51 protein-coding genes and 1 pseudogene (2 of these 52 only partly in view) are annotated in these 56,128 nt (G+C 73.7%); 23 read left to right on the forward strand and 29 right to left on the reverse strand.

Annotated elements, in window-relative coordinates:
- Positions 1 to 486, reverse strand: the beginning of a protein-coding gene (locus tag DCW30_RS22750; RefSeq protein WP_076685589.1) for a citrate synthase 2. 615 nt of this gene lie to the left of the window's left edge; 486 of the gene's 1,101 nt are visible here — the first part of the coding sequence; it begins with the start codon at positions 484 to 486; the stop codon falls past the left edge of the window.
- Between the two features lie 387 nt (positions 487 to 873).
- Between DCW30_RS22750 and pdxH the strand changes: the two genes are divergently transcribed.
- Positions 874 to 1,509 carry a pyridoxamine 5'-phosphate oxidase gene (pdxH, locus tag DCW30_RS22755; RefSeq protein WP_076689173.1) on the forward strand — a complete coding sequence of 212 codons (636 nt, stop codon included), beginning with the start codon at positions 874 to 876 and terminating at the stop codon, positions 1,507 to 1,509.
- A 39-nt stretch (positions 1,510 to 1,548) separates the two neighbouring features.
- On the opposite strand, the gene DCW30_RS22760 is transcribed toward pdxH, so the two are convergent.
- Both DCW30_RS22760 and DCW30_RS22765 read right to left on the reverse strand, forming a co-directional pair.
- The gene (locus tag DCW30_RS22760; protein ID WP_076685590.1) at positions 1,549 to 2,412 is read right to left on the reverse strand and encodes an alpha/beta fold hydrolase; all 864 of its coding nucleotides are present in this window, start codon (positions 2,410 to 2,412) and stop codon (positions 1,549 to 1,551) included.
- Positions 2,413 to 3,064: 652 nt separating this feature from the next.
- Positions 3,065 to 3,757: an iron-dependent transcriptional repressor DtxR gene (locus DCW30_RS22765; protein WP_062776393.1), complete on the reverse strand. Its 693-nt coding sequence runs from the start codon at positions 3,755 to 3,757 to the stop codon at positions 3,065 to 3,067.
- A 149-nt stretch (positions 3,758 to 3,906) separates the two neighbouring features.
- Between DCW30_RS22765 and DCW30_RS22770 the strand changes: the two genes are divergently transcribed.
- Positions 3,907 to 4,671: an SIS domain-containing protein gene (locus DCW30_RS22770; RefSeq protein WP_076685591.1), complete on the forward strand. Its 765-nt coding sequence runs from the start codon at positions 3,907 to 3,909 to the stop codon at positions 4,669 to 4,671.
- A 481-nt stretch (positions 4,672 to 5,152) separates the two neighbouring features.
- Here DCW30_RS22770 and DCW30_RS22775 read toward each other — a convergent pair whose 3' ends face one another.
- From DCW30_RS22775 to DCW30_RS22790, 4 genes are all read right to left on the reverse strand, one after another.
- Entirely contained in the window at positions 5,153 to 6,523 is a 1,371-nt protein-coding gene (locus tag DCW30_RS22775) for a PAS domain-containing protein (protein ID WP_076689175.1), read from the reverse strand.
- A 448-nt stretch (positions 6,524 to 6,971) separates the two neighbouring features.
- Entirely contained in the window at positions 6,972 to 8,579 is a 1,608-nt protein-coding gene (locus DCW30_RS22780; RefSeq protein WP_076685592.1) for a transporter, read from the reverse strand.
- On the reverse strand, positions 8,576 to 9,352 hold the full coding sequence (locus tag DCW30_RS22785; RefSeq protein ID WP_062776383.1) for an ABC transporter ATP-binding protein: 777 nt from the start codon (positions 9,350 to 9,352) through the stop codon (positions 8,576 to 8,578). The genes DCW30_RS22780 and DCW30_RS22785 overlap by 4 nt, the downstream gene beginning before the upstream one ends.
- Before the next feature lie 71 nt (positions 9,353 to 9,423).
- A complete protein-coding gene (locus tag DCW30_RS22790; RefSeq protein WP_062776380.1) occupies positions 9,424 to 10,083 on the reverse strand; it encodes a bifunctional DNA primase/polymerase in 660 nt (219 codons plus the stop codon).
- 327 nt (positions 10,084 to 10,410) lie between these two features.
- Between DCW30_RS22790 and DCW30_RS22795 the strand changes: the two genes are divergently transcribed.
- Both DCW30_RS22795 and DCW30_RS22800 read left to right on the forward strand, forming a co-directional pair.
- Positions 10,411 to 11,799: an NsdA family TPR-like regulatory protein gene (locus DCW30_RS22795; protein ID WP_062776377.1), complete on the forward strand. Its 1,389-nt coding sequence runs from the start codon at positions 10,411 to 10,413 to the stop codon at positions 11,797 to 11,799.
- A gap of 181 nt (positions 11,800 to 11,980) precedes the next feature.
- A complete protein-coding gene (locus DCW30_RS22800; RefSeq protein ID WP_119271262.1) occupies positions 11,981 to 13,798 on the forward strand; it encodes a hypothetical protein in 1,818 nt (605 codons plus the stop codon).
- 33 nt (positions 13,799 to 13,831) lie between these two features.
- Here the strand turns inward: DCW30_RS22800 and DCW30_RS22805 are convergent, their stop codons facing one another.
- A complete protein-coding gene (locus tag DCW30_RS22805; RefSeq protein WP_076685594.1) occupies positions 13,832 to 15,106 on the reverse strand; it encodes an ABC transporter substrate-binding protein in 1,275 nt (424 codons plus the stop codon).
- Between the two features lie 118 nt (positions 15,107 to 15,224).
- On the opposite strand from DCW30_RS22805, the gene DCW30_RS22810 reads away from it, so the two are divergent.
- Both DCW30_RS22810 and purU read left to right on the forward strand, forming a co-directional pair.
- Positions 15,225 to 15,725: an SCO4402 family protein gene (locus tag DCW30_RS22810; RefSeq protein ID WP_076685595.1), complete on the forward strand. Its 501-nt coding sequence runs from the start codon at positions 15,225 to 15,227 to the stop codon at positions 15,723 to 15,725.
- 84 nt (positions 15,726 to 15,809) lie between these two features.
- Positions 15,810 to 16,691, forward strand: a complete 882-nt coding sequence (gene purU / locus DCW30_RS22815; protein WP_076685596.1) for a formyltetrahydrofolate deformylase — start codon at positions 15,810 to 15,812, stop codon at positions 16,689 to 16,691.
- A gap of 25 nt (positions 16,692 to 16,716) precedes the next feature.
- Here purU and DCW30_RS22820 read toward each other — a convergent pair whose 3' ends face one another.
- Both DCW30_RS22820 and DCW30_RS22825 read right to left on the reverse strand, forming a co-directional pair.
- Entirely contained in the window at positions 16,717 to 17,895 is a 1,179-nt protein-coding gene (locus tag DCW30_RS22820; RefSeq protein ID WP_079250082.1) for a zf-HC2 domain-containing protein, read from the reverse strand.
- The gene (locus tag DCW30_RS22825) at positions 17,892 to 18,479 is read right to left on the reverse strand and encodes a sigma-70 family RNA polymerase sigma factor (protein ID WP_062776366.1); all 588 of its coding nucleotides are present in this window, start codon (positions 18,477 to 18,479) and stop codon (positions 17,892 to 17,894) included. The genes DCW30_RS22820 and DCW30_RS22825 overlap by 4 nt, the downstream gene beginning before the upstream one ends.
- 238 nt (positions 18,480 to 18,717) lie before the next feature.
- Between DCW30_RS22825 and DCW30_RS22830 the strand changes: the two genes are divergently transcribed.
- Entirely contained in the window at positions 18,718 to 19,092 is a 375-nt protein-coding gene (locus tag DCW30_RS22830; protein ID WP_076685597.1) for an STAS domain-containing protein, read from the forward strand.
- 6 nt (positions 19,093 to 19,098) lie between these two features.
- On the opposite strand, the gene DCW30_RS22835 is transcribed toward DCW30_RS22830, so the two are convergent.
- Entirely contained in the window at positions 19,099 to 19,557 is a 459-nt protein-coding gene (locus DCW30_RS22835; RefSeq protein WP_076685598.1) for a hypothetical protein, read from the reverse strand.
- A 177-nt stretch (positions 19,558 to 19,734) separates the two neighbouring features.
- Between DCW30_RS22835 and DCW30_RS22840 the strand changes: the two genes are divergently transcribed.
- Positions 19,735 to 20,247, forward strand: coding sequence for an EF-hand domain-containing protein (locus DCW30_RS22840; protein WP_062776361.1), 513 nt, complete (start codon positions 19,735 to 19,737; stop codon positions 20,245 to 20,247).
- 9 nt (positions 20,248 to 20,256) lie between these two features.
- Here DCW30_RS22840 and DCW30_RS22845 read toward each other — a convergent pair whose 3' ends face one another.
- Positions 20,257 to 21,864 (reverse strand): class I adenylate-forming enzyme family protein, encoded by a 1,608-nt coding sequence (locus DCW30_RS22845; protein WP_076685599.1) that lies wholly within the window; start codon positions 21,862 to 21,864, stop codon positions 20,257 to 20,259.
- A 281-nt stretch (positions 21,865 to 22,145) separates the two neighbouring features.
- Here DCW30_RS22845 and DCW30_RS22850 point away from each other — a divergent pair, with 281 nt between their 5' ends.
- The 3 genes from DCW30_RS22850 to DCW30_RS22860 all read left to right on the forward strand — a co-directional run bounded on the left by DCW30_RS22850 (position 22,146) and on the right by DCW30_RS22860 (position 25,004).
- Positions 22,146 to 23,309, forward strand: a complete 1,164-nt coding sequence (locus tag DCW30_RS22850) for an acyl-CoA dehydrogenase (RefSeq protein WP_076685600.1) — start codon at positions 22,146 to 22,148, stop codon at positions 23,307 to 23,309.
- A gap of 8 nt (positions 23,310 to 23,317) precedes the next feature.
- Positions 23,318 to 24,172: an acyl-CoA dehydrogenase family protein gene (locus DCW30_RS22855; RefSeq protein WP_076685601.1), complete on the forward strand. Its 855-nt coding sequence runs from the start codon at positions 23,318 to 23,320 to the stop codon at positions 24,170 to 24,172.
- A gap of 388 nt (positions 24,173 to 24,560) precedes the next feature.
- Positions 24,561 to 25,004, forward strand: a complete 444-nt coding sequence (locus tag DCW30_RS22860) for an ATP-binding protein (protein ID WP_076685602.1) — start codon at positions 24,561 to 24,563, stop codon at positions 25,002 to 25,004.
- A 466-nt stretch (positions 25,005 to 25,470) separates the two neighbouring features.
- Here DCW30_RS22860 and DCW30_RS22865 read toward each other — a convergent pair whose 3' ends face one another.
- Positions 25,471 to 26,445, reverse strand: coding sequence for a cyclase family protein (locus DCW30_RS22865; RefSeq protein ID WP_076685603.1), 975 nt, complete (start codon positions 26,443 to 26,445; stop codon positions 25,471 to 25,473).
- Between the two features lie 84 nt (positions 26,446 to 26,529).
- Between DCW30_RS22865 and DCW30_RS22870 the strand changes: the two genes are divergently transcribed.
- From DCW30_RS22870 to DCW30_RS22880, 3 genes are read left to right on the forward strand one after another with little or no spacing between them, the layout of a single operon-like run.
- On the forward strand, positions 26,530 to 27,441 hold the full coding sequence (locus DCW30_RS22870) for an SDR family NAD(P)-dependent oxidoreductase (RefSeq protein ID WP_076685604.1): 912 nt from the start codon (positions 26,530 to 26,532) through the stop codon (positions 27,439 to 27,441).
- An 8-nt stretch (positions 27,442 to 27,449) separates the two neighbouring features.
- A complete protein-coding gene (locus DCW30_RS22875) occupies positions 27,450 to 28,760 on the forward strand; it encodes an acyl-CoA dehydrogenase family protein (protein ID WP_076685605.1) in 1,311 nt (436 codons plus the stop codon).
- Positions 28,761 to 28,770: 10 nt separating this feature from the next.
- Positions 28,771 to 29,820, forward strand: coding sequence for a Zn-dependent alcohol dehydrogenase (locus DCW30_RS22880; protein WP_076685606.1), 1,050 nt, complete (start codon positions 28,771 to 28,773; stop codon positions 29,818 to 29,820).
- Positions 29,821 to 30,467: 647 nt separating this feature from the next.
- On the opposite strand, the gene DCW30_RS22885 is transcribed toward DCW30_RS22880, so the two are convergent.
- Positions 30,468 to 31,571, reverse strand: coding sequence for a GlxA family transcriptional regulator (locus tag DCW30_RS22885; protein ID WP_079250083.1), 1,104 nt, complete (start codon positions 31,569 to 31,571; stop codon positions 30,468 to 30,470).
- 71 nt (positions 31,572 to 31,642) lie between these two features.
- On the opposite strand from DCW30_RS22885, the gene DCW30_RS22890 reads away from it, so the two are divergent.
- A complete protein-coding gene (locus DCW30_RS22890) occupies positions 31,643 to 32,977 on the forward strand; it encodes an MFS transporter (RefSeq protein ID WP_076689178.1) in 1,335 nt (444 codons plus the stop codon).
- Here DCW30_RS22890 and DCW30_RS22895 read toward each other — a convergent pair.
- The 4 genes and pseudogenes from DCW30_RS22895 to DCW30_RS22910 form a co-directional block, all read right to left on the reverse strand.
- Positions 32,967 to 33,578 (reverse strand): flavin reductase family protein, encoded by a 612-nt coding sequence (locus DCW30_RS22895; RefSeq protein ID WP_076685607.1) that lies wholly within the window; start codon positions 33,576 to 33,578, stop codon positions 32,967 to 32,969. The two genes, DCW30_RS22890 and DCW30_RS22895, sit on opposite strands and share 11 nt — an antisense overlap.
- A 63-nt stretch (positions 33,579 to 33,641) precedes the next feature.
- Positions 33,642 to 34,577, reverse strand: coding sequence for an enoyl-CoA hydratase/isomerase family protein (locus DCW30_RS22900; RefSeq protein WP_079250085.1), 936 nt, complete (start codon positions 34,575 to 34,577; stop codon positions 33,642 to 33,644).
- A gap of 61 nt (positions 34,578 to 34,638) precedes the next feature.
- Positions 34,639 to 36,864, reverse strand: a complete 2,226-nt coding sequence (locus DCW30_RS22905) for an acetate--CoA ligase family protein (protein WP_076685609.1) — start codon at positions 36,862 to 36,864, stop codon at positions 34,639 to 34,641.
- A gap of 704 nt (positions 36,865 to 37,568) precedes the next feature.
- Positions 37,569 to 38,723 (reverse strand): annotated as a pseudogene (locus DCW30_RS22910) (flavin-containing monooxygenase); the annotation flags it as partial.
- A gap of 173 nt (positions 38,724 to 38,896) precedes the next feature.
- On the opposite strand from DCW30_RS22910, the gene DCW30_RS22915 reads away from it, so the two are divergent.
- The 3 genes from DCW30_RS22915 (at position 38,897) to DCW30_RS22925 (ending at position 40,922) form a co-directional block, all read left to right on the forward strand.
- Positions 38,897 to 39,289 carry a hypothetical protein gene (locus DCW30_RS22915; protein ID WP_076685610.1) on the forward strand — a complete coding sequence of 131 codons (393 nt, stop codon included), beginning with the start codon at positions 38,897 to 38,899 and terminating at the stop codon, positions 39,287 to 39,289.
- Complete coding sequence (locus DCW30_RS22920) at positions 39,289 to 39,717, forward strand: Zn-ribbon domain-containing OB-fold protein (protein ID WP_076685611.1); 429 nt, start codon at positions 39,289 to 39,291, stop codon at positions 39,715 to 39,717. The genes DCW30_RS22915 and DCW30_RS22920 overlap by 1 nt, the downstream gene beginning before the upstream one ends.
- A gap of 344 nt (positions 39,718 to 40,061) precedes the next feature.
- The gene (locus DCW30_RS22925; protein WP_237283418.1) at positions 40,062 to 40,922 is read left to right on the forward strand and encodes a GNAT family N-acetyltransferase; all 861 of its coding nucleotides are present in this window, start codon (positions 40,062 to 40,064) and stop codon (positions 40,920 to 40,922) included.
- A gap of 66 nt (positions 40,923 to 40,988) precedes the next feature.
- On the opposite strand, the gene DCW30_RS22930 is transcribed toward DCW30_RS22925, so the two are convergent.
- Positions 40,989 to 41,678 (reverse strand): pyridoxine/pyridoxamine 5'-phosphate oxidase, encoded by a 690-nt coding sequence (locus DCW30_RS22930; protein WP_076685613.1) that lies wholly within the window; start codon positions 41,676 to 41,678, stop codon positions 40,989 to 40,991.
- A gap of 141 nt (positions 41,679 to 41,819) precedes the next feature.
- A complete protein-coding gene (locus tag DCW30_RS22935; protein WP_076685614.1) occupies positions 41,820 to 43,001 on the reverse strand; it encodes a thiolase C-terminal domain-containing protein in 1,182 nt (393 codons plus the stop codon).
- Positions 43,002 to 43,144: 143 nt separating this feature from the next.
- Here DCW30_RS22935 and DCW30_RS22940 point away from each other — a divergent pair, with 143 nt between their 5' ends.
- Both DCW30_RS22940 and DCW30_RS22945 read left to right on the forward strand, forming a co-directional pair.
- Complete coding sequence (locus tag DCW30_RS22940; protein ID WP_076685615.1) at positions 43,145 to 44,383, forward strand: acyl-CoA dehydrogenase family protein; 1,239 nt, start codon at positions 43,145 to 43,147, stop codon at positions 44,381 to 44,383.
- Positions 44,383 to 44,862, forward strand: coding sequence for a nitroreductase family deazaflavin-dependent oxidoreductase (locus tag DCW30_RS22945; protein WP_076685616.1), 480 nt, complete (start codon positions 44,383 to 44,385; stop codon positions 44,860 to 44,862). Before DCW30_RS22940 ends, DCW30_RS22945 begins: the two co-directional genes overlap by 1 nt.
- A 169-nt stretch (positions 44,863 to 45,031) precedes the next feature.
- Here DCW30_RS22945 and DCW30_RS22950 read toward each other — a convergent pair whose 3' ends face one another.
- Positions 45,032 to 45,679 (reverse strand): TetR family transcriptional regulator, encoded by a 648-nt coding sequence (locus tag DCW30_RS22950; protein WP_076685617.1) that lies wholly within the window; start codon positions 45,677 to 45,679, stop codon positions 45,032 to 45,034.
- 156 nt (positions 45,680 to 45,835) lie between these two features.
- Here DCW30_RS22950 and DCW30_RS22955 point away from each other — a divergent pair, with 156 nt between their 5' ends.
- Together DCW30_RS22955 and afsK are read left to right on the forward strand one after the other, a co-directional pair.
- Positions 45,836 to 46,666, forward strand: a complete 831-nt coding sequence (locus tag DCW30_RS22955; protein WP_076685618.1) for a VOC family protein — start codon at positions 45,836 to 45,838, stop codon at positions 46,664 to 46,666.
- Positions 46,667 to 46,848: 182 nt separating this feature from the next.
- On the forward strand, positions 46,849 to 49,230 hold the full coding sequence (gene afsK / locus DCW30_RS22960; RefSeq protein ID WP_119271264.1) for a protein serine/threonine kinase AfsK: 2,382 nt from the start codon (positions 46,849 to 46,851) through the stop codon (positions 49,228 to 49,230).
- Positions 49,231 to 49,251: 21 nt separating this feature from the next.
- Here the strand turns inward: afsK and DCW30_RS22965 are convergent, their stop codons facing one another.
- The 3 genes from DCW30_RS22965 to DCW30_RS22975 all read right to left on the reverse strand — a co-directional run bounded on the left by DCW30_RS22965 (position 49,252) and on the right by DCW30_RS22975 (position 51,724).
- Positions 49,252 to 50,037, reverse strand: a complete 786-nt coding sequence (locus DCW30_RS22965) for an enoyl-CoA hydratase/isomerase family protein (RefSeq protein ID WP_232626733.1) — start codon at positions 50,035 to 50,037, stop codon at positions 49,252 to 49,254.
- The gene (locus tag DCW30_RS22970) at positions 50,034 to 50,489 is read right to left on the reverse strand and encodes a Zn-ribbon domain-containing OB-fold protein (RefSeq protein ID WP_076685619.1); all 456 of its coding nucleotides are present in this window, start codon (positions 50,487 to 50,489) and stop codon (positions 50,034 to 50,036) included. Before DCW30_RS22970 ends, DCW30_RS22965 begins: the two co-directional genes overlap by 4 nt.
- 83 nt (positions 50,490 to 50,572) lie before the next feature.
- Positions 50,573 to 51,724, reverse strand: a complete 1,152-nt coding sequence (locus DCW30_RS22975; RefSeq protein ID WP_076689182.1) for a lipid-transfer protein — start codon at positions 51,722 to 51,724, stop codon at positions 50,573 to 50,575.
- A 134-nt stretch (positions 51,725 to 51,858) separates the two neighbouring features.
- On the opposite strand from DCW30_RS22975, the gene DCW30_RS22980 reads away from it, so the two are divergent.
- A complete protein-coding gene (locus DCW30_RS22980) occupies positions 51,859 to 53,460 on the forward strand; it encodes a FadD3 family acyl-CoA ligase (RefSeq protein ID WP_076685620.1) in 1,602 nt (533 codons plus the stop codon).
- Positions 53,461 to 53,497: 37 nt separating this feature from the next.
- On the opposite strand, the gene DCW30_RS22985 is transcribed toward DCW30_RS22980, so the two are convergent.
- The 5 genes from DCW30_RS22985 to afsR form a co-directional block, all read right to left on the reverse strand.
- Entirely contained in the window at positions 53,498 to 53,893 is a 396-nt protein-coding gene (locus tag DCW30_RS22985; protein ID WP_062783629.1) for a VOC family protein, read from the reverse strand.
- 106 nt (positions 53,894 to 53,999) lie between these two features.
- Entirely contained in the window at positions 54,000 to 54,623 is a 624-nt protein-coding gene (locus tag DCW30_RS22990; RefSeq protein WP_076689184.1) for a hypothetical protein, read from the reverse strand.
- Positions 54,624 to 55,078: 455 nt separating this feature from the next.
- Complete coding sequence (locus DCW30_RS22995) at positions 55,079 to 55,279, reverse strand: hypothetical protein (protein WP_076685621.1); 201 nt, start codon at positions 55,277 to 55,279, stop codon at positions 55,079 to 55,081.
- 188 nt (positions 55,280 to 55,467) lie between these two features.
- Positions 55,468 to 55,644, reverse strand: coding sequence for a sigma-like protein (locus DCW30_RS23000; protein WP_103557461.1), 177 nt, complete (start codon positions 55,642 to 55,644; stop codon positions 55,468 to 55,470).
- A 211-nt stretch (positions 55,645 to 55,855) separates the two neighbouring features.
- A protein-coding gene (gene afsR, locus DCW30_RS23005) for an SARP-family global regulator AfsR (RefSeq protein WP_076685622.1) crosses the window boundary here: on the reverse strand, positions 55,856 to 56,128 show its 3' portion. Its footprint extends 2,700 nt past the window's final position; the window shows 273 of its 2,973 coding nt (coding positions 2,701-2,973); its start codon lies beyond the right edge, outside the window — the gene reads right to left on this strand; it ends in the stop codon at positions 55,856 to 55,858.

Genomic DNA, 56,128 nt, shown 5'->3' on the forward strand with positions numbered 1-56,128 from the left:
GTCGACGGCCTTGACGTGCTTGGGGTCGGGCTCGCCGCGCCAGCGCTTCATGAACCGCTCGACGACCGTCTCGGCCTTGTCGATCTCCCGCTGCGGCACCATCGGGAGGCCCTGGCCGCGGGCCGACTGGGCCACGTACGACAGGGCCATGACGGCGGCGCGGGCCAGGTCCTCGCGGGCCTGCCGCTCGTCGATGTCCAGGAGCGGGCGCAGGCCCCACACGGGGGCGAGCATCGCCAGCGCGGACTGGACGTCGACGCGGATGTCCCCGGAGTGGACCGGGATCGGGAACGGCTCGGCGGGCGGCAGACCGGGGTTGAAGGCGCCGTCGACGAGCAGGCCCCACACGTTTCCGAAGGAGACGTGGCCGACCAGGTCCTCGATGTCGACTCCGCGGTAACGCAGCGCGCCACCTTCCTTGTCCGGTTCGGCGATCTCCGTCTCGAACGCGATGACTCCTTCAAGTCCGGGTACGAAGTCGGACATCAGGCGGCTCCTCGTGGTGGGTTCGACGTGATGGTGTTCGCGTGAGGCAAGGCGATCAGCTCATGACCATCGGTCAAAAGGGCGATCACGGCCCGGTTACACGGTCTGGCGCGCCCAGGTGCAGGCGCGTTCCTCGACTCGCGGTCCGGAACGTTCACCCCGGTGATGCCCAGTGAGGCTGGTGGTCACCCAACCGGTTCGGCAGCAGGACGATATCCCTTGGTGCCACCTTTGGCGATGAGATGCGGCACTCAGTGCCACACGTCACCCCTCCGTTCACCTCTCCGTGGCCGCCGCGCCCGCCGGCCGTCCAACGGCATACGGCAGGATGGCGGTGTGACCGACTCCAGTGCCTCCTCGCCCGAATCCCCGCCCGAGCCGGCCGGCATGCGCGAGCAGTACGTCACCGATGGGCTCGCCGAGACCGAGCTGCCGGCCGACCCCATGGACCAGTTCGCCCTCTGGTTCAAGGAGGCGGCGCGCGAGACCGCCCTCGTGCACGAGCCCAACGCCATGGTCGTCTCCACCGCCGACGCCGAGGGCAGGCCGAGCTCCCGCACGGTTCTGCTGAAGGCCTTCGACGAGCGGGGCTTCGTCTTCTTCACCAACTACGCCTCCCGCAAGGCCCGCGAGCTGTCCGCCAACCCGTACGTCTCGCTGCTCTTCCCCTGGCACCCCATGGCCCGCCAGGTCATCGTCACCGGCACGGCGACGCGCGTGGGCCGCGAGGAGACGGTCGCCTACTTCCGCACCCGCCCGCACGGCTCCCAGCTCGGCGCGTGGGCCAGCGCGCAGTCCTCCGTGCTCGTCTCCCGCGAGGAACTGGACCGCTCCTACGCCGACTTGGCGGCCCGCTACCCCGAGGGCGAACAGGTCCCGGCGCCCCCGAACTGGGGCGGCTTCCGCGTGTCCCCGCGGACGGTGGAATTCTGGCAGGGCAGGACCAACCGCCTCCACGACCGCCTGCGGTACGCCCGCGACACGGAGAGCGGCGCGTGGCGAGTGGAGCGCCTGAGCCCGTGAGGCGTCGGGCCCGTCCGGCGTGCGAGGACGAGCCGGGGGCTAACCGGTGAGGACCCCGTCCAGGAACGGCTCGATCGCCGCGCGCCAGGCGTCGGGCTGGTCGTAGTGGACCAGGTGCCCGGCGTCCGCGACCTCCGCGTACTCGCCGCGGGGCAGCACGCGGACCATCTCCTGGGACTCGGCGCGCCCGAGGTCGCCGTAGAGCCCCCGGACGACGAGGGTGGGGCAGCGGACCTGGATCAGCTCGTCCCAGTGCGCGTCGTGCACCCACGTCTCGCGTGACCTCAGCATCTGGGCGGGGTCGAAGACGGGCCGCCAGCCGTCGGCGCCCTCGGCCATGACCTCGGCGAAGAACTCCCCGCGCGAGGGGTTGGGGCGCTCGACCCACGGGTCGTCCTCGCCGAACCACTTGCGGACGTCGGCGAGCGTGGCGAAGGGGACGGGCCAGGACGTGAACCAGCCCTCCCACTCCCGCTGCGAGGCCGCGCCCAGCGCGGAGGCCCGCATGTCGCAGATGACCAGTCCCCTGACCAGATCGGGGCGGCGCGCGGCGAGCTGCCAGGCGGTGAGGGCGCCCATGGAGTGGCCGATGAGCACGGCGGGCGCGAGCCCGAGCTGTTCCAGGGCGGCCGCGGCGTCGTCCACGTAGGCCTCGCGGGTGTAGGGCCCCTCCGGGGGCTTCTCGCTGCGACCGTGGCCCCGCTGGTCGAGGGCGACCGCGCGGTGCCGCTCGGAGAGCCAGCGGGCGGTGTCCGCCCAGTGCGAGGCGCGGCCCATCAGGCCGTGCAGCAACAGCACGCCGCCCGGTGACCGCTCGGCCTCCCTGAGCTTGGGAGGGTCGGCGAACTCCCAGGCGGCGAGGTGTACGCCACCCGCGCCCCTCACGTCGATGCGCCGCACCATGATTCCTGGCACCCCCCTGGATTCCGTCGGGATCCCCGCCTGGGCCTGCTCCACGCCCCCCGCACGCTATCGAACTCTTCTTCGAAAACGAGCGGATGGCCGATAACACCCCTCGTTCGGGTGACCACACTCAAGGATTGACCCGCGTCGCCGAGGGGAGATCTTTCTCAGGGGACGGGCCGCTCGGGGAAACCGGCCCGAAGGGACTGACCCTGAGAGCTCGGGGCTCCGGGTCAGCACAGGGGAGGACAGGCCCCGGCGCCGCAGGGCGCCGGGGCCCTCATCGTGCGCGCCCGGCGACCGGCGCGCACGCGGGCGCCCACTCGCACGCCCGCACTGCTCAGGGCGCACCTGCTCACGAAGACGCTCAGCCCGGGGACGCTCGCGCTCGGCGCGCGGACCTCCGGGCTCACCAGACGGGCACATCCTCCTGCCCCCTCTCCGGCCGGGCGGCCAGACCTGGCGTCGACACGGTCAAGAGCACTCAGGTCATATGCCTCTCGCGACAGCCTCGCACGCGAAACGCGCGTCCGCTGCAATTCCGCACACTGAATCTTGGTCTCCGCGAGATTTCACCGGTCCGTGCGCTGCCGTCAACTTTCCTTGCGGCAAGGAAAGTTGACGGCAGCGCCGACGGCGGGACGCGCGCCCCTCAGCGCTTGGCGACGAAGACGTGCGAAGCGACCTCCGAGGACAGCTCCGCGGCCTCGCCGCTGCTGCCCACGAGCACACCGCCCGCCGACTCCGTCACGCTCACCACGGAGCCCGGCTGCACGCCGGCCCGCCGCAGCGTGTACATCAGCTGGGCGTCCGTCTGGATCGGCTCGCCGATGCGGCGCACGACGACCGTCTTGCCCTCGGCGCCCGGGTCGAGCTCCGTCAGCGAGACCATGCCCTCGTCCAGGAACGGGTCCGCGCCGTCCTTCTCGCCCAGCTCCTCCAGGCCCGGGATCGGGTTCCCGTACGGAGACTCGGTCGGGTGGCGCAGGAGCTCCAGGACGCGGCGCTCCACCGCCTCGCTCATCACGTGCTCCCAGCGGCACGCCTCGGCGTGCACCTGCTCCCATTCGAGCCCGATCACGTCGACGAGCAGGCACTCCGCCAGGCGGTGCTTGCGCATCACACGGGTGGCGAGGCGGCGGCCCTCCTCGGTGAGCTCCAGATGCCGGTCGCTGGCGACCGCCACCAGGCCGTCACGCTCCATCCGCGCCACGGTCTGGCTCACCGTCGGGCCGCTCTGGTCGAGCCGCTCGGCGATCCGGGCGCGCATGGGGACCACACCTTCCTCCTCCAGTTCGAGGATGGTGCGCAAATACATCTCAGTGGTGTCAATCAGCCCCGACATGGGTGCCCCTCAGAATCGCTCGTGCGCTGGCCCTGCCCTCAATTCTGACGCATACCACTGACAACCGTGCCGCGCCGTGGGAAAACCGGCCCCGTACCGCCCTGCGACCCTGTTGACAGGGCACTGGTCCAGACCGCAACGTGATGCGAATGAGCTCGAAGAGCGAGGGCAAAACAGCCGGTCAGTACTTCGACGCGGCCATCGATCTGCTGCGCCGTGTCCGCGACGAGGAGTCCGGGAGCATCGCGGAAGCCGGCACCCTGCTGGCCGACGCGGTCGAGTCCGGCGGACGCCTCTTCGCCTTCGGCGCGGGCCACTCCTCGCTCGCCGCGCAGGACGTCGTCTACCGCGCCGGCGGGCTCGCCCTCATGAACCTCCTCGCCGTGCCCGGCGCGGTCGGCGTCGACGTGATGCCGGCGACCCTGGGCTCCGCCCTGGAGCGGGTCGACGGCCTCGCGGGCGCCGTCCTGGACTCCAGCCCCGCGAAGCCCGGCGACGTCCTCGTGATCATCTCCCTCTCGGGCCGGAACTCACTGCCCGTGGAGATGGCGATGAACGCCCGCGCGCTGGGCCTGAAGGTCATCGGCGTGACCTCCGTGGCGTACGCCTCCGAGACCCGCTCACGTCACATGTCGGGCACGTTCCTGCTCGACCACTGCGACGTCGTGATCGACTCCAAGATCGCGGTGGGGGACGCGGAGCTGTCCCTCGACGGGGTGGACGCGCCGTTCGGCTCCGCGTCCAGCGTCGTGACGGGAGCCCTGCTCCAGGCCATCACCGCCACCGCGATCGAACGCCTGGCCGAACGGGGAATCCAGCCGCCCCTGCTCCGCTCCGGAAACGTGGACGGCGGCCACGACTGGAACGGCCGCATCTTCCAGCAGTACGCCGACAGAATCTTCTACCGCCACTGACCCGACCCGCCCCACGACAGGCGACTCGCCCCCCTCACTCCGCGACAGCCGACTCGCGCCCGGAGGGGGACGTGCCGGTCTACCCGCCCGGAGCCCGTCAACCACGTCTCGCCTCCCCGAAGCACCCGAAGCACCCGAAGCACCAAGGGGCCGCGCAGGCGATGGCGAGGACGGACATACCGGCGCGGCCCCGCCCCAAAACGGCGAGGCGGAAAACGACGACGCACCGCCGGGACCGGCGAGGCACCGCCAGGCCGGACGAGGCAAGCCCCGAAGACGAGGCAAGCCCCCGGGGACGACGCGCCGCCGGGCCGGACGGAGGCACCGCCGGGACCGGCGAGGCAAGTCCCGGAGACGAGGCACCGCCGGGCCGGACGAGGCAAGCCCCGGAGACGAGGCACCGCCAGGCCGGACGAGGCATGCCCCGAAGGCGAGGCACGCCCCGGGGGCGGGGTGGGCCGGTGGGCCGGAGCGGGGACGGCTACGCCCCGGGAAGTCCCGCCAAGTCGAGGGACGCGGCCACCCGCCCCGCCACACTCTCCGCATACGCCGCGTCGGACAACCCGAACGCCCCCCGCCCCGCCCCCCGAAGAAACGTCACGACGCCCAGAGTCCGCCCCCGGCTCCGCAGCACCGCACACAGCGCGTGCACGGAATCCTCCGGCCACTGCCGAGCGAGAGCCCACGCCCTGGCCCGCTCCACGGAGGCCGCCCCCGCGCTGGCCCGCACCGACCCCACCCGCTCCACGCACTGCGGCGCGGGATGCCCCTCGGGATACCGCACGGGAATCCCGGCCGTGGCCACGGGAAGGCAGGGCCCCGGCGTCCCGCCGGGCGTGGCCGCGACGCGGACGAGACGGGGCACGGGGCCCCCGCCCGCGACCAGATCCACCAGCGCGTGATCCGCGAACCCCGCGAGCGCGAAGTCCAGCTGGACGGTCGCCGCCTCCGTGGGGTCCTCGCACTCCCCGGCGGCCCGAGCGGCCCGATGCAGCTGCTGCGAGCGGAACCGCAGCTGCGACGCCTCCTGAGCGGCCTGCCTGGCCTCCGTGACGTCGAGGAAGAGCCAGCCGACCCCGAGCGGCACCGGCTCCTCCGTGAGCGGCGAGGCGAGCCGCACGAAGCCGCTGCGCCAGCACCGCCGCTCGAAGCCCTCGTCCTCCCCGGTCCGCACCGACACCCACAGCTCGGCGGGCGAGGGCGGCGCCCCCTCGGCGAGGACGTGGGTCAGCGCGCTCTCCAGCTCCTCGACGCCCTGCCCGAGGAGATCCGCCAGGGGCCGCCCCAGGACCGCCGTACGCCCCACTCCCAGCGCTCGGGCCGCGTGCTCGTTCACGACGGCGGGCCGCAGATCCGCGTCGACGATGACGACGCCCCAGGAGGCGGTTTCGAGGAGCGCCTCGCTCAGGGCGATGGAGCGCTCCAGGTCGATCTGGGCGTGGACTTCGCTGAAGGCGCAGTAGACGCCCGCGGCCTTCCCGTCCCCGCCCCGCACGGCGGCGGACTGCATCCGCACCAGGACCCGCCCGCCGTCCTTGGTCACGAGGGCGAACTCGTGCACCTGCCGCCCCGGCGCGTCCATCACGGACAGCAGCCGCCCCTCGACCTCCGCGGCGTCCGCGGCCCGCACGGCCCACCCGGAGAGGCCCCGCTGCCCCACGGCCTCCGCCGCCGACCAGCCGAGGATGCGCTCGGCCTCGCGGTTCCAGTGCGTCACCACACCGTCCGCGTCGAACGCGCAGAGCGCCGCGTCCATCCCGTCGAGCAGCGCCGCGAGCAGCTCGGCACCGCCCGGCTCCGGCTCCTCGGGACCCAGTTCGTCCGTAGTTCCGCTCCGCCGCGAAGCACTCACCCGGAACCCCCTGCCGGCCGTGTCCTCGTCCTCATGAGCTGCCAGTACCGCACGTCGGATCATTCAACTCGAACGTGACGCACCCCACAGCAGGTTCGCGGAAGTCGGACGGAAAACCTCTGGACCGTACCCCGGGAAAAAACCACTTGAGGTCCCCGGGACCCGGTTCCTAGGGTGTGGAGCACTCGAGGAAGGAGGTGTTGCTGCAGTGATTTCATTGCGGACGCGAGAGGTGGCTGCGGGCTAGCGGCCTGTCACCACACCCAGTGCGGTGCCGGACCAGCGCGTGAGTCGAGCGTGCGGCCGGCCCAATCCAGAGCAGTCACCCGACCCGCGGGCCGCCGGTACGTCCGGCCGGCTTCCGCCACCCGGATCCGTCCGGGCGGCGGGACCATGGCCCGCGGGTCGCCTGCTGCGCGGGCCCGGAGCGGCACCGCGCCGAGCGCCCTCACCCCCTGCTGACCGCCACCAGGATCTCCGGCAGCCGCCGGGCGACACGAGGCGCGGCTGTCCGGACGCCGAGCTCGGCCACGCCGCAGCCGTAGACCGCCCCCACCGGCAGCAGCACCCAGCTCCAGGCGGCGGCGCCCGCGGCGTGCAGCCAGATCGTGCACGCGAGGACCGGGGCGCAGATCAGGGCCGCGGCGACCATGCCGCCGAAGATCGAGATCCAGGCGAGACCCGCCTGCCCAGGCGCCACGTTCTTGTAGCCCTCCTGCGGGATCGAATAGGGGAAGCGGGCCGAGGTCCAGGCCCCCGTGGCGAGCATCGCGCCGAGCAGCGCGAAGGAGAGCCCGACGACCTCCGCCAGCGCGGGCCAGTCGCCGAGCATCGCCGTGGTGAGGACGCAGACCAGCACGGCGTACGGCACCGTGACGAGCAGGAGCGCCAGGGCCCGGCCGCGCAGCTCCACGTAGGCGTCGCGGGTGGTGGAGATGGTCATCGCCACCATCCAGAACGCCGAGGTGTCCTGCCCGAACTGGTTGTACATCAGGACGCCCAGCATCCCCGCCGCGAAGCACGCGAAGTAGACGGAGCCCGTGCCCTGCAGCGCGTTGAAGACCGGCACGATCAGGCCGATGGCCAGCGAGGTCACCCAGGCGGCCTTGGTCTTCGGATCGCGCCAGACGTAGCGCAGGCCGCGCTCCATGACGGTGCCGGTGCGCCCGGCGGGCAGGAGCGCGCCGAGGGCGCCCGAGGCGCGGGAGGCGCCCTTCTCCGGCCCCGCGGCCGCCAGGGTCGAGCCGTCCGGCGTCGTCATGAGCCGCGTCAGACTGCGCCGCCAGAGCGCGAGGAGGCCGGCCAGGGCCGCGGCGGACAGGGCGAGCTGGGCCGCCCCGGTCACGTACGCGCCCTCGCTCACCGAGTCCACCGCGCCGAGCGCCGCGGCGGGCGGTACCCAGCGCACCACGTCGGCCGCCGGGTCGAGGGTGCTCGGGCCGGACGAGCCGAGCCGCTGCGCCCCGAAGTTGACGAGCTGCGCCCCGACGGCGATGACGAGGCCGCTGAGGACCGCGAGGTCACGGCCCTTGCGGCTGGTGAGGAGGCGGATGTTGGCGGCGGCGAAGTACCGCGCGAGGGCCACGCAGAGCAGCAGGGCGAGGACGGTCGCGAGCACGCCGGTCACGGCCCCCGCCACGCCGTGCGCGAGCGCGATCGCCGCGCCGGTGGCCAGGCAGAGCGTGAACAGCGGGCCGATGCCGACGAGCGAGGCGACGAGCAGCGCCCGTACGAGCGGGCCTGGCCGCAGCGGCAGCATCACCAGGCGGGTGGGGTCGAGCGTCTCGTCGCCGCTGGGGAAGAACAGCGGCATGACGGCCCAGCCGAGGGCGAGCACGGCGACGAGGAGGACGCAGACGGTGGCCGCGTGGCGGTCGCCGCGCAGCAGGACCAGGCCGAGGAGCTGGAGCGCGGCGAAGAGCAGGGCGAAGGCCACCGAGGCGATGTAGGCGGCCCGGCGTCCGGCCGACTGGCGCAGCCCGTTGCGGAGCAGGGACAGCTTCAGCCGTACGAGGACGGAGGTGAGCGCGGTGGCGTCGGAGGGGGCGGCGGTCATCGGGGCCCGCCGCCCAGCCAGTCCAGGTCGGAGCCCGCGTCACGGCCCCCCGCGCCGACGAGTTCCAGGAACGCCCGCTGGAGCGAGGTCTCCGCGCCGCGCACCTCCGCGAGGGTGCCCTGCGCGCGGATGCGGCCCGCGGCCATGACAGCGACCCAGTCGCAGAGCGACTCGACGAGCTCCATGACGTGCGAGGAGAAGACGACGGTGGCGCCGGAGGCGGTGTAGCGCTCCAGGACGCCGCGGATCGTCTGGGCCGACACGGGGTCGACGCCCTCGAACGGCTCGTCGAGGAAGAGCACTTCGGGATTGTGGAGCAGCGCCGCCGCGAGGCCGATCTTCTTGCGCATGCCGGTGGAGTAGTCGACGACGAGCTTGTGCTGGGCGCCCGCGAGGTCGAGCACGTCGAGGAGCTGGGTGGCGCGCTTGTCGACCTCGGCGCCGGGAAGGCCGCGCAAGCGGCCGGTGTACGCGAGCAGTTCGCGCCCCGAGAGCCGTTCGAAGAGGCGCAGGCCCTCGGGGAGGACGCCGATGCGGGCCTTGACCCGCACGGGATCGCGCCAGACGTCGTGGCCGACGACCTCGACGGTGCCCTGGTCGGGTCTGAGCAGACCGGTGGCCATGGAGAGCGTGGTGGTCTTGCCCGCGCCGTTGGGCCCGACGAGGCCGATGAACCTGCCCGCGGGCAGCACCAGGTCGATCCCCGCCACGGCCACGTGCTCGCCGAAACGCTTCCAGAGCCCGCTCACGCGTACCGCCGCCGCTTCGGTCACCGTGCCGCCCTTCGCCGCTGTCGCCGTCCCCGCACGATACGTCGGCCCGCGGCCCCGGCGTGGTCACGGTGTCAGCGGCGCGCTTCCCTGCCGCACGCGTACGCCAGCGGGGAGATGATCTCCTCGCAGTCGGGCAGCCAGCGGTTGGCGGCGGTCGGGCGGCAGGCCCACTGGACCGCGCCGGACGCGCCGAAGCGGGTGGGGGGAGCGGCCACGTAGGCGCCCTCGCCGCGTGTGACCAGGTCGATGGCGGCGGGCGGCCAGCCCAGCTTGCGGACGAGGCCGGGGCTCTTGGCGGCGGCGCCGGGGAGCACGAAGAACTGCATGCGCCGGTCGGGCGTGCGGGTCACGGGCCCGAGCGTGAGCTCCATGCGTTCCATCCGGGCGAGCGCGAGGAACCCGGCGGTCTCCGGCACGTCGATCGCGTCGAACGCCCGCCCGGTGGGCAGCAGGATCGACGCCTTGGGGTGCTTCTGCCAGAGGCGCCGGGCCACGGTGGCGCTGCCGGTGGCCTGGCTCGCCCAGTCCTCGCGCGCGGGGTGTGCGCCGGGTGCGTCGCAGTCCGCGTCGCCGCACGAGCACCGCTCGACCCCCCCGGCGTACTCCAGCCACGTGCCGGCGAAGACGTCCCAGTGCCGTTCCTCCGCGTATCGCACGGCCGTGTCCAGCAGGGCTTCGCCGCGCTGCTTGGGGATCTGGGCGGCTGAGGTCACTCCGATGGTCTCTTCCACGCAGACCTCAACTCCCGGCTCCGGCGCGGGTTACGGGCGCACGCGAGGGCGGGGGAGGAGCATCGATCCTGCGATCGGGCGCATGGGGGCACGGGCGGGGGCGCGCGGGGGAAATGGCTCCCATGTGCGGGTAGCCAGGTCATGGATGGTCGGAGAACGCCTCGGAGCGAGCCGTACGTCGACAGATCCATACTTACGGTTCGTATGCCTTCTTATGCCACTTTCGTGGCGCATCTTCGTCTTGTCCCCAGGGCATTGATCAGCGTGGGTCGGCCGCCACGGCCGCTCCGTTTCCGCTGGTCCACGGTGCACATCAGGGGGTACGCCATGGCCGCCAGGCCACTCGTCGCGCGTCAGCCCAACGAAAGGCTGCAGGCGCTCATCCAGGAAGCCGGCTGTTCCAACGCCGGCCTCGCCCGCCGGGTCAACATGTGCGGCGCGGAGCACGGCCTCGATCTGCGCTACGACAAGACGTCCGTCGCCCGCTGGCTGCGCGGGCAGCAGCCGCGCGGGCGGGCGCCCGGCATCATCGCGGAGGCGCTCGGCCGCAAGCTCGGCCGCACCGTCACCATCGACGAGATCGGCATGGCGAACGGCAAGAACCTCGCCTCCGGCGTCGGCCTCCAGTTCTCGCCGACCGTGCTCGGCGCCATCGAGCAGGTCTGCGAGCTGTGGCGCAGCGACGTCGGCCGCAGGGACTTCCTGTCCGGTTCGACCGTGGCCGCCTCCGCACTCGTGGAGCCGAGCCGCGACTGGCTGATCTCCTCGGCGGACTCCCAGGTCGGCAGGACCGCGGGGCCGCGCGTCGGGATGCCGGACGTGGCGGCGGTCCAGGCGATGACGCAGGCGCTGACCAAGCTGGACCACCAGTTCGGCAGCGGACACGTGCGCCCGGTCGTCGTGCACTACCTCAACTCCGTGGTCTCCGGGCTGCTCGCGGGCTCCTACCGGGAGGCGGTCGGGCGCGAACTGTTCGCCGCCGTCGCGCGGTTGACGGAGCTCGCGGGCTACATGGCCGTCGACACGGGCCAGCCCGGCCTCGCCCAGCGCTACTACATCCAGGCCCTGCGCCTCGCCCAGGCGGCCGGGGACAGGGGGTACGGCGGGTACGTCCTCGCCGCCTCGATGAGCCACCTCGCCGCGCAACTCGGCAACCCGCGGGAGATCGCCCAGTTGGCGCGCGCCGCACAGGAGGGGACGCGCGGCCGGGTCACGCCCCGCGCGGAGGCGATGTTCTACGCCGCGGAGGCCCGCGGCCACGCCCTGCTCGGGGACGCGCGGGCGACGCAGTCCGTGGCGGGCCGCGCCGTCGAGGCGATGGACCGGGCGGCGGGCGAGGAGGAGTCCGGCGACGACCCGGTCTGGATCCGCCACTTCGACCACGCTTATCTGGCCGATGAATTGGCGCATTGTCACCGTGACCTCGGCCAGGCGGACGCGGCGGCGCGCAGCGCCCAGGAGTCGCTCGACGGGCACCCGGAGACGCGGGCCAGGCGCCGCGCGATCGGCCTGGTCCTGCTGGCCACGGCCCAGGTGCAGCGCCGCGAGGTCGAACAGGCCTGCCACACGGGCCTGAAGGCCGTGGAGCTCCTCGGCACCCTGCGCTCCAACCGCGGCGCCGAGTACCTGGATGACCTCCAGCAGCGCCTTGAGCCGTACCGCGACGAGCCGGTGGTCAGGGAGTTCGGGTCCCGCGTCGACGCCCAGGCGGCGTGACCCGCGCGCGCGTGCGCGCGGCGAAAAGGCATCTCGATCCCGGTAACAGCGCCTGAGCGGGAGGTTTTGTTACTGCCGGCGTCGAGCGGACGGCTCCGCCCTGAGCTGCGTGGCTAAGGGCTGTGGGGACCCGGTAGCGTGAGCCGACGGTTCCGTAGGTCCCCCATACGTAGGAGTCCCGGTGACGCAGCAGAGCGGTCAGGGCGCTGCTTCCTCCGATCCGCGGCAGCCCGCGGCGCGGCAAGCCCATGAGGGCGTCGTGCTGCCCGCGGACGGCAGTGAGCCGCTGCTTCCCGGCACCGCGGGCCGGCACACCGCCCCGGCGGGCGGCTCCCCGTGGGACACCCCCTGGGGGCCCGACGCGCCGGGCCGTCCGCAGCCCGGCCAGGGCGAGGCCTGGGGCACCCCGCCGCAGCAGCCCGCCCAGGCCATGCCGCTGCCCCCCGAGGGCGCCACCCCGCCGCCCAACCAGGGCTACGGCTACCCCCAGCAGGGCTACGGCGCGCCGGAGCCCCACGCGGCCCAGGACCCGTACGCCGCCCAGCAGGGCCAGAACCAGGGCGGCGAGACGTACGGCGGCGGCCGGCACGGGCGTGGAGCACACGCGGGGCCGCCCGCCCAGGGCGCACACGCGGCGCACCAGGGCCACGGAGCGCACGCCGCCCCGCGCGCCCAGGGCGCGCACGCGGCGAGACCCGGCCAGGGCGACGGCTCGTACGGTGACCCCTCGTACGGCGGTCAGCAGGGGTACGGAGAGCAGCAGGGGTACGGCGGGCAGCCGGGCCACGGTGGTCGGCAGGGATACGGCGGGCAGAGCATGCCGCTGCCGCCGCTCGACCAGGGCAGCGCGCCCCTGCCCCCGGCCGCCACCGGGCCGGACGCCGACGCCACGCAGTACATGGCGCCCATACCCGGCGGCCCCCTGCCGGGCGGCCCCGCGTCCGGCGGGCCGGTCCCCATGGACGAGGGCGCCACGCAGTACATCCCCCCGGTGGCCCCCGGAGCCCTGCCGCCCGAGGCGCCCGCCGCCGACGCCACGCAGTTCCTCGGCCGCACCACGCCGGCCGCGCCCGCCGCCGCGTCCGACAGCGAGCCCACGCAGTTCATCGCCCCCGTCCCCGGCGCCGGCGGCCCCGCCGCGCCCCCCGAGCCGGCCTCCGCGCCCTACGGCATCCGCCCCGGCGCCCCCGGCGATCGGCAGCCGCCCGCCGAGTTCGACAGCCTCTTCCGCACCGAGCCGGAGGCCGAGGGCCCCGCGTCCACCCAGCAGATGCCCCGCTTCGACGCCTCGGCGCCCGCCGCGCCCGCTCCCGCGCCCGCCGGAGCACCGGCGCCCGCGCCGGGCGACGGCGGCCGTGGCGGCCGGCGCAGCCGCACCGGCTCGAAGGCGCCCCTCATCGCCGCCGTCGGCGTCGGCATCGCCCTGCTCGGCGTCGGCGCGGGCGCGCTCCTGAGCTCCGGCGGCGGCGAGGAGGACAAGGCGGACGACGGCAAGCCCGTCTCCGCGTCCGCCCCCGCCGACGATCCCTCGCCCACCGCCGACCCCGCCAAGGAGCAGGCCGTCGCCCTGGACAAGCTCCTGGCCGACAGCAACGACAGCCGCGCGACGGTGATCGCCTCCGTGCGCGACGTGGGCAAGTGCCGCAACCTCGGCCAGTCGGCGAAGGACCTGCGCGGCGCCGCCGAGCAGCGCAACGACCTGGTCACCCGGCTCGCCGACCTGAAGGTCGACAAGCTCCCGGCCAACGCCCGGCTCACCGCCTCCCTCAACCGCGCCTGGAAGGCGTCCGCGTCCGCCGACAACCACTACGCAGCGTGGGCGGACCAGGTGGCGGGCAAGCGGGGCTGCCGCAAGGGCCACGCCCGCAGCACCTCGCACCACGCGGCGGGCAACCGCGCGAGCGGGGAGGCGACCACCGCCAAGGAGCAGGCGGCCAAGTACTGGAACGCGATCGCCGGCAAGTACGGCCTGCCGACACGCGAGAAGACCCAGCTCTGAGCCCCGCGGGAGCGGACCGCGCGGCCCTTCCGGTTACGCGGTCTGCTCCAGCGTCGCCTCGACGTCCACGAAGCCCTTGCGCGCCGGGACGAGCCTGCCGTCCCGCACGGTCTGGAACGTGACGCCCGAGTTGATCAGCCGCGGGAACTCGCTGGCCGCGATCAGATCCTCGAAACGCCAGCTCAGCGTCGGGGTGAGGCCGCCCGTCTCGACCCGCAGGCCGTCGTCGAGGGCGCGCCGCAGGGAGTGGGCGGTGACGTCGCCGCCGTCGAGGGACTCCACGGCCCGCTTCAGGACGGTGTACGCGATCCACGTGGTCTGCACGCCCGCGTCGGCCGGGTCGACCCGGTTGTCGCCGAACGCCTGCTCGCGGATGACCTTGCGCATCTCCGCCCACCTGGCGTCGCCGGACGCCGGGTACCAGCCGGTGACGTAGGCCCCTTCGTAGGGGCCGTTCGCGCCGCCGGTGCGGTCGACCAGCGACTGGTCGACGCTGCCGAGCACCGAGGAGATCCGCACCGGCGGATAGTCGTCCCTGGTGCGCCGGAACGAGTCGTAGAAGGTGTCGGTGCGCGCCCCGAGCGCGGCGGTCACACAGCCGTCGCCGGTGCCCGCGTGCCGCAGCGCCTGCTCGGCCTGCGGGGTGAGGTCGGTGCCGTCCTCGGGGGCGCGGATGTCGGCGACCGGCTTGTGGTCGCCGTCGGCGAGCCCGGCGTTGAGGAGCTTGGGCAGCTCGTCGCCGGCCAGGGTGTCGGGGCGTACGAGGGAGACGCGGTCGCAGCGGTCGGCGAGCTGGCGGCCGTTGCCCGCGAGGAGGGCCGGCTCACCGCCGTTGACCGGGTAGGACAGCGGGCTGGAGAACTCGTCGTCGGTGATGCCGTAGCCGCCGATGTACGGGATGCCGGCGACCTCCAGGGGGGCGAGGAAGGATCGGCCGTGCTGGCTGTACGCGCCGACGACCGCGGCCACCTCCTCGTCGACCGCCTTGCGCGCGCACGCGGCGGCGCCGACCGGATCGTTGTGGTCGTTGCAGGTCAGGACCTTCAGCTCGCGGCCGTCGATGCCGCCGTGGGCGTTGACCCAGCGGGCGTAGGCCTCGGCCATGGCGGGGACGCCCGGCTTGTTGGTGGCCTTGGTGTTCTCCGGGGCCCAGGTCATGACGGTGATGGGGTCATCCCTGGAACCCCCCGTGGTGCCAGGGATGACCCCGCATCCGGCGGTCAGGGCGACGCACGCCGCCGCGGCGGCCACGGAGAGCGCGGCGTGTCGGTGGGGGCGGGGGAGGAAGGAGCGTCGCCGACCGGTCATGGCACCGCACACTTCCGGTCACGGGCCAACCGAGGAGTGACTCGCTCTCAACGGACGGTGACATCACGGTGAACGGGCGGGGGCCGATTCGAGAGCGTGACGTGGGAACGTACGATCGATGACCGTGCAAGGTTCGGAGAACTCTTCCCGTCGCGGCCGTCGCTCCAGCACCATGGGTGGCATGCCGACCAACGACATGCCGTGGTGGCGCTGGCGCAGCAACGTGCGCTCGGCGCTGCACATGCTCTCCGACCCCGCGTTCCAGCAGAAGTGCTGGCTCGCCGGGCGTGAGGAGTACGGGGACGTGACCGACGCCGTGTACCGGCTGGTCGAGGACACGTGGCTGGACAACTGGTCCGCCGAGAAGTACGTCGGCACGATCTTCCGCGACTCCCAGGAGGCGGCGCTCGTCGACACGGCCGTGCTGCGGGTCCTGCGGATCATGCACGAGGTCGGGCCCGACGCCATGGTCTCCGTCTACCTCCGGCACCCGGGCTGGCCCGAGGCGGTGCGGGCGGCGCGCGACGCGCACGTACGCCTCGCCACGAGCGACGGGGAGGACCCGGACGAGCCGCCGCGGACGCTGGAGGTCCTGCGGATCATGACCCGGACCGGCTGACCCCGCCGGCCGCGCCCCGGCGCGTCCGTCCCGGCTCTCGGGACGATTGCCCCCGGCGCGGCGGCCTGTGGGAACCTTGGCTGCATGAACGAGCAGTCCGTGGCCCCGGCGGCCCCCGCTGAGCAGTACGTCCTCACCCTCTCCTGCCCCGACAAGCAGGGCATCGTGCACGCCGTGTCGAGTTACCTCTTCATGACCGGCTGCAACATCGAGGACAGCCAGCAGTTCGGTGACCACGACACCGGTCTGTTCTTCATGCGCGTCCACTTCTCCGCCGAGTCCCCGGTGACCGTCGACAAGCTGCGGGCGAGCTTCGCCGCCGTCGGCGACTCCTTCCACATGGACTGGCAGATCCACCGGGCCGAGGAGAAGATGCGGGTCGTCCTCCTGGTCTCGAAGTTCGGGCACTGCCTGAACGACCTGCTGTTCCGCTCGCGGATCGGCGCGCTGCCGGTGGAGATCGCCGCCGTCGTCTCCAACCACACGGACTTCGCCGAGCTCGTCGCCTCGTACGACATCCCCTTCCACCACATCCCGGTGACGAAGGAGAACAAGCCCGAGGCCGAGGCGCGGCTCCTCGAACTCGTGCGCTCGCTCGACGTGGAGCTCGTCGTCCTCGCCCGCTACATGCAGGTGCTCTCGGACGACCTCTGCAAGGAGCTGAGCGGGCGGATCATCAACATCCACCACTCGTTCCTGCCGAGCTTCAAGGGCGCGAAGCCCTACCACCAGGCGCACGCGCGCGGCGTGAAGCTGATCGGCGCGACCGCGCACTACGTGACGGCCGACCTCGACGAGGGGCCGATCATCGAGCAGGAGGTCGAGCGGGTCGGCCACGGCGTGACGCCCGACCAGCTCGTGGCGATCGGCCGCGACGTGGAGTGCCAGGCGCTCGCGAGGGCCGTGAAGTGGCACGCGGAGCGCAGGATTCTGCTGAACGGCAGCCGCACGGTCGTCTTCGCCTGACGCCTCGCGGGAGCCCGGCGCGGCGCTACAGCCGGCTCAGCGACGCCGCCGAGAACAGGACGTCACGGATCGCCTCGCGGTCCCCGTCCTGACCGGCGGCGGCCTCCTCCGGCGGGATGTGGCCCGCGGCCAGGCGGCAGAACTCCACGCCGTCCAGCGCCACGTGCGCCACCTCGCGCTCGGCCGACGCGGTGGCGCCCGGTGAGTCCAGCGGGATGAACCACTCGCCGCCGCCGAGCCCCTCGATCTCCAGGCGCAGGCTCCGGCCGGGCGCGCCCGCCGCGACCAGGTCACGCGAGGGCGCCGCGAGCCCGGAGCGGCGGCGGCCCGCCAGGGTGCCGGGGAGCATCCGCGCGGCGAGGTCGATCATGCGGTGGAGATGGCGGGGCGACGGCGGATCGTAGGGATACGCGACGGCGTCGGCGATGTCGGCCGCGTGGATCCAGCACTCGAAGGCGCGGTCCACCATCGCGTCCCGCAGCGGCAGTTCGATCCGCTGCCCGGCCCCTTCGCCGCCCTCGGGAGCCGTCCCGTACGGCACGGGCATCAGGCCCGAGCCGTCGCCCGCGAAGGAGACCGTGCGGACCAGCTCGTGCGTCTGGTCGCGCCAGGGGCCGCGCACCGCGCGAGTGGGCGGGAAGTACGACGCCTTCCAGTACGCCTCGGTGCGCTCGGCGGGGAGCTGGGGGTCCTTGGTCTCCGGACCGAGCGGATCGCCGAGGCCGAGGGCGACCGCGACCATGCCGTCCACGGCGAGGAGGTGCCCGATGACTCCGGCCACGGTGGTCTTGCGGCTCACCTGGCCGCCCTCCTCGAACCAGCGCAGCCGCACCGGGGCGTGCCACTCGGAGTTGCCGATGTCCCGGAACAGGGCGTCGAGGCGGGCGCTCTCCGCGTCGTACGGGACGGCCCACCGGGGCACGGGTATGCGGGGCGGGCGGCGGCCCAGGCAGCTCTCCAGGACACGGGTGCGCAGGCCGGGATCGAGGTCGAGGCTCTCCTCGGCGTGCAGCAGGCCGACGGCGTCCCGCAGCCGCAGCGCCTCCTCCGCGCACGGCCCGCACTCGCCCAGGTGCTCCTCGACGGCGGTGGCCTCCGCGGGGGAGCACGCGGCGAGCGCCCAGGCGCCGAGCAGGGACTTCAGGACGGGGTGATCGAGGGCGAGCGGGGCGGGCGGCGGCTCGGGCAGGTCGGAGCCGGTCACAGTGCCTTCCCGTACCCGGGTGAGGCGCCGGAGGCGCGGCCGGCGGAGGGCGTGTCGTTGGCCGTCGACAGGAGCTGGAGGCCGAGGCGGAGCCTGCGCCGGGCCTCGTCCTCGGTGACGCCGAGGTCGGCGGCCGCCTGGCGGTAGTCCCGCCGCTGGAAGTACGCCAGCTCGAGCGCGGCCCGCAGCGGGGTGGGCATGGCCGTCACGATGTAGTCCGCGCGGGCCGCCGCCGAGGCGCGGCGGACCTTGCGCTCCAGCTCCTCCGGGGTGCCCCCGCCCTCGGCGAGGGCGGCCGACTCGGTCCGGCGGAGCCTGCGGACGGCCCGCTCGTGCGTCAGCGTGGCGAGCCAGGAGCGCAGAGGGCCCTGCTTCGGGTCGTACGCGTCGGGGTTCTCCCATACGTGGGCGAAGACCTCGCGGGTGATGCGGTCGGCGCCGCTCTCGTCGCCCAGGACGCGGTGGGCGAGGCCGTGCACCAGCGAGGCGAAGCGGTCGTACAGCTCGCCGAGCGCGGCGGCCTCCCCGTGCGCGAGCCGCTGCTGCATCCTGCGGTCCCAGCGCCGCGGCGCGTCCTTCGGCATGCCGCCCCCTCTTGCGCTCGCCGTGTCCGAACCCTCCCACGAATGTAGTCGGCGCCACTGACAGCGCACCTCTCTTTACGGCAAAGCGCGTTCCCCGCGCGGGGCCGGATGATATTGACGCGCCGATGCTGGTGTTTCATGGGAGGTGCAGATGGGCAGCCGAGGCTGAACGAAGCGTAGGGACCGCTTCCGGATCACTCGGGGCCGGAGGAGAGCAGGCGAGCGAGAGGCGTGGCGCGTGACGCTCAAGGTGACGGTGGGCGAACAGAGCGGCTGGGCCGTGCTGCGGGTCTCCGGCGAGATGGACCTGCTGACCTCGCCCGTCCTGCGCCAGCGCGTGCACGAAGCCGTGGCCGACGGCCGTCGCAGCGTCGTCCTCGACCTCTCCGACGTGCTGTTCTGCGACTCCAGCGGGGTCGGCGTGCTGATCGCCACCCGCCGCCTGATCCGCTCCTGCCAGGGCCGGCTGCGCCTGATACTCCCTGCCCAGGGCGCCGTCGACGGCTCCCACGTCAACCGGGTCCTCGCGGCCCTCGGCGTCCGCAGGCTCTTCGAGGTCTTCCCCGGCGTGGACGAGGCGCTCGACGAGGAGGCGACACCGCTCTCCGCGTGAGCGGTCCTACACGTGCCGCTTGGCCGTCGCCACGAAGTGGTTGACGGCGTCCCGCGTCACGCGGCGCCGCTCGGCGAGTTCCTCGCGGTCGGCGGACGTGTGCACGGTGGCGACCTGCTCCAGCGTCTCCCCGGCCAGCCGGACCAGTTCCTCGTCGCCGGAGAGCAACTGCACGCGGAACAGCGCCTCCTGCGCCTCGGAGCGCATCTCGTAGGAGCGGAAGCGGATCTCCTCCTGCTCCTCGCGGTCCTCCATCCTGCTGAACCAGCGGTCCACCAGGATGCGCCGGTAGTTGACCAGCGCGCCCGCGTACGCGCAGTAGGCGTCGATCCGTTCCTGGCGCAGTCTCTCGCTGCGGGTGAACGCCTCGGTCCGCTCGACCGTCCTGCGCTGGAAGGAGTGCGTGACTCCCGCGCCCAGGAGGGTCCCGAGCACCGCTATGACACTTGCCGCGACAGCTTCCACGGACAACAGTGCAGCACATCACACCCGTGACACACCTCTGTCCCAGGATTCGGGCGGTCCTGACACAAGCCACGCTTTCCCGCCCTCCGGCGGCTCGCGACGACGTACGCTCGCTGCTGCCGGGGTACCCACCCCCTGAACTGCACCCAACCGCGGAAAAGAGGCGGCCCGAAGACCATGGACAGTGCCGAGTACGAGCGTAAGATCGCGGCCCGGTTCGCCACCTTCGACCAGGACGGCAACAAGTACATCTCCCGTGAGGACTTCAGCACGGCGGCAGCCGCCCTGTGCAAGGAGTTCGGGGCGACGGCGCGGTCCGACAAGGGGCAGGCCCTGTACCTGGGCGCCGAGGCGTTCTGGCAGGGCATGGCCGGGATCGCGGACCGTGACGGGGACCAGCGGATCACGCGGGACGAGTTCGTGGGCGGCGCGGTGAAGCGGCTGCGGGACAACCCGGAGCGGTTCGCCGAGATCGCCCGGCCCTTCCTGCACGCCGTGATCGGCATCGCCGACGGCGACGGCGACGGAGCGGTGGCCCCGGGCGAGATCGAGCGCGCGCTCAAGGCGCTCGGCGTGCCCGAGGACGTCGCGGGCACGGTCGCGGCCGGCCTCGACACCGACGGCGACGGCCGCGTGGCGGAGCAGGAGATCGTGGCGGGCTTCGCGCAGTACTTCACGGTTCCCGAGTGAGCCGGTGGTTCACGGTTCCCGAGTGAGCGGCACGCGCGCGTAGCGCTCCCTCAGCTTGTACTTGAGCACCTTGCGCAGCGTCTCGTTGCGGGGAAGCGCCTCGACGACCTCCAGCTGTTCCGGCAGCTTGTAGGGGGCGAGGCCTTCCCCGCGCAGATACGCGGTCACGGCCTCCAGCGTGAGCGCGCCGCCGCCCGGCCGCCGCTCCACCACCGCGCAGACGCGTTCCCCGCGTTCGGGGTCGGGCAGGCCGATGACCGCCACGTCGCCGACGGCGGGGTGGCCGTGCAGGAGGTCCTCGATCTCCTTGGCGGAGACGTTCTCCCCCTTGCGGATGATGACGTCCTTGGCGCGCCCGGTGAGCACCAGGTGGCCGCTCTCCGTGAGGTGGCCGAGGTCCCCGGTGACGAGGAACCCGTCGGTGTCGAAGGCGGCCGTGTCCTGCGCCGGGTCCAGATACCCGCGGCAGACGGCCTCGCCGCGCAGCCGCACCTCGCCGTCGACGCCGGGTCCGAGCCACCTGCCGTCGGCGTCGGTGATCCGGATCTCCATGCCGGGCGGCGGCCGTCCCTCCGTGGTCGCCAGGTTCTCCGCGGTGTCGTCCGGGGCGCCCATGGTGATCATCGGGACCTCGGTCATGCCGTAGCCGTGGGTCAGCGCGCAGCCCATCTCGCGTACGACGGCGTGGTAGATCTCCGGCGGCTTCGGCGCCCCGCCGCCCGCCAGGAGCCGCAGCGTGGGGATGACCTTCTCGCCCGGCGGCAGCTTGCGCTGCTCGGCGAGGAACATCGAGTAGAAGGCCGTCGAACCGCCCGCCACGGTCACGCCGTGCCGCCGGTAGCCCGCGAGCGCGTCCGGCAGCGCGAAGTGCTCGAACAGCACCGCCGGGAAGCCGTAGAGCAGCAGCATCACCGTGTAGTCGGGGCCCGCGATGTGCGCGAAGGGGAACGCCATCGAGCCCACGTCGGTCGCCTTCAGGCGCAGGGCGTGGGCGAGGCAGGAGCCGCCGGCGATGAGGGAGCGGTCGGTGTGCAGCACGCCCTTGGGGTCGGACGTCGTGCCCGACGTCCAGTAGATCCAGCGCACGTCGGCGCCGTCCGCGGGCGGGGCGGGCAGCACGGACGGATCGGCGTCGGGCAGCTCCTCGTGCGCCTCGAAGACGCCCCGTGCGCCGAGCCCGCGCGCCATCTCGGTGTGGTCGAAGCCGCGCCACACGCCGGGCACCGCGAAGTGCTCCGCCTTGGACTCCCGCAGGGCGAAGCCGACTTCGCGCTCGCGGGAGAAGGGGATGACGGGGGACTGGACGGCCCCGAGGCGGGCGAGCGCGAAGGAGAGCAGGGCCGTCTCGATGCGGGTGGGGAGCTGCCAGGCGACGACGGTGCCGGGGCGCACGCCCCGGGCGTACAGCCCGGCGGCGACGCGCTCGGCGCGGTCCCGCAGCGCGCCGAAGGTGAGCATGCGGTCGTCGGCCGGGTCGTCGGCGGCCTGGATCAGGACCGGCGCGTCGGGGGTGAGCGCGGCGCGGCGCTCCACCAGCTCCCAGAGCGTGCGGGAGGAGCCCAGCTCGTAGGCGGTCTCGTTCCGTCCGTGCGCGGTCCCGTGCTGCGCGGTGCTCATGCCGTCGACCTCCTGGCCGGGCCCGACTGACGGGGCGTCAGGCAATGCGGGAAGCGTAGGCCTGCCCGCCTTGTCGGTCCAGGGGTGCGGGGCTAGCCTAACTTCTGACGGGCCATCAGATAGTCTCGGAGCCCCGGACGGATGACCGGAGGAGACACCATGACCGAGCTTCCCCGGATCGTCGGCGTCGACGACCCCGTGATCGCGCCGGCGCACCTCTTCGGGCCCCGGCCGCCCGCCCGGCCGGGGCCCGGACCGGACCGGGACAGGTAGGCGGGCCCGTGGACCTCACGTACACCGCCGAGGAGGAGGAGTTCCGCGCGCACCTGACCGAATGGCTCGCGCGTACCCTCCCCGGCCTGCCGCCGCGCCCCGACCCGCTCGACTGGCCCGGCAGGCGGGTCTACGACACGGGGTGGCAGCGCAGGCTGTACGACGCCGGGTACGCGGGCCTGCACTGGCCCGTCGACGCGGGCGGCCGGGGCGCCACGCCCACCCAGCACCTGATCTTCCTCGAGGAGACCGAGAAGGCGGGCGCCCCCTACGTGGGGGCCAACTTCGTCGGCCTGCTGCACGCCGGGCCCACCATCGCCTCCGAGGGCACGCCCGAGCAGCGGGCGCGCTGGCTGCCGCCCGTCCTGAAGGGCGAGGCGGTGTGGTGCCAGGGCTTCAGCGAGCCCGGCGCGGGAAGCGACCTCGCGTCGCTGCGCACGCGCGCGTGGCGCGACGGCGACGACTACGTGGTGAGCGGTTCCAAGGTGTGGACCTCGCACGCCGAGGTCGCCGACTGGTGCGAGCTGCTGGTGCGCACGCGGCCGGTGAGCGAGGCCGTGCCCAAGCACCGGGGCATCACCTGGCTCGCCATGCCGATGGACGCCCCCGGGGTGACCGTGCGCCCGCTGCGCACCCTCGCCGGGTCCACGGAGTTCGCCGAGGTCTTCCTCGACGAGGTCAGGGTCCCCGTCTCGCACCGGGTGGGCGCGGAGAACGACGGCTGGCGCGTGACCATGGTGACCCTCTCCCACGAGCGCGGCGCCGCCTTCGTCGGCGAGGTCGTGGCCTGCCGCCGCGTCCTCGGCGACCTCGCCCGCGAGGCCCGCGCGAACGGCCGCTGGGGCGACGCGGTGCTGCGGCGCAGGCTCGGGCGCCTGAGCGCCGAGTTCACGGCCCTGTGGCGGCTCACCCAGTGGAACGTGAGCGAGGCCCAGCGCTCGGGCGGGGTGCCGGGAGCGGGCGGCTCGGTCTTCAAGCTGCGGTACTCCCACGCGCGCCAGGAGCTGTACGACGCCGCCGCCGAGGTCCTCGGGGCGGGCGCGCTCGACCTGGGGCACGAGTGGACCATGGACCGGCTCTCCTCGCTGTCGTACACGATCGCCGCCGGGACCTCGCAGATCCAGCGGAACATCGTGGCCGAGCGCATCCTCGGCCTCCCGAAGGGCCGGTGAGGGCGGGCGTGGACTTCCATCTCACGGACGATCAAGAGGCGTTGCGGAAGGGGACGCGGGCCATCCTCGCGGGGCGGTTCTCCCCGAGGGAGGCCATGGACGCCCCCGGCCGCCTCGACAGGGACCTGTGGCGCGCGCTCGGCGACGCCGGGTTCTTCGCCCTGGCGCTCGACGAGGCCGCGGGCGGGGTCGGCCTCGGGCTGCCGGAGGCCGTCCTCGCCTTCGAGGAAGCGGGGCGGGCGCTGCTGCCGGGGCCCGCCGTGGCGACGTTCCTCGCGGCGGGCCGGGTGCCGGGCGCCGCCGAGGGGACGGCGGTGGTGACCGCGGTCGACGGGGTGCTCGTCCCCTGGCTGGCGGAGGCCGACACCGTACGGGGGGACGCCGCCGAAGCCGTGCCGCTGCGGTCCGTCGACCCGCTCACGCCTCTGCACCGGGTGCCGGGCGCGGGGAGGCGGGCGTCCGCGGAGGCGGTGCTCCTCACGGCCGCCGAACAGCTGGGCAGTGCCGGACGGACGTGCGAGATGGCGGTCAAATATGCCCGCGAACGCGAACAATTCGGTCGCCCCATCGGCGCGTTCCAGGCCGTGAAACACCTGTGCGCACAGATGCTCGTACGGACCGAGACCGCCCGTGCCGCCGTGTACGCGGCGGCTCTGACCAGGGACGAGACCGAGACCGCCGGCGCCAAGCTGCTCGCCGACGACGCGGCCACGCGCAACGCCGGGGACTGCCTCCAGGTGCACGGCGGCATGGGCTTCACCTGGGAGGCGGAGGTGCATCTGCACCTCAAACGGGCCTGGGTGCGCGCGGAACTCGGACGCACGGCGGCCGAGGCCGAGGAAACGCTTGCGGAAGCTCTCTGACAACGCACGGTGACGCTACGGAGCGTTGATACCGGGTTGTGTCCTACGCGTGACTCGTCACGGCGTGGAGTCGGTGTCCGGCTCGGGTACCTTGTGTCAGATGCGAGTGGTTCTGAGCCTGAGCCATCCCGGTGCTGCCCCTGCGGCGGCTCCGGACCCGGCGATGCGCGCCGCTCGCCATGCGGGGCGGGGTTTTCTGCCCGCCTGTTCGACCCCCCGCGGTACGCGTCGCACAGTATGCAGCACGCGTACTCCTTCGCGCTGGAATATGCCTGAAGCGCTTGTTGGGGTGACAGAACGTCAATCATGCTGTCTCCGATGGGGATCACGTTCCGTGACCCCGTGGAGTCGCGAGGCGATGTGTCCGCCGGTTCGGATGGTGTGAGCGGTGCAGGTGCTTCATGTTCAGCTGGAGGTCGGGGCTGACCCCGCGGAGGTGGGACGGGCCAGACGCTGGGCCCGTTCACGGCTCGCGGGTTCAGGGATAGAAGCCGACGAGCCGGTGGCCGAGACGCTGATCCTGCTGATCTCGGAACTGGTCACCAACGCGGTCGTGCACACGGGCTGTCCCGCGGTCCTGCGCATGCTGCTCCCCGGTGTTCCCGAGGACGCGCCGCGGACGGTCCGCGTCGAGGTGGCCGACACCAGCGCCAGACCCCCCAAGCAGCGGCACGCCGACGGCGACGACACCAACGGCCGAGGTCTTGAGCTGGTGAGCGGTCTCGCCGACCGCTGGGGCTGGCAGCCCGAGGGTGCGGGCAAGAGCATCTGGTGCGAGGTGGACCGCTGCGACCCCGACGCGCCGGCCGTCGCCTTCGACGGGGTGTCCTAGGGGGACCTCGACGTCGACGCCGACGTGGACACGGCTTACGAGGCCGTCTGAACCCCGCGACAGCGGATGGACCGGCGTGGACACGGCTCACGAGGCCGTCTGGGTCCGCGTCACCGGACGAACACGATGTCCGGGGTCGTCCGGAGCGGTGCGGATCCTGCGCCGTGTGCGCCGTGGCGTGACGCGATGCGCACGCCCGTGCGCGGGTGGGGTAAACCAGGCATAATTCCTGTTTCGCCCAGCGGGTATTGACGCATCGTGTCCGATTGATCACGCTTGTGGGCAGCGATTCGCCGCGAGGGGACGACGAGGGCGCCGGACACGGCAGTCCTTGCCGAGACGCGGGTCGCACAGTCGGCGTCGGCCCCCTCGCGCACGCGAGGGTGAGCGTCGAACGCCGAGCCGGAAGGCGGCGTGCGGCACCGCACTCGGGGGGCGGAGTCCGCGCGCCGCCGTTCCCGCATCCCTACAGCACGGCCACCGGAGCCACGGGCGTGCCCGTGCCGCCGACGAACGGCTCGGGCATCGCGGAGAGCAGGAACGCGTACCGGGAAAGTTCTGCACAGGCTGTGGACAACTTTTCGAGATTCCAGTTCTGGCCCTGGATCATCCCCATCTCCACCAGGTGGAGCGCGTGCACGGGCAGCCACAGGTCCTCGATCTCGGGCGGGAAGATCTCGAACGTGAGGGTGTCGTTGGCGACCGCCGCCACGTCGCGCGCGTGGAACCACTCGGGTGTGCGCACCGAGAGGCCGGGCGACGGATGGCCGTACGCGTGGTTGTCGCCCGCGAGGCAGACCTGGATCTGCCCCGTGCGCACGAGGGCGATGTCCCCCGCGCGGACCTCGACACGCCCGAACTCCGCGGCCTCGTCGAGATCTTGGGGCGTCACCGCGTGGTCGCCGGGCAGCCGGTCGAGCCCCTTGGCGCGCGCCACGTCGAGCAGGACGCCGCGCGAGACGACGTACGGGATCGCGTCTATGCCGCTGAACCGGGCGCCGGTGTGTGCCGTGATGGTGCCCGCGGGGCGGCCGTTGTAGATCTTCCCGGAGTGCGAGGCGTGGGTGAGCGCGTCCCAGTGGGTGGCCGCCTGGAGCCCCATCGTCACCGCGTCGTCGCTGGTGGCGACCGTGCCGGGGCCGAAGAGCTCCTGGTTGATCTGCACCATCGTGTGGAGGGGGTTCACGCGGCCCGGGATCATGCCCGTCTGGACGCCGCCCTCCTTCAGGGGAAGGGCGAGCGGGACGCGGCGGCCCGTGCGGACCTCGGCGGCGGCCCGGCGCACGACCTCGTCGGTGATGAGGTTCAGCGTGCCGATCTCGTCCCCGACGCCCCAACGGCCCCAGTTGTTCACGCGCTTGGCCAGGTCGTGGAACGCGGGCGGCAGGGCGGACGGGGCGGAGAGGGGCGGGCCCGGAAGGGCGGCGTCCGTGTCTGACATGGGTGCTCCCCGGGGCTTGTCTTTCCGTGTCTGACGGGCCATAGAATCTAACGGACCGTCAGAAACCGCGGGAAGGGGCCGGACGTGGGGAACTTCTTGGCAGGCAAGGTGGTCGCCGTGACCGGCGCCGGACGCGGCATCGGCAGGGCCGTCGCCCTCGCCGCGGCCTCCGAGGGCGCCAAGGTGGTCGTCAACGACTACGGCGTCTCCATGGCGGGCGGCGAGCCGGCGAGCGAGGTGGCCGACGCCGTGGTCAAGGAGATCAGGGCCGCCGGCGGCGAGGCCGTCGCCGTCGCCGACGACATCTCGTCCATGGCGGGCGGGCAGCGCGTCGTCGACGTGGCGCTCGCCGAGTACGGGCGCGTCGACGGCGTGGTGTGCGTGGCCGGCATCCTGCGCGAACGGATGCTGTTCAACATGTCCGAGGAGGAGTGGGACCCCGTGGTCGCCACCCACCTGAAGGGCACGTTCACCGTCTTCCGGGCGGCCTCCGCGGTCATGCGGAAGCAGGGCTCGGGCACGCTGATCGGCTTCACCAGCGGCAACCACCAGGGCTCCGTCGCCCAGGCCAACTACAGCGCCGCCAAAGGAGGGATCATCTCCCTGGTGCGCAGCGCGGCGCTGGGGCTCCACAAGTACGGGGTGACCGCCAACGCCGTGGCCCCCGTGGCCCGTACGCGCATGTCGGCGAACGTCCCCATGGAGCTCAAGGAGATCGGGGAGCCGGAGGACGTCGCCGCGCTCGTCACCTATCTGCTCAGCGACCGGGCCCGCGCGGAGAAGATCACCGGGCAGGTCTACACGATCGCCGGACCCAAGATCGCCGTATGGGCGCAGCCGCGGGAGCTGCGCGCCGGGTACGCGGACGGCGCCTGGACCCCGGAGAAGATCGCGGACTTCCTGCCCGGGACGGTCGGCGCCGATCCGATGCCGCTGCTGGCCCAGGTGGAGGCCATGGCCGATGCGGCGGCCGCCCGTCAGCGGCCCAACGCCTAGGACCCGCCGTGGATTTCGGGTTCGGCCCCGAGGACGAGCGGTTCCGGGCGGAGGCGCGGGCGTGGCTCGCTGAGCACCTCACCGGTGACTACGCCCGTGCGGCGGGCAGCGGCGGCCCCGGCGGCGAACACGAGGCCGGCGCGGTCCGGCGGGCCTGGGAGCGCGAGCTGGGGCGTGGCGGATGGATCGGGCTCGGCTGGGACTCCGGTGCGCACGGCGACTACGGCAACCGGCGGGCCACGCTGACCCAGCAGGTCGTCTGGGCCGAGGAGTACGCACGCGCGCGGGCGCCGGGGCGGTGCGGGCACATCGGCGAGAACCTGCTCGCGCCGACGCTGCTGGCCCACGGCGGGAGGGAGCTGTGCGACGAGTTCCTGCCCGGGATCGCCCGGGGGGAGGTGCTGTGGTGCCAGGGATACAGCGAACCGGGGGCCGGCTCCGACCTGGCGGGGGTGCGGACCCGTGCCGTGCGGGAGCCCGGCGGGGGCGCCTACGCCGTCACGGGGCAGAAGATCTGGACGTCGCTCGCGCGGGAGGCCGACTGGTGTTTCGTGCTCGCGCGGACGGAGGCGGGGTCATCGGGACACCGGGGTCTTTCCCTGCTCCTGGTGCCGATGGACCAGCCGGGGCGGATCCAGGTGCGGCCCATCCGGCAGCTCACCGGGTCCAGCGAGTTCAACGAGGTCTTCTTCGACGGTGCGCGGGCGCGTGCCTCGCATGTCGTGGGCGGTGAGGGCCACGGGTGGGCCGTCGCCATGGCGCTCCTCGGGTTCGAACGCGGGGTCTCCACGCTGGCCCAGCAGATCGGCTTCGCGGAGGAGCTGGCGGGGGTCGTGCGCGACGCCGTCGCCTCGGGGGCGGTGGGGGATGCGGTGGTGCGGGAGCGGGTGGTGCGGTTGTGGGCCGAGCTGAGGGTTATGCGATGGAATGCGTTGCGGACGTTGGGGGGCGGTGGGGCTGGAGGGTCTGGGGGGTCTGGGTCTGGGGGGCCAGTAGGGCCTGGGGGGCTTGGGGGATCTCGGGGGGCTGAGGTTTCTGGAGGGCTTGGGGGGGCTGCGGGTGGGCCGAGCGTGGCCAAGCTGTTGTGGGGGCGGTGGCATCAGCGGTTGGGGGAGCTGGCCGTGGAGGTGAGGGGGGCCTTGGGGGCGGTCGCGGGGCGTGACTGGTCCGAGGACTCGCCGTACGAGATCGACGCCGCGCAGCGGCTCTTTCTGTTCTCCCGCGCCGACACCATCTACGGCGGCTCCGACGAGGTCCAGCGCAACATCATCGCCGAGCGCGTGCTCGGTCTGCCGAGAGAGGCCAGGGGGCCTCGGTGAGGGGTGCGTGGTGAGGGGTGTCCTCTTCGACGGGAAGCGTGTCGAGGTCGTCGACGACCTGGAGGTACGGGGCCCCGGGCCGGGCGAGGTCCAGGTCGCCGTCGCCGCGGCCGGGCTCTGTCACAGCGACCTCTCCGTGATCGACGGGACCATTCCGTTTCCGTCGCCGGTGGTGCTGGGGCATGAGGGGGCCGGGGTCGTCTCGGCGGTCGGCGCCGGGGTCGCGCATGTCGCCCCCGGTGACCACGTGGCGCTCTCCACCATCGCGAACTGCGGCACCTGCGGTGAGTGCGGGCGGGGGCGGCCGACCATGTGCCGTGCGGCCATCGGGCGGCCCGAGCAGCCGTTCTCGCGGGGCGGGCGGCCGGTGTACCAGTTCGCGGCGAACTCCGCCTTCGCCGAGCGCACGGTCGTCAAGGCCGTGCAGGCGGTGCGGATTCCCGAGGACATTCCGTTGACGTCCGCGGCGTTGATCGGGTGTGCGGTGGTCACGGGGGTGGGGGCGGCGTTGAACCGGGCGCGGGTCGGGCGGGGGGACTCGGTGGTCGTCATCGGGGCCGGGGGGATCGGGCTGAACGTGGTGCAGGGGGCGCGGATCGCGGGGGCTTCGATGGTGGTGGCCGTGGACACCGACGCGGGGAAGGAGGGGGTGGCGCGGCGGTTCGGGGCCACGGACTTCTGTTCCTCCACGGGGGCGGTTCGGGAGGTGCTGCCGGGTGGGGCGGACCATGTCTTCGAGTGTGTGGGGCGGGTTTCGCTGGCGCGGGAGGCGATCGAGCTCCTGGACCGGCATGGGCAGGCGATCCTGCTCGGGATGCCGGCGGCTGCGGCGGAGGCGTCGTTCGTGGTCTCGTCGCTGTTCCTGGACAAGTCGATCCTGGGGTGCCGGTACGGGAGTGCGCGACCGCAGCGGGACTTCGCGCTGTACGCGTCGCTGTACCGGGAGGGGCGGTTGCTGCTCGACGAGTTGGTGACGTCGACGTACGGGGTGGAGGATTTCGCGAAGGCGGCGGAGGATGCGGGGGCGGGTGGGGTGGCTCGCGCGATCCTCACGTTCTGACCTGGGCGGCTGGTTCCTGGGCCACCTCGCCGCAGCGCCTGGACTCGCCTGGCCTTGCCTCGCCTCGCCTCGCGGTTGTGGTGGGTCTCGCTTCGCGCTCGCGGTGGGTCTCGCTTCGCGCTCGCGGTGGGCCTCGCTTCGCGGTTGTGGTGGGTCTCGCTTCGCGGTCATGGTGGGCCTAGCCTCGCGCTCGCGGTGGGTCTCGCTTCGCGGTGGTGCCTCGACTCGCCTCGCGGTTGTGGGGTCCTCGCTGGTCTTTCGGGGCGCCTCGTCTCGTGGCGTGCATCGCTGGGCTTTCGGGGCGGGGCCGCACCGGTATGTCCGTCCTCGCTATCGCCTGCGTGGCCGCCGGATCGCTGCGGGCCCCCGCAGCCGTGCGTACCGTGCTCCGGGCGGACATACCGCCACGACCCCTCCGGCCGCGACCCGACTGCGGGCCGTCGTCGGACGGGGCGAACGACGACGGCACGTCCAGCTGTCCCTCGGCCGCCCATGGACTCGTCTCGGGTCTGTCCGCCCCCAAAGGCCCCCCTTGGGCTTCTGCCGACTTCCCGCGAGGGGGGTGCCTCTGTCCGCTCGCTGCCCCGGGGCCTCCGACGGCTCGCGTCCCTACCCCGCATGGCTTTCCCGAACTCCGGCATGGCCCCCTACGAGGCGGATTCAGCCGCGGAGTTGTGGACGGGTGGGTGGGAGAGGTTCTTGCGCGGGGTGGAAGAGGCCGAGGGGGGACAGGCGCCCGGGGGTGTGGCGGGGGGCTCGCGGAATGTGCGGCGGTAGGCCGTGGGGGTGACTCCGAGCGCGGCCTGCAGGTGCTGCCGCATCGACTGCGCCGTGCCGAAGCCGGCGTCCCGCGCGACCTGGTCGACGGAGAGATCGCTGGACTCCAGCAGATGCCGCGCCCGCTCCACCCGCTGCTGCGTCAGCCACTGCCCCGGGCTCATCCCGACCTCCTCGCGGAACCGGCGCGTGAAGGTGCGTACCGACATCGCCTCCCGCTCCGCGAGGTCCCGCAGCTGGAGCGGCTGGTCGAGACGGCCCAGCGCCCAGGCGCGGGCCTCCCGCGTGGTCGCGAGCTGCGGCTCGGGCACCGGCCGCCGGATGTACTGGGCCTGCCCGCCGTCCCGGTGGGGCGGCACGACCGTGCGGCGGGCCACCTCGCCGGCCACCGCGCTGCCGTGGTCGCGGCGCACCAGGTGGAGGCAGAGGTCGACCCCCGCCGCCACGCCCGCCGACGTCAGGACGTCGCCGTCGTCGATGAACAGCACATCCGCGTCCACCTCGACCTGCGGGAACAGCGCCTGGAAGTGATCCGCCGACGACCAGTGCGTGGTGGCGGGGCGGCCGTCGAGGAAGCCGGCGGCGGCCAGGACGTAGCCGCCGGTGCAGATGGCGACCAGGCGTGCGGCCGGATTGAGCCGGCTCAGGGCGGCGGTCAGTTCGTCGGTCAGCCGGCCCTCCTCGTAGACCGGGCCCAGCTCGTACGAGGCGGGGACCACGACCGTGTCCGCCGTGGCGAGCGCCTCGGGGCCGTGGGTGACCGTGATGTCGAAGTCGGCGTCCGTGCGGACCGCCCCGGGGCCGCGCACCCCGCAGGTCACGACCTCGTACAGGCGCCTGCCCCCGGCGTCGCGCGCGCGGCCGAAGATGCGCTGCGGGATGCCCAGTTCGAAGGGGATCACCCCGTCCAGGGCGAGGACGACGACACGGTGGCGGCGGGGCGTCGCGGTGCTCTGTGCTTCCTGGGCGGCCATGGCCCGATCCTAGCGAACGCTGTCCTTCGGGCCACTCGAACCGGAACCGCCGTGGCCGGATGCTGTCTGACGTGACCCAGACAACCAAGCCGCCCGCGCGGACCGCATCGCCGAGCGGCGCGGACCCCGGGCCGCGCCGTACCCGTATCCACCGCGCCTGGTTCGTCGCCGCCGTCACGTTCGTGACGATCATCGGCGCCGCCGCGTTCCGCTCGCTGCCGGGCCTGCTCATCGACCCGTTGCACGAGGAGTTTGACTGGTCGCGTGGCACCATCGGTCTCGCGGTCTCCGTCAACCTCGCGCTGTACGGCCTGACCGCCCCCTTCGCCGCCGCGCTGATGGACCGCTTCGGCATCCGCAAGGTCGTCGCGGTCGCCCTGGTCGTCATCTCCCTCGGCTCCGGCCTCACGGTGTGGATGGACTCCGCCTGGCAACTGCTCCTGTGCTGGGGGCTGCTCGTCGGGCTCGGATCCGGCTCCATGGCGCTCGCGTTCGCCGCCACCGTCACCAACCGGTGGTTCACCGCGCGGCGCGGACTGGTCACCGGCATCCTCACGGCGGCGTCCGCCTCGGGGCAACTGATCTTCCTTCCCGTCCTCTCCTGGGTGGTGGAAGAGCACGACTGGCGTCCGGCCGCCGTGACGGTCGCGCTCGCCGCTCTGGCCGTCGTCCCCTTCGTATGGCTGCTGTTGCGGGACCATCCGGCGGATGTCGGGCTGAAGCCGTATGGGGCAGACGCGTTCGTGCCGAAGCCGCCGCCCGTCGACGGAGCCGCCCGGCGCACCCTGAAGGTGCTCCGCGACGCGGCCCGCACCGGCCCCTTCTGGCTGCTCGCCGGGAGCTTCGCGATCTGTGGCGCCTCGACGAACGGCCTGGTCCAGACCCACTTCGTGCCCGCCGCACACGACGCGCACATGCCCGTGCAGGCCGCCGCCTCGCTCCTCGCCGTGATCGGCGTCTTCGACGTCGTCGGCACGATCGCCTCCGGCTGGTTCACCGACCGCTTCGACGCGCGGCGCCTCCTCGCCGTCTACTACGCCCTGCGCGGCGTCTCGCTGCTCTTCCTGCCGATCCTGCTCGCGCCGGCCGTCCACCCGCCGATGCTGCTCTTCATCGTCTTCTACGGCCTCGACTGGGTCGCCACCGTCCCGCCCACCCTCGCCCTCTGCCGCGAGCAGTACGGCGAGGACAGCGCCATCGTCTTCGGCTGGGTCCTCGCCTCGCACCAGATCGGCGCCGCCCTCGTCGCCTTCCTCGGCGGCGTCGCGCGCGACACCTTCGGCTCGTACGACGTGATGTGGTACGCCTCCGGGGCGCTGTGCGCGGCGGCCGCCCTCATGGCCCTCGTGATCCGGCGGCGCGAACCGGGCGGCTCCGGCTCCCTCCCCGCCTCCGTCAGCGCGTGAAGCGGCCGAACGCTCCCCGGTGGAAGAGGAGCGGCTCCGCGTCCCCTCCGGCGGCGCCGAGCGCGTCCACGCGGCCGACCACGATGAGGTGGTCGCCGCCGGTGTGCACGGCCTGGATCGTGCAGTCGATCCACGCCGTCGCCCCGGCCAGGCGCGGTGCCCCGGACACGGGCGCCGCGTCGTACGCCACCCCCGCGAACTTGTCGGCGCCGCTGACCGCGAAGCCGCGGCAGAGATCCGACTGACCGACGCCGAGGACGTTCACGCAGAAGGCGCCCGCGCGCGCGATGCGCGGCCATGACGTCGACGTACGCGCCACCATGAAGGAGACCAGGGGCGGATCGAGGGAGAGCGAGGCGAAGGACTGGCAGGCGAAGCCCGCGGGTCCGCCCTCCGCCGGCCGCGCGGTGATCACCGTGACGCCCGTCGCGAAGTTCCCCAGCACCCGGCGGAACTCCGCCGGGTCGACCGACGCCCGCTCGTCGTCCCCGACCGCCCGCAGCCGCGGGTACCCCCCGGCCGCGACCGGCGCTTGAGCGGCGGCCCCTCTGCTGGTGGAGGCCCCGACCGACCGGAGGTAGCGGACGGCGGTGGCCGCCATCCCTGCGTGTCCCATCACGTCCGCCATTAGAACTGACGGCCCATCAGATGGGAAGGGGGGCCGTTACCGTCCCCGGTACGAGGGGCTGCGGCGTTCCACGAACGAGGCCACGCCCTCGTGCGCGTCCGCCGTGGTCATGTTGATCTCCTGCGCCGCCGCCTCCGCCGCGAAGGCCGTCGCCCTGTCCGCCTCCAGAGAGGCGTTGACCAGCTGCTTGGTCAGCGCCAGGGCCCGCGTCGGGCCCATGGCCAGGCGCTCGGCCCACTTCCTCGCCGTCGTCGCCAGCTCGTCGGCCGGCACGACACGGTTGACGAGGCCGATCCGGTGCGCCTCCGCGGCGGACACGGACTCGCCGAGGAACATCAGCTCCTTGGCCCGCTGCGGCCCCACCAGGCGCGGCAGCAGGTACGCGCCGCCGCCGTCCGGCACGAGGCCCCGGCGGACGAACACCTCGATGAACCGGGCGCTCTCGGCCGCCAGCACCAGGTCACAGGCGAACGCCAGGTGCGCCCCGATGCCCGCCGCCGTGCCGTTCACCGCGGCGATCACCGGCTTCTCGCAGTCGAGGACCGCCGCGATCAGCCGCTGGACGCCCAGGCGGATCGTGCGGGCCACGTCACCCGGCAGCCGTTCGGCCGCCGCGGGCGCGCCCCGCAGGTCGGCGCCCGCGCAGAAGCCCCGGCCCGTCGCGGTGATCACCACCGCCCGTACGCCGGGGTCGCGGGACGCCTCGTCGAGCAGCGCTATGAGGCGTTCGCGCTGGTCCGGGGTGATGGCGTTCATCGCCTCGGGGCGGTTGAGCGTGATCCATGAGACGCCGTTGTCAGTGGTGTGGAGTACCAATGGGTCAGAGGGGGGATCACCGGATGTGGACACAGGTCCGGATTCGGGTGCGGACCTGGGCGCGGACTTTCGTGCGGGCTCGGGTGTGGACTCGCGTGCGGGCTTGGGTGTGGATCCAGGTCCGGGTATGGGCTCGGCGTCGGGGGAGGCTGTCATGTGGGGGTGGCTCCGTTTCGTATGGGGTGGGGTGCGGGCCCGCCGCGGCGCGCGGCGCGCGTCAGCGGCAGACGGCGAGGGCGTCGAGCGCCACGGCGCCCTGCCCGCGCGGCAGCACCATCAGCGGGTTGATGTCCAGCTCGGACAGTTCGCCGCTCAGCTCAAGGGCCATGCGCTGCACCCGTTGCACGACCTCGACCAGCGCGTCGACGTCGGCGGGCGGCCCGCCCCTGACCCCGTCGAGCAGGGCGCGTCCGCGCAGCTCGGACAGCATCGCCTGCGCCTGGTCGTCCCCGAAGGGCGGCACCCGCACGGCCGTGTCCCGCAGGACCTCGACGAGCACGCCGCCGAGACCGACCGTCACCGTCGGGCCGAAGAGCGTGTCGTGCGTGACGCCGACGACCATCTCGACGCCCCGCTCGACCATCTGGCAGACGAGGACGCCGTCCAGCTCGGCGCCCTCGTAGCGGGCGATGTCCGTCAGCTCCCGATAGGCGTCGCGAATCTGGCTGGCGGAGGTCAGTCCCACCTTGACCAGGCCCAGTTCGGTCTTGTGCGCGAGCTGCGCCCCGGAGGCCTTCATGACGACCGGATAGCCGACCAGGCCGGCCGCGCGCACGGCCGCCGCGGCGCTGGTCACCAACTGCTCCCGGGGTACGCGAATGCCGTACGCGCGCAGCAGTTGCTTCGCCGCGTGCTCGCTGAGCTGCTGGCCGGGCCGCATCAGCGCCTGCGCCTTGCGGAAGGAGGGGGAGGGCGTGCGCGGCGCCTCGTCGAAGGGGGAGCGGTAGTGGGCGGTGAAGCGGTGGTGGTCCAGATGGGCGCGTACCGCCGTGATGCAGTTGGCGAAGGTGCGGAAGGTGGCGACGCGCGAGGAGCCCAGCAGCGTCTCGCGGTAGGCGTCCTCGGTGCCGACGGGCGACCCCCACACCACGCAGACCAGCTTGTCCGTCCGCTCCGCCGCGTCCACGAGGTCCTGCGCGAGCTGGTCGCTCATCGGGGGGAACGGCCCGGTGATGGGGCAGATGAGCACCCCCACCTGCGGATCGTCCAGGATCGCGTCGATGATCTTCCGCCCCCGCCAGTCGCCGACGGGGTGACCACCGCTGTCCACGGGATTGGCGACGTCCAGATACTCCGGTATCCACTGGTGCAGCTCCGCCTGCTTGGCCCCGCCGAGCGCGGGCAGGGTCAGGCCCGCCTCCGTCGCCAGGTCGGCGAAGTGCGCGCCCGTGCCGCCCGAGATCGAATAGACGGCGACGCCCTCGGCCCGCGGCGGGCGGGCCCGGGCGAGCAGCGCCGCGGTGTCCTGCAGCTCGTCGAGGCCGTCGACGCGGATCACGCCGAACTGCCGCATCGCCGCGTCCACCACCGCGTCGGCGCCGGTCAGCTTGCCGGTGTGTGAGGCGGCCGTGCGGGCGCCCGCCTCGGTGCGGCCGACCTTGACGGCGACGACGGGCACCCCGCGCCGGGCCGCCCGGTCGGCGGCGAGCAGGAAGGCGCGGCCGTCCTTGAGGCCCTCGACGTATGCCGCGATGACGCCGACCTCGGGCCGCTCCGCGAAGTAGGAGAGGAAGTCGGAGGTCTCCAGGTCGGCCTCGTTGCCGGTGGGCGCCCAGTGCGAGAGGCGGACGCCGAGCTCCTGGAGGGCGAAGACGGGGCGGCCCTGGTGGCCGGACTGGGTGATGAGCGCGATGGCGGGGCCTTCGAGGTCCTCGCGGAAGTGCTCGAAGGCGTTGAGGTTGGTGTTCGGGCCGAGCAGCCGCATTCCCGAGCGCTGGACGGCGGCGGCGAGCCTGGCCTGGGCGAGGGCCCCCTCCTCGCCGGTCTCGGCGAACCCGGAGGCGAAGGCCACGGCGAACCGCACCTTCTCCTCGGCGAGCTGCTCGACGACGGGCAGCGGGTCGGCGACCAGGAGGACGGCGAGATCGACCTGTTCGGGCAGGTCGGCGACGGAGGGGAAGCAGGTGGTGCCGAAGACGGACGTACGGGTGGGGTGCACGGGGTGCAGGCGCGCGCCGACGCGTTCGGCCCAGGCGAACAGCTGCCGGGTGATGCCGGTGTTGGGACGCCCCTCGGTGTCCGACGAGCCGATGACGGCGACGGACTCGGGGCGGAAGAAGCGGTCCAGGTCGGGCACGTCGGAGTGCAGCGGCCGGCCGCTGACGTCCAGGTCGTCCGCCGTTGCGGCCGTGCCGTGGACTGCGTGACGGGGGAGTTCGCCGCAGGCCACGACATGCGCGCGGCGGGGGTCGGTGGTGAAGGTGCCGTGAGTCGATCCAAGCATCGGTCCGCCCGCTCCTGTGTGACGGCAAGTAACTGACGCCTAGTCAGATTACTGAACTGACGTGGCGTCAGGAATGGTGCTGCGTGCAAAGACTTCCGGCTCCGGGCTTGCGGCTTGGACTCGCGGCCTGGGGCTTGCGCCTTGGCTTGCGGCTTGGGCTTGCGGCCTTGGGTGCCAGGCTGCGGGGTGCGCGGTGTGGAGTGCAGGTTGTGGGCTTCTGGCTCCGGGTTGTGGACTTCGGGCCTTCGGTTCCGGGGTGCGGGCTTCCGGCTCCGGGGTGCGGGCTTCCGGCTCCCGGGTGCGGAGCCCGGGGGCGGGGGTCGGAGCGGGGCGTGAGCGGAGCATGGGGCGTGGGGTGTGCGTGGCCCGCTTCCACGGAAGCGCAGAATCCGCGCCGTGCCAAGGTCGCGATTCGGCCCCGGGGGCGGAGGGGGCGGGGGTGACCCGGGGCGGTCCGGCGTGGCCTCGGGGTGTGGGTGGACTTACTCGGACGTGGTGCTGGCCTTGGCTGCCGCCTTGCCTGGGGGCTCGGCTGCCGGCTCACCCTCGGCGCTGGTCGGCGTCTCGGCCTCGGCCCCGGCCGGTGTCCCGCCCTCGGGGGCGGTCGCATCCCGGCCTCCGGCCGCGCCCCGGACCCCGGCCGCATCGCGACGCCTGGCCTTCGCGGCGGCGGCGTCGGCCTTCGCCTCGGCCTTGGCGAGGGCCCTGGTGATCGACTTCGCGATCTTCTCCGCGTCGTGGGCGAGTTCGCGGAGCATGCCGCTGATGGGGTTGGTGAAGCCGGTGAAATACAGGCCGGGGGCCTGCCGGGAGGTGCGGCGGCCGTGGACGGCCGGGCGGCCGCGCTCGTCGAGGGGGACGAGGTCGCCGACCAGGTCTTCGAGAGCGCGACGGTAGCCGGTGGCCGCGATGACGACGTCCGGGGTGATCACGCTGCCGTCCGCGAGGGTGACCTCGCCGCCCGCGAAGGACCGTACGGCGGCGACCGGTTCGACCCGGCCCGTGCGCACGGCGTCGATCAGGCCGACGTCCTGCACGGGTATCGCGCCCTGCCGGACCCGCGAGTACAGGCCCGTGCGGGGACGCGGCAGCCCGTGCCGGGACAGGTCGGGGACGCTGATCCTCGCGACCGGCGCGGCGAGCCGGTCGACGAGGGCGGTCGGCAGCCTGCGGCACAGGATGCCCGTGAGCTGCGCGGGCCACCCGGCGGTGGAGCGGCGCACGATGTGCGGGGCGGTGCGCACGGCGAGGCGGACCCGGGCGGCGTCGCCCTCGGCGAGGTCGACGGCTATCTCGGCGCCGGTGTTGCCGACGCCGACGACGAGGACGTCCTTGCCGGTGAAGGGGGTGGGGTTGCGGTAGTCGCGGGCGTGCAGGAGTTCGCCGGAGTACGTGTCGCGGCCGGGCCAGTCCGGGATGCGGGGCGTGTGGTTGTAGCCGGTGGCGACCACCACCGCTCCTGCGGTCAGCTCCCGGCCGCCGGTCGCGCGCAGCAGCCACCCGGTGCCGTCGGCGGTTCGCTCGATGCCGGTGACCTCGACTCCGGTGACGACGTCGATGCGGTGGTGCTCGGCGTACTTCTCCAGGTAGCGGATGACGTCGTCGCGGGAGACCCACCGCCCGAACGCGCGCGGGATCGGCAGTCCCGGCAGCGCCGAGAGCCGGCGTGTGGTGTGCAGGCGCAGGCGGTCGTAGTGGCCGCGCCAGGAGGTGCCGACGCGCTCGCCCTTCTCCAGGACGACCACGCGTATGCCCCGGGTGCCCAGGGCCGCCGCCGTGGCGAGGCCTCCGGGACCGGCGCCGATGACGTACACCGGGCGGTCCTGACGGGCGGCTGGCGGGTATGTCGAGTCGGCCATGACTGGAGAGTAACCGCGCACCTACTTGATGGGTATCGGTCAAGTCCGGAACCGGTTGCGAATCGATCACGGGTGCGCCGGGTGCACGCCCCTTGCGCGCCCATCGCTGGTTGCGCTGAACTGACGTACCGTCAGGAACGTGGGGGACCAGCCGACGTGGGAGAGGCCGCCGCATGGACGCGATCTGGCTCACCGGGGGTGAACGGCTCGCCGTGCTCCGCGTCGGCCTCGGTCTCTGGTTGGAGTGCTGGCGCCACAAGGACGGGAAAGGCCGGTTCGAGCGGGGCGCGGGGGGCGAGTGGGCCTCGGACGTGGCCGCGAGACACCGGTGGTCGGTGGTCCGCGGCGGCTTCGACACGGGCGTCGCGCCGCGCCCCGGGACCATGGCGTACGTCGGAGTCCACGCCGGACTCGCCCTCGGTCTCGGCCTCGGTCTCGGCCTCGATCTCGCCCTGATCGCCGGCTTCCTGACCACGGTCGCCCTGGCCGTCGGGCTGCTCCTTGACGTCATCCTCGCCATGTCCCGGCAGCCCTGGCCCCGCGACCACGCCCTCGGGCTCTCCTGATGGCCGGGGACCCGCGCGCGACCGCGCGCTTCGACCTCCCTGAGCCCGACGCCGCCACCCGCCCCTACTGGGACGCGGCGGCCGGGGGCACGCTGCTGATCCGCCGCTGCGGGGCGTGCGGCGCGGCGCACCACTACCCCCGCGAGTTCTGCCCCCGCTGCTGGAGCGACGACGTCACCTGGGAGCGGGCGAGCGGCCTGGCCACGCTCTACACCTGGTCGGTGGTGCACCGCAACGACCTGCCTCCCTTCGGCGACCGCGTCCCCTACACCGCCGCCGTCGTCGACCTCGCCGAGGGACCGCGCATGATGACGGAGGTCGTCGGCTGCGAGGAGAACGCGCTGCGGATCGGGATGCCGCTGGAGGTGACGTTCCGGGAGGCGGCGGAGGGGGTGGCGGTCGCGGTGTTCCGCCCGGCGGCGGGCTGACCCCGCCGGCCCGCGCCAACCTCACCTCCGCGCGAGGAAATTCGAAGGCGCCGGTGCCCGCGCGAGGGGGAACATGGCGCATGGACCCCAGCATCGAAACACCCCGGAGTCACGGAACACCCCGGAGTCACGGAACACCCCCGAGCCGTGAACCGTCGCCGCGCTCCGAGGCCGTCCCGGGCCCTGACGCATCCCTGGACCCTGAACTGTCCCCGCGCTCCGAGGCCGCCCCGGACCCCGGAGTGGCCTCGAACCCCGCACCGGCCCCCGCTTCCGGCCCCCGCGCCCCCGTTTCTGGCCCCCGCGCCCCCGTGGCCGGCCCCCGCACCCCCGCCGGCTGGCGGTTGACCTCTGACCTCGGTGGTTTCCTCGCCGAGGCCCGCGCGTTCCTGCGCTCCGCACCCGCCCTGCACACCGCCCTGCTCAGCGTGACCGACACCCTCCGCGTGCGGGGGCTCCAGGTGTACGGGGACGGGGCACCCCTCTTCGGTACGTACGCCGGAGCCGACGGCGCCGTCCGGGGCGCCTTCGTGCGGACCCCGCCCCACCGGCCGCTCCTCAGCCCGCTGGACGCCCTCGGCCCCGAGGCGTCCGAGGCCGCCCTCGCCCTGGCCGGGCAGCTCGCCGAGGTCAGCCCGGACCTGCCCGGCGTCGCCGCCGACCGCGCCACGGCGGAGATCTTCGCCAGTGCCTGGGAGAAGCGGACCGGAGCCGGCGCGAGCGTCGGCCTCCAGCAGCGCCTGTACCGGCTCGGCACCCTCGCCCCGCCCGAGCCCGCACCGCCCGGGGCCGCGCGCGTCGCCACCGGTGCCGACCGGGCCCTGCTCGCGCGCTGGCACGACGAGTTCGGCGAGGCGGTCGGCGAGCGCCCCGCCATGGCTGCCGAGGAGTGGGCGGAGTCCCGTATCGCCTATGGGGGCGTCACTCTCTGGGAGACCCCCGACGGCACCCCGGTCGCCATGGCCGGCGTCACCCGCCGCACCGCGGGGCAGGTCCGTGTCGCCCCCGTCTACACTCCGGCCGGCCTGCGCGGTCGCGGCTACGCGGGCGCCGTCACGGCCGCGGTCTCCCGTGCCGCCCTCGACGCGGGCGCGGCGGAGGTCCTGCTCTTCACCGACCTCGCCAACCCCACGAGCAACGGCCTCTACCAGCGGCTCGGCTACCGGCCCGTACGGGACTTCGTCCAGGTCGACTTCGCGCGCTGACCGAGCGGGCAGGGGGCGGCGCCGGGACCGGGGCAGGGACCGGCGCCGGACGTCGGTGCGGGACCGTCACGGCCAGAGCAGCTCCCGTTCCCAGGCCTCGCGCTCGGCGGCCCTGCGGTACCGGAGCCGGACGTGCCTGCGCCGGGCGTCGCCCTGGAAGAACTCGGCCTCCACGGGGTCGAGGACGTACAGCGTCCACGTCGGCGAGTCCGCGTCGGGCTCCGCCTGCGCGCGGGCCCAGGCCGTGTCCGACGAGCGCTCCAACTCCTCGTACGAGTCGAGCACTTCGCTTTGATGGCCGACGAGCGCCGCCGCGAGCGCGCCCGTCGACCGGGCGTGCAGATCGGCCAGGCTCTCGGCGTGCGGGGCGCTCGTGACGCGGCCCCTGATCCGGATCTGCCGGCCCTGCGCGGGCCAGTAGAAGTGCAGGGCGGCCTCCGGGCGGGCGGCGAGCTGGCGGCCCTTGGCGCTGCTCGCGTGCGAGGCGAAGTGCCAGCCATGGCCGTCGGCGTCGTGCAGCATCACGGTCCGCACGTCGGGGCCGCCGTCCTCGGTCACGGTCGCCAGGCCCATGGTGTGCGGCTCGGTCTGCCCGGCGGCCACCGCCTCGGCGAACCACTGGTGGAAGAGGGGCAGCGGGGCGGCGGGAGCCCGGGCCGGATCGAAGACCGGCAGCTCGACGTCCCAGACCCGCTGGGCCCGCAGCAGCTTCTGGAACGCGGTCGGGGCGACGCGGCCCGGCTCGGAAGTCGTCATACGCCGATTGTGTCCCGCCGCCCGGCCGCCGCTGTGCGGCACCCCGCCCGGCCGCCGCCGCCCGGCACCCCGCCGGCCGCCGCTGTGCGGCACCCCGCCCGGCCGCCGCCGTGCGGCACCCCCCGGCCGCCGAGCCGGACCTCACCCCCGCCCCAGCACCACCGTCCCCGAGGAGCAGAACCATCCGCCCGTGCCCGAGGCCACCGCCAGTTCCGGCAGGCTGCCGTCACGGCGGTGGACCTGGCGCTCGCCGGCCTGGCCGCGCAGCTGCCGTACCGCCTCCACCAGCAGGAACAGGCCCCGCATCCCGGGATGCTGGGCCGAGAGGCCGCCGCCGTCGGTGTTGGTCGGGAGCCCGCCGTCCCGCAGCAGCCGCCCCTTCTCGACGAAGGCGCCGCCCTCGCCCTTGCCGCAGAAACCGAGGTCTTCGAGCGTCACCAGCGTCATATAGGTGAACGCGTCGTAGATCTCCGCGAGGTCGATGTCCGCGGGCCGCACCCCGGCCCGTTCGAAGGCGAGGCGCCCGCTGACCGCCGCCGGGGAGACCGTGAAGTCCTCCCACTGCGACATCGCCGCGTGCGAGACGTGCTCGCCCGCGCCGAGGACCCACACCGGCAGCGACGCGCAGTCGGTCACGTACTCCTCGGCGGCGAGGAGGACCGCGCAGCCGCCGTCGGAGCGTATGCAGCAGTGCAGCTTGGTGAAGGGGTCCGCGATCATCGGGCCCGCGAGCACCTCGTCCACCGTGACCGGTTCGCGGTACATCGCGTCGGGGTTGGCCGCCGCGTTGGCCCGCGCCTGGACGGCGACCGAGGCGAGCTGTTCGAGGGTCGTGCCGTACTCGTGCATGTGGCGGCGCGCGGCCATCGCGTACTTGGCGATCAGGGAGTGCCCGTAGGGGGCCTCGAACTGGAGGGGGCCGCGTGCGCCGTAGGAGAGGTTCGAGGTGCGCCGCCCCGCCCTGATGTCGGCGCGCGCGGTCGACCCGTACACGAGCAGGACGGCGTCGGCCCGCCCCGCCGCTATCGCCTCCGCCGCGTGCGCGGCCATGACCTCCCAGGTCGCGCCGCCCACCGAGGTGGAGTCCACCCAGCGGGGCCGGAGCCCCAGGTACTCGGCGACCTCGACGGGGGCCAGCGCGCCGAGGCCCGCCGAGGCGATGCCGTCGATCACGTCCCGGCCGAGCCCCGAGTCGGCGAGCGCGCGGCGGGCCGCCTGGGCGTGGAGGGCGTAGGGCGTGGCCTCGTCGACCCGGCCGCAGTCCGACAGCGCGACCCCGACGGCGGCGACCTTGCGGGGCGTGGAACGGGTGACGGCAGACATAAATCTGACGGTACATCAGGTATGGGAGGCGGGGGAGAGCGCCGGGACGGCGTCCCCGCCCTGTGCATATCGCACCCGCGGTCCTAACATGACGCCTCGTCAGGTCCGGCCCCGTCCCACGGGCCCGGGGGAGGAGTCTGCCGATGGACGCCGCCTTCAGCGCGGAACAGGACGAGATCCGCCGCACCCTTCGCGAACTGGTCGCCAAGCGCTGCGGCCCCGACGACGTCAAGGCCGCCGCGCGCACCCCGGCGGGCCATGACTCCGCCCTCTGGTCCGCCCTCGCCGGACGGCTCGGGCTGCCGGGGCTCGCGCTGCCGGAGGCGTACGGGGGCGTCGGCTGTACCGCCACGGAGCTGGCGCTCGGCTGCGAGGAACTGGGCCGCGCCCTCGTCCCCTCCCCGCTCCTGGCCACCGCGGTCCTCGCCGCCCCGCTGGTCCTCGCGCTCGGCACCGGGCGGCAGCGCGCCGGGATCCTGTCCCGCGTCGCGGACGGCGGGCTGACCGCGGCCCTGGCCGTCCCGGGGGCCGGGCTCGCCACCGCGCTCGCCCTCGTCGGGGACAACGGCGGCGACTGGGCGGGCGGCGGACGCGCGGGCGGCGTCCAGGCGAGGCCCGTCGACGGGGCCTGGCGGCTGTACGGGCAGGCCGAGCGGGTGCTCGCAGGGCACAGCGCGAAGCTGCTGGTCGTGGCCGCGCACACCGGCGGCTTCGCCCGCTCCCGTACCCTCCTCTTCCTCGTGCGGGAGGGGGCGCGCGGCATGGTGCGGACGCGGCAGACGGCGCTCGACGAGACCCGCGCCCTGGCGCGGGTCGAACTGCGCGACACGGAGGCCGAATTGCTCGGACCGGACGACGCCTCCCGGGTGCCGGCCGCGCTCGAAGACGTCGGCGACGTGGCCGCCGCCGTGCTCGCCGCGGAGGCCGTGGGGGCCGCGGACCGCGCCCTGGAGCGGACCTTGGAGCATGTGCGGCGGCGCGAGCAGTTCGGGCGGCCGATCGGGTCCTTCCAGGCGGTCAAGCACCGCCTCGCCGATGTGTACGTACAGGTGCAGGCGGCGCGCTCGGCCGCCTACTACGCGGCCTGGGCCGCCGGGGCCGCGGAGAGCGGCGGGGCGGCGGCCGAGCGGTCCGGTGGTCTCGCCCTCGCGCAGGGGCTCGAAGCGCTGCGGGCCGCCGCCTCCGAGGCGGTGCAGCTGCACGGCGGGACCGGCTTCACCTGGGAGCACGACGCGCACCTGTACGTCAAGCGGGCCGCCGGGGACGACCTCCTCTTCGGGCCCGTGCACCGGCTGCGGGCCCGCGCGGCCGAGAGGGCCGGGCTCTTCGCGGCGGCGGCGACCGAAGCGGACGGCGCTCTGGCGGCGGGGGAGGCCCGCTGATGCCGCCCCGGGTCCGCCTGGCGCGGAAGGTGTCGTCGACCCGGGCCTTCGCGAAGGCCGCGCCTCACGTCATCCCCGCGCTCGACCGCGCGGTGCACCGCCTCACGCGCGGGAGAGTGCTGCTCAGCGCCCAGATGCTGCCCGGCGTGATCCTGACCGTGCGCGGCGCGAGGAGCGGACTGCCGAGGCGTACGCCGCTGGCCTGCATGCCCGACGGGGCGTCCGGCGGCTGGGTCCTCGTCGGGTCCAACTTCGGGCGTCCCCGCCACCCCGCGTGGACGGCGAACCTCCTGGCCCACCCGGACGCGGAGATCAACTGGCGCGGCGAGGACATCGCGGTGCGGGCGCGGCTGCTCACGGGGGAGGAGAGGGCGGCGGCCTGGGAGGCCGCGCTGGCGTTCTGGCCGCCGTACGCGGCGTACCAGGCGCGGGTGGACCGGGAGATACGGCTGTTCCACCTGGAGCGGCGCGCCCGGTGAGCCACGGCCCCGGGAGGGGGCGAAAACCGCGGCGGCGGATCACCTGGGTGATCCGCCGCCGGGATGACAGAAGAGGAGGGGGTGGCGCGGGCAGTGAGCGCCGGCCGGGCCCGCGGGGGCCGGTCACGGGCGAGCCGGGTCAGTGCGGCGAGCCGAGATGCGTTCTGGACTACTTGGCCGGCTTCTTGCCCGTCACGCCCAGATGCACCAGCGTCGCGAGGTTGGGCTTCAGTTCCGCCTGCTTGACGCCCCAGGTCTGGAAGCCGCGCTGGTGCGAGGCGACCGCGGCGAGCATCGCGACGATGGAGCCCGCCATGGCGGCCGGGCTGATGTCCTTGTCGACCTTGCCCTTGGCCTGGAGCTCCTTGACGGTGTCCGTAAGGGAGTTGTTGACCGAATTGAGGATCTTCATCCGGATCTTGTAGAAGCGCTTGTCGCCCTCGGCGGCGCCCAGGTCGACGACCCGGAGGATCGCGTCGTTCTTGCGCCAGAACTCCATGAAGCCGTCGACCAGCTCCTGGGAGGTCTGCCAGCCCGCCTTGCCGACCCACGACCGGCCTTCGAGGAGCCGGGTCAATTCGGCCCCCTCGGCGGCCATTTGCTCCGCGATCTCCAGCACGGCGCCCTCGACGTCCGGGAAGTACTGGTAGAAGGTCGCGGGTGAAGTCCCCGCCTTCCGGGCGACGTCGATGACTTTGACGTCCCGGTAGGGCGAGGAGCTGAGCATGTCGCCGAGGCAGTCGAGCAGCTTCTGGCGCGTCGCCTGACCGCGCCGACCGGCCACGCGGCCGTCGACGGTCCGTACCTGTCCTGTCATGCCGTCAGCTTACCGACGGGTGATCGGAGCGCGATTCGGCCGAGTGCAAATGGGGTTGGGGCGCGGGAGCGGGGTGCGGGAGGGTCTCGTAGGAATTGATCACACGTTCGAATTGTTGTGCTGCGCGTCCGGCGGACCGCCGCTAGCTTGGCTGGCATGGACTACGCGGAGCGGGACACGGGGGACGAATACGCGGAGGGCGTGCCGTGCTGGGCCGACGCGATGCTCCCCGACGTCGAGGGCGGCAAGCGGTTCTACGGAGAGCTGTTCGGGTGGACCTTCGACGAGGGGGCGGGGCCGGAGTACGGCCACTACACCCAGGCGTACGTCGACGGGCGGGCCGTCGCCGCCCTCGCGCCCAAGGCCGACGGCCGCATGCCCACCGTATGGACGGTCTACCTCGCCACCCCCGACGCCGCCGCGCTCGCCGGGCGGATCAAGGCGGCGGGCGGCTCCATGGTCACGGAGGTCATGACCGTGGGGCCCTTCGGCACGATGGGGCTCGCCGCCGACCCCGAGGGCGCCGTCTTCGGGCTCTGGCAGGCCGGCACGCACCGCGGCTTCGGCCTGACGCAGGCGCCCGGGGCGTTCTGCTGGACCGAGGTGTACTCCCGCGACAAGGACCGGGTCGACCCCTTCTACGAGGGCGTCTTCGGCTACCGGGGTCACGACCTCGACCTGTCCGGCGTCGCCTTCCGGACCTGGTCGCCCGCCGGGTCGGAGCCGGGCCCCGACACGGCCGTCGGCGGGCGCCAGCTCTTCCCCGCCGCCGACGCCGTCGGCGCGCGGTCCGCCGACGGTTACAGCACCCCCGAGATGCCTCCGCACTTCCTCGTCTACTTCACGGTCGCCGACGCCGACGCCACGACCGGGGCGGCCACCCGGCTCGGCGGTCGCGCCCTCATGCCGCCCACCGACATCCCGTACGGACGAATGTCTGTCATCAGGGACAACCAGGGCGCCGTTTTCGCGGTCCTCCAGGACTGACCGCGCCGTCCGGGGGCGGCCCCGGCGCGGTTTGTCCCGAGACACCCCGATCACGCCCCGGGTTCGCCACGGCCGCCTCGGGCAGGAAGAATCAGGGTGCGTGCCGCCGGAGAGGCTCGGTGGTGAGACGCTGCACGGGGCCGCCCGTTTCGGTGGCCGCGTACGGGGAGGTGGCAGGGCAAGTGGTGGATCAGCTGACGCAGCACGATCCGAGGCGGATCGGCCCGTTCGAGGTCCTCGGCAGGCTGGGCGCCGGTGGCATGGGCCTGGTCTATCTGGCGCGCTCGGCGTCGGGCCGACGCGTGGCGATCAAGACGGTGCGGACCGAGCTCGCCGAGGACCAGCTGTTCCGCGTCCGCTTCACGCGCGAGGTCGAGGCCGCGCGCGCGGTGTCCGGTTTCTACACGGCCGCCGTCGTGGACGCCGACCCGCGCGCCGCCGTGCCCTGGCTCGCCACGGCGTATGTGCCCGCGCCCTCGCTCGAAGAGATAGTGAATGAACACGGGCCGCTGCCCACCCAGGCGGTGCGGTGGCTGGCGGCGGGCGTGGCCGAGGCGCTGGAGTCCATCCACGGCGCCGGGCTCGTCCACCGTGACCTCAAGCCGTCCAATGTCCTCGTCGTCGAGGACGGGCCGCGCGTCATCGACTTCGGCATCGCGTCCGGCGTCTCCAACACCCGGCTGACCATGACCAACGTCGCCGTCGGCACGCCCGCGTACATGTCGCCCGAGCAGGCCAAGGACTCCCGCAGCGTCACCGGGGCCAGCGACGTCTTCTCGCTCGGCTCGACCCTGGTCTTCGCCGCGACCGGGCATGCGCCCTTCCACGGCGCCAACCCCGTCGAGACGGTCTTCATGCTCCTGCGTGAGGGCCCCGACCTGGAAGGACTCCCGGACGACCTCCGTCCGCTGATCGAGTCCTGCATGCAGATGGACGCCACCAGACGGCCGTCGCCCGCCGACCTCCAGGCTCAGCTCGCCCCGCACCTCTTCGCCTCCGAGAGCGCGGGCAACGACGACAGCGGCACCGCCTCCGCCTGGCTGCCCGAGCGGGCCGTCGAGCTGATCGAGGCCCGCAGGGGCGGCAGGCCGCCGGCCAGGGTCCCGGCCGCCGCGGGCCGCAGCACCGGCCGGGCCGCCGCGCCCGCCGCCTCCGTCATCGCGCCGCCACCCCCGCAGCAGCCGCCGCCCGCGCCGTCCCGGCCGCCGGTCGTGCCCTCGCCCGACGGCGGCCCCGTGCGGCTCCCCGGCGCGAAGGTGCCGATCGGCCCGGGGCCGCGGGTCACCGCGCGCCCGTCCATCGGGCCGGGTGACTCCGGGCTCGCCGCCTCCTGGACGCGGACCTCCGGACCGAAGGCCGCGACGAACGGCGTCGCGCCCGCCGTGCCCGCACCCGCGCCCGCGCCGGACGCCGCGGGCACGGCGTGGCGGCCGTGGCGCTTCCGGATGTCCAACGACGTCTGGGGCACACCCGCCGTCGCGGGGAACCTCGTCTACGTCACCTCCTTCGAGGTGCACGCCCTCGACGTCGGCACCGGCCGCCGCAGCTTCAAGACGCGGGACGTCGCCTGGTCCATGGCGGTCGCCGACGGCCGCATCCACGCCTCCGACGGGCCCACGCTCTACGCCCTCGACGGCGCCGAGGGCACCGACCTGTGGCGGCTGCCGACCGATGCCTGGGTGTACTCGCTCCAGGCCGCCCGCGGCACGGTCGTCACCGGCACCCGGGGCGGCGGCGTCCAGGCCTGGGAGGCCGCCAACGGCGAGAAGCTCTGGGAGATCACCGGGGCCCAGACCGACTTCGAGACGCCCGAGGCCGGGCCCGCCGTCTTCGACGGCACGGTGTACGTCTGGAAGGACGCCCGGCTGCGCGCCCTGGAGGCCAGGACCGGTGAGGAGCGCTGGTCCTATCCCGTGGGCGACGCCGCCTCCTGCGGCGGTGTGCCGGTCCGGGTCACCCAGGCGCAGGACGGTTACGCGTACGTGGCCGCCGGCACCCGCGTGCTCGCCATCGACGTGGCCGCCGGGCACGTGCGCTGGCACTTCGAGGCGCCCGCCGCCTTCCTCTGCCCGCCCGCCTTCGCCCCCGGCCCCGCCGTCACGGGCGGCGGCGTCTACCTCGCCGACTACCTCGGCACGGTGTACGCGCTCGACGCCACCGACGGGCGCGACCGCTGGCGCATCGCCACCGAGGCCCGCTCCTCCGTCGAGCCCGTCCTCGTCGCCGACGGCCATGTGCACGTGGGCAGCGGCAAGGGGCTCTACACCCTGGACGCGGTGACCGGCACCCCGAAGTGGCGCTTCCAGGCGGGCGGCGAAGTCGTCGGCGCCCCCGTGGTCGCCGACCGCCGCATCCACTTCGGCTCCACCGACCACCTCCTCTACACCCTGAAGGCCGACGACGGCCGCCTCCGCTGGAAGCTGGCCACGGGCGGCGAGATCACCGGCGCGCCCGTCGTCAGGGACGGCGTGGTGTACGCGTGCAGCAAGGACCGCTGCGTGTACGCGCTGGACGCGGAGCGGGGCACCGGGACAGCGGCCGGCGGAGGCGCAGGGCGCTCCTGACCTGCCGGGTGGGCGGGAAAGTCACCGCACCCGGTGGTCCCCGCCCCGCCGCCCGCCGAACAGCTCCGCCTGCCGCTCCTGCGGCGCGTTGCCCAGCGTGACCAGGTGCGGCGCCTGGGCGAGGGAGGCGGCCAGGGAGGACTCCCGCGTCGTCCACAGCGACCGGACCGTCCCCTGCACCGCCTGGGTGGGGCAGGAGGCGATGGTCTCGGCGGCGCGCACGGCCGCCGCGCGCGCCCCGCCGGGCGGGGTGACCTCCGAGACGAGACCCACCTCGTACGCCCGCCGCGCGGAAATCCGCTCGGCGGCCCCCATCAGCGCCATCCGGGCGGCCTCCCCGTACGGCATGCGGCGCGCCATGTACATCGACTCGTACGCGCTGACCATCCCGTACGTGGTGTGCGGGTCGAAGAACGTCGCGTCCTCCGCGGCGATCAGGAACTCCGCCTCGCCGAGGAGGTAGAAAGCGCCGCCGCACGCCATGCCGTTGACGGCGGCGATCACCGGCTTCCAGAGGTCGTTCGCCTTCGGGCCGATCGCGGCGAGCGGATCGTCCACCGTGTACGGGGAGGAGGGCTGCGGCACCTCCACCGAGCGGTCGATCCCCGTGCAGAACGCCCGGTCGCCCGCGCCGGTCACCACCACCGCCCGCACGGAGTCGTCGTGGCGGAACGTCCGCCACGCGCGCGTGAGCTGCGCCGCCGTCTCCAGGTCGATCGCGTTGTGCCGCTCCGGACGGTCGAGGGTCAGCACGGCCACCCCCGTCCCGGCGTCCACACTGGTGCGCAGCGCGCCGCCCCCCGTCACGGCCGCTCCAGCATCCAGCGGGGCACGGCCATCCCGTCCACGTCCGCGAAGACGACCTGCACCTTCACGCCGATGCGCAGCCGCTCCGGGGCGACGGAGTCCAGTGGGGCGTCGGGGGCGGCGACGAGGTTGCCGGCCAGACGGACGCGGGGGGCCTCGGCGAGCTCGACGACGACGGCGTTGTACGGGGCCTGCGCGGCGTAGGCGGGCAGCAGGGGCGGATGCGGGAAGACGTACGACCAGATGCGGCCGCGGCCGCTCATCCTCCGCCACTCGGTGTCGAAGGACCGGCAGTGGGGGCAGCAGGGCCTGGGCGGCCAGCGGAGCGCGGCGCAGGCCGCGCAGGCCTGGACGCGCAGTTCGCCTCGGGCGGCGTAGTCCCAGAAGGGGGCGCCGTCCTCGTCGACCGTGGGGCGTAGCAGGGGCTCTGGTGGCGGTGTCGCGTCTGCCATGTCCTGTCCTTTGCCGGGTGCCGGGTCTGTTGTGGTTGTTCGCGCCACGCGGCGGAGCCGCGTATGGACACAGCCCCGCGCCCCTAATCGGCCCGGAGCAGCAGGGCCGATGTGGGGACCCCCTCGCCCGCCGTCACCAGGCAGGTGGACGCGTCCGGGACCTGGGCCGTGCTCGTGCCCCTGAGCTGCTGGACGCCCTCCGTGATGAGGTTGAAGCCGTGGACGTAGGCCTCGCTGAGGCCGCCGCCGCCCGTGTTGAGGGGGAGGCGGCCGCCGCTCTCCAGGGCGCCGCCCTCGGTGAAGGCGCCGCCCTCGCCCCGGCCGCAGAAGCCGTAGCCCTCCAGGGAGAGCGGGATGAGCGGGGTGAACGCGTCGTAGATCTGCGCGACGTCCACGTCCTGCGGGCCGAAGTCGGCCTGTTTCCAGAGCTGGCGGGCGGCCGTCCAGGAGGGCCCGGAGAGCGGGTCGTCGTTCCAGTAGTTGACCATTCCGTGGTGCTGCGCGGGCAGGCCCTGCGCGGCCGAGTGGACGTACACGGGCCTGCTGCGGCAGTCGCGCGCCCGCTCGGCGGAGACGACGACGCAGGCCAGCGCCCCGTCGGTCTCCAGGCAGTTGTCGAAAAGGCAGAGCGGTTCGCTGATCCAGCGCGAGTTCATGTACATGTCGCGGGTCAGGGGGCGCTCGTACATCATCGCGGCCGGGTTCTGGTTGGCCCGGTTGCGGCAGGCGAGGGCGACGTTGAAGAGGTGGTCGCGGGTCACGCCGTACTCGTGCATGTAGCGGCGCGTCAGCATCGCGATCTCGTCGGCGGGGCGCAGCAGGCCGAAGGGCCGCGTCCACTGGGCGGGGGTCGGGAGCTGGACGGCGGTGTTCGTCCAGGGGCGGGGGCCGCTGCCGCGCTTGCGGGAGCGCCAGGCGACGCCGACGCTCGCCTGTCCGGTGGCGATGGCGGCGGCGAGGTGGGCGACGGTCGCGCAGGAACCGCCGCCGCCGTAGCCGACCTTGCTGAAGAAGGTGACGTCTCCGGCGCCGATGGCCTTGGCGACCTCGACCTCGTCGGTCTCCTCCATCGTGTACGAGGCGAAGGCGTCGACCTCGGAGGGTGCGATGCCGGCGTCGTCGAGCGCGGCGAGGATGGCGCGGCAGGCCAGCGTCTTCTCGGGTTCCGCCAGGCGTTTGGCGAAGGGGGTCCGGCCGATCCCGGCTATCGCTGTGGCGTCCTTGAGTGAGGCCATGGGCGGCGGCACCTCCGCGAGATCCATCTCGTCTGCTGACAGTGCGTCAGGTTAGCGTTAATCTGACGGGTAGTCAGCAACGGTGCGTCCCTTGCTCCGAAGTGCGCGGGAGCTCGGGGGAGCGGAGGCTTGCGATGCGCGGCGACCTGGAGTGGGGCAGCGTCCCGGGACTGGTGCGGGCCGCCGCCGAGCGGTACGGCGACCGCGAGGCGGTCGTCGAGGGGCGCACCCGCGTCTCGTACGGCGAACTGGGCGCCCGCGTGGAGCGGGCCGCCGCGGCGTGCCTGGCGAACGGCGTCGGGCCCGGCGACCGCGTCGCCGTCTGGGCCCCGAACACCCTCGACTGGATCGTCTCCGCGCTCGGCGCGGTCTCGGCGGGCGGCGTCCTCGTGCCGCTGAACACCCGCTTCAAGGGGACGGAGGCCGCCTACGTCCTCGCCCGCAGCCGCGCCAAGCTCCTCTTCGTCACCGGCGCCTTCCTCGGCACGTCGTACGTGGCGTCGCTGCGCCGCGCGGCGGCCGAGGGGCCGGGAGCGGGCCCCCTGCCCGGCCTGCCCCACCTGGAGCAGGTGGTGGTGCTCTCGGACGACGCCCCGGAGGACTTCCGCACCTGGAAGGAGTTCCTGGCGAGCGGCGACCCGGTGGACGCGGCGGCGGTCCGTGCCCGCGCGGCGGCGGTCGACGGCTCGGCGCCCTCGGACATCATCTTCACCTCCGGCACGACGGGGCGTCCCAAGGGCGCCGTCATCAGCCACGCCCAGACCCTGCGCTGCTACGACGTCTGGAGCGAGCTGGCCGGGCTCCGCGCGGGCGACCGCTACCTGATCGTGAACCCGTTCTTCCACACCTTCGGCTACAAGGCCGGCGTCATCGCCTGCCTCACACGCGGCGCGACGATGATCCCGCAGCCGGTCTTCGACGTGGACACCGTCCTCGCGAACGTCGCCGCCGAACGCGTCTCCGTCCTGCCGGGCCCGCCCACCCTGCACCAGTCGATCCTCGACCACCCGTCGCGCGGCCGGCACGACCTCTCCGCGCTGCGGCTCGTGGTGACGGGCGCGGCGGTGGTGCCGCTCCGGCTCGTCGAGCGGCTCCGCGGGGAGCTGCGGGTGGACACGGTCCTCACCGCGTACGGGCTCTCCGAGGCGAGCGGCATCGTGACGATGTGCCGCCGCGGCGACCCGGCCGACGTCATCGCGCGGACCTCGGGCCGGGCCATCCCCGGCACGGAGGTACGGGTGGTCTCCGCCCGGGGCGAGCCGCTTCCACCCGGCCGGCCCGGCGAGGTCCTGGTCCGCGGCCACCACGTCATGCGCGGCTACTTCGAGGACCCCGAGGAGACCGCCCGCGCCCTCACCCCGGACGGCTGGCTGCGCACCGGCGACGTGGGAGTCCTCGACGAGGACGGCAACCTCCGCATCACCGACCGCATCAAGGACATGTTCATCGTCGGCGGCTTCAACGCCTACCCCGCCGAGATAGAGCAGCTGCTCGGCCTCCACCCCGACGTGGCGGACGTCGCCGTGATCGGCGTGCCCGACGCGCGGCTGGGCGAGGTCGGCAGGGCGTACGTCGTGCGCCGCCCCGGCGCGGCGGTGACGGCGGACGACCTGATCGCCTGGGCGCGGCGGGAGATGGCGAACTACAAGGTGCCGAGGGCCGTCGAGTTCGTCGCCGGACTCCCGAGGAACGCGAGCGGCAAGGTGGTGAAGGGGGAGCTGCGGGCGGGGCGCTGAGGCGCTGTGCGGCGGCCTCCGCGTCCGGGCCGCGTGCTCAGGCGCCGGCGGCCTCGACGAAGGCCTCGCGCTCGGCGGCGCTGCGCTCCACGCAGAACTCGTTGCCCTCCGGGTCGGTGAGCGTGACCCAGCCGCGGCCGTCGGGCCGCCGCTGGTCGTCGTGGACCTTGGCCCCGAGCGTGAGCAGCCGCTCCACCTCCTCGTCGCGGGTGCGGTCCTGCGGCTGGAGGTCGACGTGCACGCGGTTCTTGACGGTCTTGGCGTCCGGCACGGTCACGAAGAGCAGCGATATCCCGTCCGCCTCGACCAGCGCTTCGGGGTCACCGGGCCGGTCGTCGTCGGTGATCGAACCGCCGAGCACCTCGGCCCAGAAGGTGCCCTGACGGTAGGCGTCGTGGCAGTCGAACGTGAGGTGGCGCACGAGAGAGGTCATGGGCGGCACTATCGACTGCCGGGGTGGCGGCTGTCCACGGCAATTCCGGGGCTGGCCGGGGCGGTCCGGGCCGTCTGCGGGAGGGCCATGGCTGCCGGGGGCCGGGTCAGTGGCCGGTGAGCGGTTCCATGCAGCCGGACTCCATGAACCGCCCGCCCGTCTTGACCTCGTAGTTCGTCTTCTGGATGAAGCCGGTGACGCACGCGCCGTCCCCCACGTGCAGACCGATGAGGGCTCCCTCCGGGGTCACGTACCGCTTCTCCTCGTACCGCCCGTACATCTCCCGCACCTCCAGCGTGCCGCCGAGCGGCCTGCCCGCGCCGCTCGTCCTCCGGGCCTCGTACCCGAGCTTGCCGGTGAGCTCGGCGCGCACGCTGTCGGGGTCCCACTCCTTCCGCTCCCAGAGCCGCTTCAGGACGGGCCGGATACGGGCGGCCTCGCCCTCGGCGGCCTTCTCGTCGGCGGCGGACATCTCGCCGGGGCGGCGGTAGGCGTTGTTCTCGCGGTTGTGCGGGGCTCCGTCGACGACTCCGGGTTCCACGTAGGGGGAGGCGCCGGGGGAGGCCGTGGCGGGGGACGGCTTGCTGGGCGGCACGTCGTCGCTGGTGCCGACGGCCGAGCCGGGACGCCCTTCGTCACCGCAGCCGGTGAGGGGCAGGAGGAGGGCGCCGAGAAGGAGGGCGCAGGCGGCGGCATGACGTGGGTGCCGGTCGCGTGGTGAGGTGACCATGCGGACGACTCTGCCACGGAGAACGGCGACCATGGCGGCAACCGCTGGTCCCACTCCGCAACGGTCGCACGATGTCACCCGAACCACCGCGCTCCGGGCCGTTCGCACCTCCGTTCCTTGCCGCGTCCCGGGCCTTGTCCGGGTTGTCCACAGGGTTCCCCGCGACCGGCCGATCTGCGGCAGCCTGGGGGCATGGGACGCATGGGGGAAGCACAGGGGGCGTGCGGGCCGGGGGAGCCGTTGCGGGCCCTGGCGGCGGCGGGGTGCTGCTGAGCCGCTGGGCGCTGCGGGCCGGAACTTCTGTGCAGCCGGCTGGACGGTCCGACCCCGCCGGAGCCGCCCGCCGGACGCCGTCGCCGCGTACGCGGAGGAGGGGCGCGGGCTGAACCCGGTGCGGATGTGCTCCGACGGGCGGGGGGTGGTGCGAGCCGGTGGCGGCCCGGCGAGCCGAGCCGTCAGCGCTGAGGGGGAACCGGGGTGTGGCCGTCACCCAGCGGGGTGGTGGGTGCGTGGCTGTCCCCCAGCGGCGCCACCGGGGTGTGACCGTCCCACGGGGGAGCCGGGGCGTGGCTGCCGGCGACGGCCGGAAGCGCGGAGGCGCCCACGGCGAGCGCCACCATGGCGACGGTGGTGCATATCTTCTGGGTGCGTTTCATGACGGCTCCTGGGGAGGGGTGGATGGGTGATGCCACATGACCCTAATGACGGGTCAGCTGAACGTTCGATTCCGTTAAGTGCCGGGCGTGGCGCGGCAGTTGCGCGCCACCCGGACATGCGTCGGCCGCGACGGCTCCCCCTCCGCGCCGCCGCGGCCGATCGATCCCCCGTCGGGATGTAAGGCTCGTCAGTCCTTGGGCGGGGCGGGCGTGTGGCCCTCGCCCAGCGTGGTGACGGCTCCGTCCTTGGGCGGGGCCGGCGTGTGGCCCTCGCCCTGCGTGGTGACGGCTCCGTCCTTGGGCGGGGCGGGCGTGTGGCCCTCACCCATGGTGGTGATGCCGGTGTTCTTGTCGATCTCGCTCATGTGTGACAACTCCTCGGGTCCAGGCGGTGTGCTTGCGTCTGCCGGGGTACGCCCGCTCGGCAACTCCCCCGAGTACCGCCGAGCGGGCGTGATGGGCCGCTCACCTTATCCGTAGGGCCCCTGCGACCCGCCTGCCCCCCGATGCGACGGATCGACTCCATGAGAGTGGCAGCTGCTCATAAACGTTCGATGAACGCCGCCGGGGCGGAGTTCAGGCCGTCGACGGGTCGAGGAGATTCCTGACCTGGACCGCTTCCGGAGCGCCTGATTCCTCGTGGATGGCGAGGGCCTCACGCCAGCAGGCCCTCGCCCGGTCCAGCTGGCCAAGGCCGACCAGCGTCTTCCCGAGGAGCATCAGGACGTTGGCCCGCATCCACTCGCCACCGACGCAGCCGATGGCGAGCGCCTGCTCGGCGTGCAGGGCCGCCTGCGCGGCCTGCCCGTCCGCGAGGTACACCTCGGCGACGCGGTAGTGGGTGGTCCC

The sequence above is a fragment of the Streptomyces alfalfae genome (assembly GCF_004127445.1).
GTDB classification, from domain to species: Bacteria; Actinomycetota; Actinomycetes; order Streptomycetales; family Streptomycetaceae; genus Streptomyces; species Streptomyces alfalfae.

Coding starts and splice junctions, on each gene's coding strand:
- pdxH (WP_076689173.1), top strand. CDS start 874: ATGCGCGAGCAGTACGTCACCGATGGGCTCGCCGAGACCGAGCTGCCG.
- DCW30_RS22760 (WP_076685590.1), bottom strand. CDS start 2,412: ATGGTGCGGCGCATCGACGTGAGGGGCGCGGGTGGCGTACACCTCGCC.
- DCW30_RS22765 (WP_062776393.1), bottom strand. CDS start 3,757: ATGTCGGGGCTGATTGACACCACTGAGATGTATTTGCGCACCATCCTC.
- DCW30_RS22770 (WP_076685591.1), top strand. CDS start 3,907: ATGAGCTCGAAGAGCGAGGGCAAAACAGCCGGTCAGTACTTCGACGCG.
- DCW30_RS22780 (WP_076685592.1), bottom strand. CDS start 8,579: ATGACCGCCGCCCCCTCCGACGCCACCGCGCTCACCTCCGTCCTCGTA.
- DCW30_RS22795 (WP_062776377.1), top strand. CDS start 10,411: ATGGCCGCCAGGCCACTCGTCGCGCGTCAGCCCAACGAAAGGCTGCAG.
- DCW30_RS22805 (WP_076685594.1), bottom strand. CDS start 15,106: ATGACCGGTCGGCGACGCTCCTTCCTCCCCCGCCCCCACCGACACGCC.
- DCW30_RS22810 (WP_076685595.1), top strand. CDS start 15,225: ATGACCGTGCAAGGTTCGGAGAACTCTTCCCGTCGCGGCCGTCGCTCC.
- purU (WP_076685596.1), top strand. CDS start 15,810: ATGAACGAGCAGTCCGTGGCCCCGGCGGCCCCCGCTGAGCAGTACGTC.
- DCW30_RS22825 (WP_062776366.1), bottom strand. CDS start 18,479: ATGCCGAAGGACGCGCCGCGGCGCTGGGACCGCAGGATGCAGCAGCGG.
- DCW30_RS22840 (WP_062776361.1), top strand. CDS start 19,735: ATGGACAGTGCCGAGTACGAGCGTAAGATCGCGGCCCGGTTCGCCACC.
- DCW30_RS22845 (WP_076685599.1), bottom strand. CDS start 21,864: ATGAGCACCGCGCAGCACGGGACCGCGCACGGACGGAACGAGACCGCC.
- DCW30_RS22865 (WP_076685603.1), bottom strand. CDS start 26,445: ATGTCAGACACGGACGCCGCCCTTCCGGGCCCGCCCCTCTCCGCCCCG.
- DCW30_RS22885 (WP_079250083.1), bottom strand. CDS start 31,571: ATGGCCGCCCAGGAAGCACAGAGCACCGCGACGCCCCGCCGCCACCGT.
- DCW30_RS22895 (WP_076685607.1), bottom strand. CDS start 33,578: ATGGCGGCCACCGCCGTCCGCTACCTCCGGTCGGTCGGGGCCTCCACC.
- DCW30_RS22900 (WP_079250085.1), bottom strand. CDS start 34,577: ATGACAGCCTCCCCCGACGCCGAGCCCATACCCGGACCTGGATCCACA.
- DCW30_RS22905 (WP_076685609.1), bottom strand. CDS start 36,864: ATGCTTGGATCGACTCACGGCACCTTCACCACCGACCCCCGCCGCGCG.
- DCW30_RS22915 (WP_076685610.1), top strand. CDS start 38,897: ATGGACGCGATCTGGCTCACCGGGGGTGAACGGCTCGCCGTGCTCCGC.
- DCW30_RS22920 (WP_076685611.1), top strand. CDS start 39,289: ATGGCCGGGGACCCGCGCGCGACCGCGCGCTTCGACCTCCCTGAGCCC.
- DCW30_RS22930 (WP_076685613.1), bottom strand. CDS start 41,678: ATGACGACTTCCGAGCCGGGCCGCGTCGCCCCGACCGCGTTCCAGAAG.
- DCW30_RS22935 (WP_076685614.1), bottom strand. CDS start 43,001: ATGTCTGCCGTCACCCGTTCCACGCCCCGCAAGGTCGCCGCCGTCGGG.
- DCW30_RS22940 (WP_076685615.1), top strand. CDS start 43,145: ATGGACGCCGCCTTCAGCGCGGAACAGGACGAGATCCGCCGCACCCTT.
- DCW30_RS22945 (WP_076685616.1), top strand. CDS start 44,383: ATGCCGCCCCGGGTCCGCCTGGCGCGGAAGGTGTCGTCGACCCGGGCC.
- DCW30_RS22950 (WP_076685617.1), bottom strand. CDS start 45,679: ATGACAGGACAGGTACGGACCGTCGACGGCCGCGTGGCCGGTCGGCGC.
- DCW30_RS22955 (WP_076685618.1), top strand. CDS start 45,836: ATGGACTACGCGGAGCGGGACACGGGGGACGAATACGCGGAGGGCGTG.
- DCW30_RS22970 (WP_076685619.1), bottom strand. CDS start 50,489: ATGGCAGACGCGACACCGCCACCAGAGCCCCTGCTACGCCCCACGGTC.
- DCW30_RS22975 (WP_076689182.1), bottom strand. CDS start 51,724: ATGGCCTCACTCAAGGACGCCACAGCGATAGCCGGGATCGGCCGGACC.
- DCW30_RS22980 (WP_076685620.1), top strand. CDS start 51,859: ATGCGCGGCGACCTGGAGTGGGGCAGCGTCCCGGGACTGGTGCGGGCC.
- DCW30_RS22985 (WP_062783629.1), bottom strand. CDS start 53,893: ATGACCTCTCTCGTGCGCCACCTCACGTTCGACTGCCACGACGCCTAC.
- DCW30_RS22990 (WP_076689184.1), bottom strand. CDS start 54,623: ATGGTCACCTCACCACGCGACCGGCACCCACGTCATGCCGCCGCCTGC.
- DCW30_RS22995 (WP_076685621.1), bottom strand. CDS start 55,279: ATGAAACGCACCCAGAAGATATGCACCACCGTCGCCATGGTGGCGCTC.
- DCW30_RS23000 (WP_103557461.1), bottom strand. CDS start 55,644: ATGAGCGAGATCGACAAGAACACCGGCATCACCACCATGGGTGAGGGC.